Origin of the sequence: Cobetia sp. LC6, from assembly GCF_030264805.1 — a bacterium.
GTDB lineage: Bacteria > Pseudomonadota > Gammaproteobacteria > Pseudomonadales > Halomonadaceae > Cobetia.
The window spans coordinates 230687-276356 of the sequence record NZ_JASSPL010000005.1 but is presented as its reverse complement, the minus strand read 5'-3'; the positions used below and the strand labels follow the sequence as shown (position 1 = coordinate 276356).

The window sequence follows — 45670 nt, the reverse complement described above, 5'->3', positions numbered from 1 at the left end:
GGAAAGCTTACGCTTGGGCCGGCAAAAGCGCCGATGCTTGAGTCGGGACGCTTGCGCGCGTTCAGCTTGGTAGTCGTTGCCCGGCTCACTATTTCGACGAATTTCGCGGCTGATAGTGGAGGGAGAACGACTCAGGCATCGAGCAATGGCTCGGAGGCTCAAGCCTTGAGAGAGGCAAACCTGGATAGTGGCACGATCAGTAATGCTGAGTTCTGAGTATGACATGAGCGCAATACCTTACAGGGAAACTCAGGTGTTGCACTCAGAATCTGCGGCCAAGCCTATTCGTTTTTAGAACAACATACTCTTTCGCCTCAGAGCTGTTATTGAATATCATATAGAATCCCTGAAATATCAAAATGAGTAAGATTTAAACTGTATAAAAATAAAGCAAAAGCTTACGTAAGTTAAAGTTAATTACCCAACTTCATGCAAACGCTCAAAATTCGCCACCAGGTCCGTAAACCTCTCCCCCTGGATATGCACGTGATCCTTCAGCGCCTGCTCGGCAGCAGCAGCATCGCCGGCTTCGATGGCGGCGACGATGGCTTCGTGTTCAGCGTAGGAGCTGTGCATGCGGTGGCGGACGTGAAGTTGCAGGCGGCGGTAAGGCTTGAGGATGGCGTGCAGGCGCGTGGCTTCTTCGGTGAGGAAGGCATTGTGGCTGGCGCGGTAGAGACAGTGATGAAAGAGGCCGTTCTCGTAGTAGTAGCCATTGGCGTCGTCGGCTTCCAGGCGTTCACGGCAGGCGGCGTGGGCGTCCTTGAGTTCAGAAAGTTCCTGCGGGGTGATGCGTCGCGCGGCGAGTCGGCCACACATGGCTTCCAGTTCCGCCATGACTTCAAAGCGTTCCACCAGCTCCGACACCCCTAGCTGCGTCACGAAGGTGCCGCGCTTGGGCACTACCTTCACCATGCCGGAGGCGGCGAGCTGCTGCAGCGCCTCGCGAATCGGGGTGCGGGAACACTGATACTCGCGGCCCAGCGCTTCGGGATCGAGCTTGGTGCCCGGCGGGAAGCGCCCTTCGACGATGGCGTCTTCCAGCAGGTCTCGCAGGCGTTGCGCATGAGACATCTTGATCATCATCGGCGTCCTTGTGCTGTGGCCTGGCGGCTGTTCTCGTTGAAGCGGTCTTGATGGGGCATCGCTTGTCAGTCGCTGTGGCCTTGTCAGTCACCATGAACGTGTCAGCAGCGGTGATTCTGAAAGCGACCTTCTTATTGTTGCGCCTTTGCTTTTAAAGAAGAAATCGATTCACCGCTGTCACGCCCACCACCACGCGCTTCAGGCTTTGCTCCCTGCCCTCATTGAACAGGGGATGCGGCCGCACAGGAAACTGACTTTAGTCGTGTCTGGCATGCCAAGACTTGACGCTAACACATCAGACGCCTATCTGTTGTATACAACAAGACGAAGCCAAATATTCAAGTCTCAGACGCCATACTGAGCAATGGACAGGAATCAGCCACCACAGCTTCGCGTCTCGCGCCTTGAGGAAGACCGCTATGAACATAAATCTGAGTTTTCTGCAGGACCTGCTGACCCACGTCGGCCAGCGTGCCCGCCAGCAGGTCGGCCTCTCGCCCGGCGCCGGCAATGAAGACACTGCCCTCGCCCGCCTGACCGAGAGCTGCCACAACCTCACCGAGAGCAGCGGTGAAGCCTCACGCATCATGATGGCCCAGAGTGCGCTGGAGGATTATCAGCAGCTGGACCACGAACAGCGCCTCGCCTTCTTCCGCGTGCTGGCCGAGCACTACGCCGCCGATGAAGGCCGCATTCACGCCGCCTACGCCGCCTATCGCGACTCCCCGGACAACGCCAATCTCAGTGCACTGTTCGACGCCAGCGAACCCAGGCGCCAATCGCTGCTGCGCCGTCTGAACCTGTGCCCCGGCGGCACCTATGAAATCGTGCGCATGCGCGCCGACCTGCTCAAGCTCATCAAGCAGCACCCGGAGCTCAAGCCGCTGGATGCCGACTTCGCGCATCTGTTTGCCTCCTGGTTCAATCGTGGCTTCCTGATGCTGGAGGCCATCGACTGGAACACCCCCGCCGCGGTACTGGAGAAGATCATCCGCTACGAGGCGGTGCATGCCATACAGGACTGGAGCGACCTGCGCGGCCGTCTCGATCCCGAGGACCGCCGCTGCTACGCCTTCTTCCACCCGGCCATCGGCGACGAGCCGCTGATCTTCGTTGAAGTGGCGCTGTGCAAGGGCGTGCCCAACAACATCCAGCATCTGCTCGCCAACAGCGGCCAGACCACCGAACGCGAGGCGGACACCGCCGTCTTCTACAGCATCAGCAATTGCCAGAAGGGCCTGAAAGGCATCTCGTTCGGCAATTTCCTGATCAAGCAGGTGGTGCAGGAGCTGCAACGCGAACTGCCCAACCTCAGCCGCTTCGTCACTCTCTCGCCGGTGCCAGGCTTCAGTCAGTGGCTGGCCCGTGCACGTGATGACGAAGGCCTGGAAGTCTCCGACCTGCTGGCCCATCACCTTGAGCACGATGACTGGATGAATGACGAGGAGGCCCAGCAGAAGATGGCGCCGGAACTGCGCGCCCTCGCCGCCCACTATCTGGTCAACGTCAAGCACCGCAGCGGCCAGCCGATGGACCCGGTCGCCCGCTTCCACCTCGGCAACGGTGCCAGCCTGCATCGCCTCAACTGGCCCGGCGATACCTCGCCCAATGGCCGCCAGCAAGCCCACGGCCTGATGGTGAATTACCTCTACGAGCCGCACCGCATCGAGCAGAACCACGAGGCCTTCAGCCGCAACGACAGCGTGGTGTGCAGCAGCGAGGTCAAGAAGGAGTCGAAAGCCAACAAGGAGCTGGCCAGGGCGCCGAAGCGCGAAGCCAGAAAGGAAAGCGATTCCTTGCCACCCAAAACAGACGAGCAGCCGCCCGCGCCGAAGTCGGCTGCTGATGCCAATGACAGCAAGCCAGCGCCTGAGTCTTTGGAAGAATGAGCCGCTCGAAAAATGATTCGCCCGTCAGGCACGCCGCCTGCCGGAGCACGCCTCACTACAACAACAACGCCATTGGAGCCAACGATGCCTCACGCCGACAACGACAACCTCTATCTGCAATTCGCGCGCAACTTCGATGAGCGCCCGGATGCCACCCTCCTCGACACCGTCGAAGGCCACGGCTACACCTTCGCCGAGGCACGCACCGCCGCCGGCCAGATGGCCACTGCCCTGCGCGAGCTGGGCGTGGCACCGGGCGACCGCGTCGCGGTGCAGATCGACAAGAGCTGCGAGACGGTCATCCTGTATCTGGCCTGCCTGCAGGTCGGTGCGGTCTATCTGCCGCTGAATACCGCCTATACCGGCGAGGAAATCCGCTACTTCCTGGGCGACGCCGGTCCGCACCTGTATGTCTGCCAGCCCAGGGTGCTGGAGACGGCGCGCGCACTGGGCAAGGAATGTGGTGTGCCGCGTGTTGAGAGTCTGGGCACCGAGCAGGACGGCAGTCTGATGGAGCAAGCGCGCCAGTGCAGCGCAAGCAGTGAAATCGAGCCGCGCGCCGCCGATGATCTCGCCGCCATCCTCTATACCTCCGGCACCACCGGGCGCAGCAAGGGCGCTATGCTGACCCACGCCAATCTGGCCTCCAACTGCCAGGCGCTGGCCGAGACCTGGCGCTTCACTGCCGATGACCATCTGATCCATGCCCTGCCCATCTTCCACACCCACGGCCTGTTCGTAGCCTGCAACATCGTGCTGACGGTGGGCGCCTCGATGACCTTCCTGCCGAAGTTCGATGCCGAGCAGATTCTGGACCTGATGCCGCGCGCCAGCGTGCTGATGGGCGTGCCAACCTTCTACACCCGCCTGCTGGAGTCCGAGCGCCTCAATCGCGAGACGACCGCCGGCATGCGTCTGTTCGTCTCCGGTTCCGCACCGCTGCTCAGCGAGACCCACAGCGAATTCAGCGCACGCACCGGCCACGCGATTCTCGAACGCTACGGCATGACCGAGACCAACATGAACACCTCCAACCCCTACGATGGCGAACGCCGTCCGGGCACGGTGGGCATGGCGCTGCCCGGCAGCGAAGTCCGCATCACCGACCGCGAGACAGGTGCCATCCTGCCGCGTGGCGAGACAGGCCTGATCGAGGTGCGCGGTGCCAATGTCTTCAAGGGCTACTGGAAGATGCCGGAAAAGACCGCCAGCGAATTCCGCGAGGATGGCTTCTTCATCACCGGCGATCTCGGCCATATCGATGCCGATGGCTATCTGTGCATCAGCGGTCGCGACAAGGACCTGATCATCTCCGGCGGCTACAACATCTACCCGAAGGAGGTGGAGCTGCTGATCGATGACATGCCCGGCGTCAACGAATCGGCGGTGTTCGGCGTACCGCATCCAGACTTCGGCGAAGGTGTCTGTGCAGTGGTGGTCATGCAGGCCGGCCACCAGGGCAGTCTCGATGAAGCAGCGGTGCTCGCCGCCCTCAGCGACACGCTGGCCCGCTACAAGCAGCCCAAGCGCGTATTCTTCATCGACAGCCTGCCACGCAACGTGATGGGCAAGGTGCAGAAGAAACAGCTGCGCGAGGAGTATGCGGAGCTGTTCGCCCCTGAGCCGGCCCGTTCACACGGCTGAGCCACCCCTGACAGGCCTGATACTCGATACATTCGTGCCATCGGCATGGCGTGACGCCATTACGTCATGCCGGTGGACTCACTCACCCTCAAGCCCAGCCAAGGACAGACAAAGGACGCGCAATAGTCAGACACAAGACACTCAACGCCAGGCCAGCCAACCTGGATAAAGAGACAAGTCGGATAGACGACAAGACGCCACACTGATTCACCACCACTTAACCACAACAACAAGAAGGTATTACGCCATGGTGATCTACGGAGTTGCCCTGCTCGCAGGGTGCATGATGGCCGGTCTCGTGATCGGGGACCTGCTCGGAGAAATGCTCAATATCGATTCCAATCTCGGCGGTGTCGGCATCGCCATGCTGCTGCTCATCTTCATCACCGGCGTGCTGAAGGACCGCGGCAAGATGGCCGACAGCACCGCCAGCGGCATCAATTTCTGGAACGCGATGTACATCCCCATCGTGGTCGCGATGGCCGCCAGCCAGAACGTGGTCGCGGCCTTCAGTGGTGGCATGGTCGCGCTGGTCGCGGGCGTGCTGGCCGTGGTGCTGGGGCTGGCCCTCGTGCCGCTGCTGACCGGCAAGCGCCCCGAGAATGCGCTGGAAGATGACCCGCTGGCCGGCGAGACCCGCTACACGCCGACCAGAACCTCAGTGACGACGGGTGCCCCGGTGCTGGACCGCAACCGCCACGCTTCCTCCACGCCTGCGCACAAACTCTGAGGGCTGAACCATGATCGATTCACTCGTCCAACTGTTCGACAAGTATCATCTGGTCGCTGCCTTCGCCGTGATCGGCCTGGCGATGTATGTCGCCTACTGGATCAGCAACAATCTGACCCACGGCAAGCTGCACGGCTCCGCCATCGCCATCATCCTCGGCCTGGTGCTCGCCTATGTGGGCGGTGCGACCACCGGCGGCAGCAAGGGGCTCTCGGATGTCACGCTGTTCTCGGGGCTTGGCCTGATGGGTGGCGGCATGCTGCGCGATCTCGCGATCATCGCCACCGCCTACGGGGTCAACCTGCGCGAAATCCGTCAGACCGGCTTTCGGGGTGTCGTGGCGCTGTTCGTCGGCGTGCTGATCTCCTTCGTCGCCGGTGGTGGTGTCGCCATCGCCTTCGGCTATACCGATCCTGTCGATATCACTACTATCGGCGCGGGCGCAGTCACCTATATCGTCGGCCCGGTCACCGGGGCAACGCTCGGGGCCAGCTCCGAAGTGGTCGCGCTGTCGATTGCCGCCGGGCTGGTGAAATCAATCCTGACCATGGTGGCCACGCCGATGACGGCGCGCCTGATCGGGCTCGACAACCCCCGCTCCGCGATGATCTTCGGCGGCCTGATCGGCACCACCAGCGGCGTCGCGGCCGGTCTCGCCGCCACCGACGCCCGTCTGGTGCCCTACGGCGCGATGACGGCCACCTTCTACACCGGCCTGGGCATTCTGCTCGCCCCGACGGTGCTGTTCCTCGCGGTGCGTGCGGTGATGTAAGCATCGCTCTGACACGAGAGGCTATGACACGAACCGCTCTGAACAAGCGGCGCTGAAACAAGACGACGGCGGCATCAGTCAGGACGCTACATGTCCCATGCTGATGCCGCCGTCGTCTTGTTACTGCCTGACTGCTTCCTTTCACATGCACGCTCTCACGCAGGCAAGCCTGATCAGCGTGCCTCCAACAACATTTCCATCACCGAGCGCGCGGCGGGCCACATCACGCTGCCATGATCTTCGCCTGCATAACGCCGCCATTGCACCTCGATCTGCGGGCAGCGCTCGCCCAGCTGGCGGGCATAGGCATGGGCGTTGTCGATCATCGCGCGCTGGACACGCAGTCTGTCCCGCTTCGGGTCATTGCGCTCTGGCTGCGGCGATTGCTCGCGTCCGCCAGCGGCAATCAATACCGGACCCGCCGCCTCGGTACAGGCAAGACGCAGCGGCCAGTTGGCCTGGTCATTTTCCTGCAGCCACCACAGCGAAGGACTGATCGCGAAGATGGCGCCGAAGGCCTCGGGCACCTTCTGCTGGGCATGGAGTGCGAACAGGCCACCAAGCGAGTGACCGACCAGCGCAGGTCGCTCGAGATCGAGCGGATAGCGTGAGGCCAGTTCAGACGGCAGAGCCTGGGTCAGATAGGCGAGAAAATCTTCACCACCGCCCGTCCCCTCAGGGGCCGTGCCGCTGGTGAGCGGTGGCGTGAAGTCCTTGTAGCGCAGCGTCGTGACGGTACCCCGCGCCACCTCTTCCTGCTCGTCAGTGCCCGCATAGCCGACCGCGACGATGGCGAGATCTGACGGCGCCTTGTCAAAGCCACGGCGACCCAGCACGTCCCGAGCCGCCGTGAAAAGGTCCAGGTAGCGATTGCCATCCAGCACCAGCAGTACCGGATAACCTCCTTGAGGCGGCGCGGCCTGCGGCAGCGCCACCTGGATCAGATAATCGTGCCCCGTGAGACGCGAATGCTGGGTGAAAGAGGTCGTGGTGCCTGGCAGAGCATCATCAGCGGTGTGAGCCATGGCAAAGCCCGGCAAGCAGACGGTACCGGTGGTCAGCATGATGAGGCCCCAGGCCTGTCGCCGGACGAATAGCCTCACGCGTGCTCGCAATCCGAGACGCATCATCAGAACTCGTACTTCATGGTCGCGACGGCACTGGCCTGGCGTCCCACGAAGTTGAAGACACTGGCCGAACCGGCGCGCACGTAATATTCACGATCGAAGAGGTTGTAGACGTTGAGCTGGCCACTGAGTCTGGGCGTGAACTGATAGCCCAGCATGGCATCGAACACGGCATAGCCCGGCGCATGGATGGTGCCCTGGGTGCTGTCGAAATCGCTCAGCGCCGTCATGCCGGCACCGACGGACACGCCATCCAGCAGGTTGCCCTCGAAGCGATACTGGGTCCACAGATTGACCATGTTGTTGGGCATCAGCATCAGCAACGCATCGGAGCTGCCGGCTTCCAGAACCTCGGAGTCCATGTAGGTGTAGCCGAAGATGACATCCCACTGCGGCGTGATGTTGCCGGCCAGTTCAAGCTCGGCGCCGGTGATGCGCATCTTGCCGGAATCCACCGAGTAACTGACGCTTCCGTCGGTCGAGGATGCCGCGCGGTGGCTGTCGGTCAGCTGGAAGCCGCTGATGCGTGCATTCAGCGCACCATCCAGATAGCTGCCCTTGATCCCGATCTCGTATTGCTCGCCTTCGCGCGGGTCGATCAGATTGCCATCTTCGTCTTCACTGGTCTGCGGCTCGAAGACCTTGGAATAGCTGGCGTAGATAGAGTGGTCGGCATCCAGGTCATACACGAGTCCGCCATAGGGCGTGAACGCGGTGTCCTGCATGTCGCTGCTGCCGCCGTTGAGCTTGTCTTCGGTCTCGGCCGAGAACTGGCTGACGCGCGCACCCACTATCACTGCCAGCGGTGCCACGGGACGCAGTGTCACCTTGCCGTAAAGGCTCTGCTCTTCCAGGGTGGTCTCGGTGCGCGACAGACTGTAACCGCTCACGCCATCACGGGCATTGCCGAGTATGTCGACATAGGCGAGGTTGTTCAGCTCGCTGATGCTGGCGCCAGAGCCGGTCAGGTTGCTGGTGCGCGCTGCGGTGGTGTCCGATTCCGATGTCTTGTAATCGACCCCGACCACGAATTCGTTCTGGTTGCCGAAGGCATCGAAGCCCTGGGTATAGCTGGCATCCACGCTCACCGAGGTCTCATCGGTGAAACCGGCATAACCCGCGACACTGCTCAAGTCGCCGGTATCGCTCAGTGCCGAGCCGCTGTAGGCGTATTCATAATCCGCATTGCGGTCACTGTAACGCGCCGCCAGCCGGCCATAGCCGCGTGAGCTGAAGCGATGGGTCAGCTCGGCGATCACATCGGTGGAATCACTCTCGAAGCTGTTCCAGTCCGCGCCGTAGAATGCCGAACGGCGGCCATAGGTGAAGTTGTTGTCTCCATCCACCGGCTGACCCTGATTGACGGTGATGTCCTTGGTGTTGTGGATCACCCCCAGTGACAGCTCGGTATTCTCATCCAGATCGATATCCAGCGCGCCATAGAAATCATTCAGGGTGTTGTCGTTGTCATCCACCCATTGCGCCTGCTCGGTGGAGCGGGTCACCAGGCGGCCGCGGATACGGCCCTGCTCATCGATGGGTCCGGAGATATCGACACTGACGCTTCGGTCTTCCAGCGTCCCGACACTGCCGCTGATGGAGCCCTGGAAGGTATCGGTCGGGCGCTTGCGCACCAGATTGATCACACCGCCCAGCTCACTGGTGCTGTTGAACAGGCCGGACGGCCCACGCATCACCTCGACCCGGTCGATGGCAGTCAGGGAAGGCACCGAGCCCGTCAGACTCGACATCGGTGCGGACAGCCCATCGATGCTGTAGGCATCGTATTCATAGCCACGCGCGAAGATCGAGGAACGACCGCTGTCATTGTTCAGCACCCGCACACCCGGCGTACGTGCCGCCAGCTGATCCAGCGTGATGAAGTTCTGGTCCTCGATGGCGTCATGGGTCACCACGCTCACCGACTGCGGAATGTCGCGCAGCGAGGCCGGTACCTTCGAGCCCACCGTGGCAGCATCAACACTGTAGCCGCCGCTCTGCTCACTGGACGCCATGTCATACAGACGCAGCCCCGTCACCCGCTGGGTATCCAGCACCATCGTCGCATCTTCCGCCTGTGCCGGCAGACTGACCAGCACCACACCTGCCCCGATCATCAGACGACGCGTGCCTGCCCCGCACAGACCGCGTCCTCGTGCATTCACCTTCTTCATCGTGTCCCCTTGCCTGTCGTGTCCTGGATCATCGCCACTAATGATAATTATTTGCATTTGATGTGCTGACGGGGCATTTTGGCACTCCAGAACGACAAAAACCTTTGCGGAACCCTCCCTGATGTTTGCAGGTGCGACAAGATGAGCCTTACCCCCCCTCCCGGCCTCGCCAGTTCTCACACCTCGGCAAGCGCACGCCACCGGATCATCGAGCTCGATCACGTGCATCGCATGGCGCGCGCGCTGACCAGCGACCACCAATGCCAACCTGCCGAGGGCCAGTCCGCTGACGGCGCCTTGATCGGCAACATGCATCTACAGGAAGCGCAGCCGGGACTGTTCATGCGCCTCAACCGCGTGCGCAAGCGAGCGGATCTGATGATTCGCTCCCGAATCGAGCCATCGCTGAAGATCGCGGTGGTGTGGCGTGGAGAGCCAGAGGTCAGTTTCGGGCCACGCTGCCATGCGCTGAAGCCGGGGCGTGCACTGTGCATCGCCCTGGACGAGCCCACTGAATTCCGACTGAACAGTCCCAAGGGAGCCCACGAACACAGCGCCATCCTGACACTGACGCCGGCCTGGCTGAAATGGCACCTGAACGTCTCACGTGCCAGTGAGGTGATGTCCCACATGCGCCATCTGGCGCATTTCCACTGGTGGCCGTCCCCTCGTCTGCTGGAACGACTGGACACCTTCAGCCGACAGCGTCCCACCTCCCCGGCACAGCGTCTGGGAATCGAATCGCTGGCGCTGGAGATGATCAGTGAATGCCTGGCGGCCGGACCCGCCCAGACGGGAGCCGGGGAAAGGCATCCTCCCCGGGAGACGGCAGACTGGAAGGAAACGCTGGAAGACTGGATCCACAACGGGGAAGTCGCCTATCAAAGTCAGGCGGAGATCGCCGCTCGTCTGGGCATGAGCGTGCGCCAGTTGCAGCGCCGCTATCGCGACGCCTACGGCCAGACCATGACGCAGGACCTGAGACGACGACAGTTGGTCCGTGCCGCTCACCTGCTTCAGGACCGCAATGTGACGGTGGAGGCCGCGGCCGAAATGGCGGGGTATCGCAGCGCCGCCAATTTCGCCACCGCCTTTCGTCGCCAGTTCGGCGTGCCACCCAGTCAGCGGACTGTCATTGACAACGGCGCGGTGTAGGGTGAGTCGACATGCAAGGGGGACGGTCGGGGCAAGGCGCTGGATGTCAGACGCAAGCGGCAAGGAAGCGGACAAGTCGTGTCATCACTTCCTCTGGCTGTTCGCGATGCGGAACATGTCCGCAGTCGTCGAGAAGATGCAGCTCAGCACCGCGCCCCGCGTTCTCGGTCAGGCGCGCCGGCTGGGAAGCACTTCCGTACTCATCCTGCGCGCCATGGATCACCAGCAGCGGACAACGCAACGCTGCCAGAGAGGCATCGAGACACCAGTCACGGAAAGCGGGGGCCAGCCAACTATCGATCCAGGCGCTGAGCACCCACTCGGTCCTGGAGCCGTGATATCGGGCAAGTCGTGCGCGCTGGTCGGGCTCGGCAAACAGGCGTTGCGCTTCACGGATACCGCTCAGGGTCAGCTCCTCGACCATCGCCTGCGCCGCCAGGGTGATGACAGCCTGACAACGCGCATGATGTGTCGCGGCGCCGGCGATGGCCATGCCCCCGCCGACACTGTGGCCAAGCAGGATGAAGCGCTCCAGCGCGAGCCCTTCGATCACGGCCTGCAAGTCGCCGCGAGCCTCCTGCTCGATGAAATCCAGCGGCATGGGGTGATGGCGTGCCTCCGAACGGCCGAAGCCTGCCCGGTCGTAGGCGATTACCTCGCGTCCGCTACTGGCCGCCAGCGTTGCAGGAAAGCCTCGCCACAGCGTCACGCAGCCCAGTGAATCATGCAGCAGAATGATGGGCGCACGCACTGGGTGATTGTCCGGGACAGCAGGCTGCCACCGGGCCACGAACAACGCACCATACGGGCCTTGCAACCAGTTCTGCTGGCATATGATGTCTTGTGATGTCACATCCATGTCTCCTGTGTTCACCATGATGGAATCTCCGAGCTGTCGCTCTCAAGACACTGCCACAGCCCGCGCCGGGAAACGCTTAGACATCCTGATGACCCATTGCTAATGTTGGGCGTCGTCGCGGTATGCGCCCCTGTTGGTGTTGGCGGCAGATCGCAGCCGCACGATAGCAAACAGCACGAACGAAAAGCGCACGAACGAAAAGCGCACGACAGAACAAGAACTTCGCCACGCTCTCGCACAAGGACACTGTCATGTCGGTTGACAACATGAAGCTGGAATCCCTCGCCCTGCATCACGGCTATACCTCGGAAGCCACCACCAAGGCCGCAGCGGTGCCGATCTACCAGACCACTTCCTACACCTTCGATGATACCCAGCACGGCGCGGATCTCTTCGACCTCAAGGTGCCGGGCAACATCTATACCCGCATCATGAACCCGACCAATGACGTGCTGGAGCAACGCATGGCCGCCGCCGAAGGCGGTATCGCGGCGCTGGCGGTGTCCTCCGGCATGGCGGCGATCACCTATGCCATCCAGGCGCTGGTACAGGTCGGCGACAACATCGTCAGCACCAGCCAGCTGTATGGCGGCACCTACAACCTCTTCGCCCATAGCCTGCCGCGTCAGGGGGTCGAGGTACGCATGGCAGCCTTCGATGATTTCGAAGGCCTCGAAGCACTGATCGACGACAGGACCCGCGCCGTCTTCTGCGAATCCATCGGCAACCCTGCCGGCAACATCGTCGATCTCGCGCGTCTGGCCGAGATCGCCCACAAACATGGCGTGCCGCTCATCGTCGACAATACCGTCGCCACGCCAGTGCTGTGTCGCGCCTTCGATCACGGCGCCGATATCGTGATCCATTCGCTGACCAAGTACATCGGCGGCCACGGGACCACCGTGGGTGGCATCATCATCGATTCCGGCAAGTTCGACTGGGTCGCCAACAAGGACCGCTTCCCGATCCTCAACGAGCCGGACCCCTCCTACCACGGTGTCGTCTACACCGAAGCCTTCGGCCCGGCTGCCTATATCGGGCGTTGCCGCGTGGTGCCGCTGCGCAATACCGGCGCGGCACTGTCACCGCAGAGTGCCTTCCTGCTGTTGCAGGGCCTGGAAACCCTCAGCCTGCGCATGGAGCGCCACTGCAGCAATGCGCTCGCACTGGCCGAATACCTTCAACAGCACCCGAGCGTCAGCTGGGTCAACTACGGTGCCCTGCCGGACAGCCCCTATCACGCCACCTGTCAGAAGATCACCGGCGGCAAGGCCTCCGGCATCATCAGTTTCGGCATCAAGACGGACGCGACAGGTGACGACAAGGCCGAAGCCGGGCGCATCGCCGGCGGCAGGTTCATCGATGCGCTGCAGATGATTCTGCGCCTGGTCAATATCGGCGATGCCAAGTCACTGGCCTGTCACCCGGCCTCCACCACTCACCGCCAGCTCAACGAGGAAGAACTGGCCAAGGCCGGCGTCTCGGCGGATCTGGTGCGCATCTCGGTGGGGATCGAGCATATCGACGACATCATCGCCGATGTCAGCCAGGCACTGGACAAGGCGGTGGCCTGACGCGGGAGCGGTTCCTAAACGACAGTCAGGCGACATTGAGACGCCAACCAGGCAGTCTCAGTCATATCTCAGCGCCCGCGAAGACTCGCTTCTTCGCGGGCGCCTTGTGTTGCGTATCCCGATGACTGCACTTCTCTCAGGTCTGCCAGACCTGCAAGTGACGACAAGAAAGATAACGGTATATATGCAGCTGAACCGTCAGATCGGCGGGACATCCAGACCCAGCATAAATCTGGTTAATACCAAGAATAAAAAATCGAAACTACCGAAATACACGAGCAGAACACACTCTTGGCTCAAGGCGCACACAGAGGCGCCTGTCACGATGATAACAACTCCAAGAGGTGTCCCGATGAAATCCGTCCAGTTGAAGCCAGCCCTGCTGACCACCGCCATCGCGGTGGCCTGTGCCTTGCCGCTGAGCGCCGCTCAGGCCCAGGATATCAAGCTCGGCCACGTGCTGGCGCCCACCCATAGCTGGAACATCGCGGCGGAAGGCTTCGCCAAGGATGTCGCCGAGGCCACTGATGGCCGCGTCAATTTCCAGGTCTTCCCCAGTGGACAGCTCGGCAACGAGAAGACGGTCGTGGAAGGCATGCAGATCGGCAGTGTGCCGGCTGGGGTAATCGGCTGTGGCTCCTTCCAGCCGCTGGATGCCCGCTTCGGCATCGTCGAACTGCCCTACTCTTGGCCGGACCGCGAACACGCCTACGCAGCCTACGATGGCAAGCTGGGCGATGCGCTCGAGGACATCGCCGACGAACACAACATGAAGATCCTGTCGTGGTGGGAGAACGGCTTCCGTCACGTCACCAACAACCGTGGCCCCATCACCACCCCGGAAGACCTCGCGGGTCTGAAGATTCGCGTCACGCCGGACAAGATGCGTCTGGATACCTTCACCGCGCTGGGCTCAAGCCCCGCACCGCTGTCCTTCGGTGAGCTCTACTCCGCGCTGCAGCAGGGCGTGTTCGATGCCCAGGAAAACCCGCTGGCCATCATCTATTCCTCTTCATTCAGCGAAGTGCAGGACTACGTCTCCCTCACCGGTCACGTCTGGGCACCGGCGTGTCTGACCATGTCCAACTTCACCTGGAACCAGCTCTCCGAGCAGGATCAGGCCGCAGTGCAGAAGAGCGCCGACGAATGGCGTGACAAGCAGCGCGCGATGACCCAGAAGGATGACGCCGAACTGGTGGCCAAGCTGGAGGAGGCCGGCATGCAGGTCAACGAGGTCGATACCGCGCCCTTCAATGCCAAGGTGCAGGGTGTCTGGGCCGAGTACACCGACGTCTTCGGGCCTGAGCTGATGGGCCTGGTCGAGCAATACCGCAAGGGCGAGTGACGATGTCTTCCGCCTCTCCCTCCGTCAAGCCGCAGGCCGTGTTGTGTGCCTTGCGTACCTTGATGATCACCCTCTCACGTTGGAGCTGCCGGGGCTGTCTGGCCCTGGCTGCCAGCGGAGTCGCCGCGCTGTCGGCACTGGTGATCTGGACCGTCTTCATGCGCTGGGTCATGGGTCAGCCGCCGCACTGGGCAGAAGAGTTGCCGCAGCTGGTACTGGTATGGACCACCCTGCTGGCCGCGGTGTCCTGCACCCGCAACCGCACGCATCTGAGTGCGGGCCTGCTACCGCTGCTGGTGCGCTCGGTGCGTATCCAGCGCATCACCTGCCGCATCACTGACGTCATGATCCTGATCATGCTGATGATGCTGGCCAAGGCAGGCATGGACCTGACCGCCATCACCATGCGTCAGACCACCACTGCGCTGCAGATTCCGGCCGGTGTCGTCTATCTGTCCGTGCCGCTGTGCTGCACCGCAATGGCCCTGATCCAGCTTGAGCATCTGTTGAGCCCTTCGGCCATCGCAGCCGAGATTCACGAGACGGATACCACTGCGTCTGACAACGCTTCATCTCGCCAAGGAGATGCCCCATGACACTCGGCGCCCTGGCTTTGCTCGGCGTCTTCGCGCTCGGCATCCTCATCGACATCCCCATCGCCTTCGCGCTGTTGATGTCGGCCCTCTTCTACCTGCTGGCCTTTGGTGCCGCGCCCATGATGGTCTCGGCGCAGCAGTTCGTGGCCGGAATGGAAAGCTTCACCCTGCTGGCGATCCCGCTGTTCGTGCTCGCCGCCCAGTTGATGAACCGCGCCGGTCTGACCGAACGCCTGGTACGCCTGTGCATGGCGATGGTCGGTGACATCCGCGGCGGCCTGGCGGTGGTCGCGGTGCTCGCCTGCATGATGTTCGGCGCGCTGTCGGGGTCTGGCGTGGCGGACGTGATCGCCATCGGCAGCATGCTGCTGCCCACCATGGCCCGCAACGGCTATGACAAGGGCTTCAGCAGTGCGCTGGTCGGCACCGCCAGCTCCATCGGCACCGTGATTCCGCCCAGCATCGTGATGATCGTCTACGGCACCACCTCCAATACCTCGGTGGGCCAGCTGTTCATGGGCGGCATCATCCCCGGCCTGATGCTGACCGTCGCGCTGGTCGGCGTCGCCCTCTACCTGTCACGCAAGCATGGCTGGTCGGGCGGTGTCGCGGCCCGTGTGCCCGGCGAGCGTCGCCGTGCCCTGCTCAGCGCCATGCCGGCCCTGATGGTGCCGGTGATGATCATCGGCGGTATCCGCTTCGGGGTCTTCACGCCCACCGAAGCCGCCGCCTCCGCGATTCTCTACGCCATCATCATCGGCACCTGTGTCTATCGCAGCCTCACCTGGCGCGGCTTTCTGGACAGTGTCCGCGCGACCGCCGAGACCACCGGCGCCATCCTGCTGATCATCGGGGCGGCCGGCATGTTCGCCTGGGGCCTGACCTACGAGCAGGTGCCGCAGGCCATCGCCCAGCTGATCGGCGAATTCACCGACAGCCGCATCAGTGTCCTGCTACTGCTGACCGCCGTGCTGCTGGTGCTGGGCTCCTTCATGGAAAGCGTGGCGATCATCATTATCGTGACGCCCATCGTGATGCCGTTGTTGGCGCAATACGGCATCAGCCCGGTGCACTTCGGGGTGCTGCTGACCGTCAATCTGGCCATCGGCGCCAACACGCCGCCATTGGGGATCGATCTGATGGCCGCCTGTCGCATCGCCGGGATCAACGTCAGCGATTCGCTGCGTCCGCTGGGCCTGATGCTGGGCGCGATGCTGACCGTGCTGATGCTGATCACCTTCATCCCGGAACTCGTGCTGTTCCTGCCCAACCTGATGGAGGGCTGAGTGATGACCACCGCCATAGACCACAAGCTTCCCCAGCGCTGGCTGTTCGTGCCGGGTGACGACGACGCCCGTCTGCAGGCCGCCCTCACCAGCGGCGCCGATGCCATCGTCGTCGATCTCGAGGAGTTCACCCCGGCCACCGGACGCCAGCTTGCCATCAGCCGCTTCGCCGACTTCGCCAGACGCGCCCGTGCCCTGAAGGTGTGGCCGTGCGTACGTCTCAACCGGCTCACGCACGGCGGACATGACGAGCTAGCCGAACTGATCAGCACCACCCAAGGCGATTCCAGCGGGGCTCCCGCCGCCATCTTCCTGCCCGCCGTCGAGCAACGCACCCAGCTGGCAGCGCTGGATGAGGCCCTGGCCGAGCAGGAAGCGGTGCACGGCTTGCCACGGGGCAGCCTGAAGAGCGTCGCGACACTGGAAAGCCAGGCCGGACTGCTGGCCGCCGAGGAACTGCTCGCCGCCGGCGATGATACCCCACGCCTGTTGGGCGCACTGATCGGTACCGGAGATCTGGCTGCGGATCTGGGCCTGATGCCCGACCAGCCTGTCGCCACCATCACCGAGACGCTCAAGCCGTGGCGCGCGCGGCTGGCGAAGGTCTGCCAGCGCCATGAACGACTGGCCATCGATGGCCCATGGCGCTGGCAGCACGGGCTGGGCACCGACCAGCACTGGGCCAATCAGCAGGGGCTGCAGGCGCGTTGCGTCATCCACCCCGAACAGCTCGAAGCGCTCTATGACTTGATGCCCGCTCGCGGCGCTGGCCCGAGGCCCGCTGATGGGGCGGTGACCTGATGCCCGCCGACAGCACCGCGTCGCAGTTCTGAAAGGCGGCCCTGCCGAGCGCGCACCGAATTCATTGCCGCTTCAACACTAGCGGCGTCTCAACACCGATTTCTCAATATCGAATTCTCTACACCGATTTCTCAACAACAACGAGAGCACCCCCATGACTCAGGCCACGAACACTTCCTCCGCTTCCACCCTGCCGCTGCGCAATGGCGGGCAGATCCTCGTCGACCAGATCCGTCTGCACGGCACCAGGCGTGTCTTCCTGGTGCCGGGCGAAAGCTACCTGCCGTGCATCGATGCGCTCAATGAGCACAAGGGCGCCATCGAGCCCATCGTCTGTCGCCAGGAAAGTGGTGCAGGCTACATGGCCGAAGCCTACGGCAAGCTGACCAACGAGCCGGGCGTATGTTTCGTTACCCGTGGCCCGGGCGCGACCAACGCCTCCATCGCCGTGCACACCGCCTATCAGGACTCCACGCCGATGATCCTGTTCATCGGTCAGGTCGGTGGTGACTTCATCGAGCGCGAAGCCTTCCAGGAAATCGATTACCGCCGCATGTTCGGCGAGATGACCAAGTGGGTCGCGCAGATCGACGACACCTCACGCATTCCGGAATACATCGCCCGTGCCTATCAGGTGGCGCGCAGCGGCCGTCCGGGGCCGGTGGTGCTGGCATTGCCCGAAGACACCCTGTGGGGCGAAGCCCAGGTCGCGGACGTCAAGCCGCACCCGCGTCTTGCCACCTACCCGGGACAGCCGCAGCTGGATGAGCTCAAGCGCCTGCTCGCCAGCGCCGAGCGCCCCTTCCTGCTGGTCGGTGGCAGCGGCTGGACCCGCGATGCCCAGGTCGCGCTGGAAGGCTTCGCCCAGCGTTTCGATATTCCCACCGGTGTCGCCTGGCGCCGTCTGGAGTGCGTCGATGCCGAACTGCCGCAATTCGCCGGTCACGTCGGCATGGGCATGCATGACGCACTGCGCCAGCAGCTGGTCGAGAGCGATCTGGTGATCGCCGTCGGCACCCGTATCGGCGAGGCCACCAGCGAAGGCTACAGCTGGATCCAGTCGCCGGTGCCGACCCAGAAACTGGTGCACATCTATGCAGACCCGGAAGAGCTGGGCCGCGTCTATCAGCCAACGCTGGCCATCAATACTGACGTCAACGGCTTCGCGCTGGCGCTCGCCACCCTGTCACCGGATAGCGCCCCGCGCTGGTCCAACATTACCCGCGAGGCGCGCGCCGCCTATCTGGCCACGCTGGAAGAGCAGCCGTCGCCGGGTCCGCTGAGCCTGGACAAGGTCAGCCTGACCGTCGACCGCATTCTCGATGGCAAGGGCTGCATCAGCGTCGGCGCCGGCAACTACGCGCTCTACGCCCACCGCTATGTGCGCTTCCGTGGCCTGGGCAGCTCGCTGGCCCCGACCGTCGGTTCCATGGGTTACGGCCTGCCAGCCGCCATTTCCAGCAAGCTGGAATTCCCGGAACGCCCCGCCGTCTGCTACGCCGGTGATGGCTGCTTCCAGATGAACCTGCAGGAGTTGGGCGTGGCGCTGCAATATCGTCTGGGCATCGTGGTGCTGGTGTTCAACAACGGCATGTGGGGCACCATCCGTGCCCACCAGGAAAACGACTTCCCGGGCCGCGAGATCGCGCTGACCTTCACCAACCCGGACTTCGCCGCCCTGGTCACCGCCTACGGCGGCCTGGGTCAGGTGGTGGAGAAGGACGAGGACTTCGAGGAAAGCTTCACGCGCGCACTGGAATTTGCCGACCGAGAGCGTCTGCCGGCACTGATCGAGCTGCGCTATGACCCGGACGGCATCGCCCCGGGCAAGCTGCTCAGCGGCATCCGTGAAGATGCTCTGACACGCAACGACAAGGGAGGTATCTGACATGAGCACATCCTCAACTCAAGCGACTCAAGACGTGCTGGACTCCCTCGCCCTGCGCGTCGATGGCAAGCGCCTGTGGGACGCGCTGATGACATTGGCCGAGATCGGCGCGACGCCCAAGGGCGGCAACTGCCGCCTGGCACTCACCGAAGAAGACCGCGCCGGCCGCGAGCTGGTCACCGGCTGGCTCGAGGCCGCAGGCCTCACGCTGCGCGTCGACGAGATCGGCAACATCTTCGCCCGTCGCCCGGGCCGCAATGACAGCCTGCCGCCGGTCGCCACCGGCAGCCACATCGACACCCAGCCCACCGGCGGCAAGTTCGACGGCTGCTTCGGCGTGCTGGCTGGCCTGGAAGTCATGCGCGTGCTGGATGAGCACGGCATCGAGACCGAAGCCCCGCTGGAAGTGGTGATCTGGACCAACGAGGAAGGCAGCCGCTTCGTGCCGGTGATGATGGGGTCCGGGGTGCATGCGGGCCTGATTCCGCTCGAGAAGGCACTGGCCGCCACCGACCGCGACGGCGACAGCGTTGCCGCCTCACTGGCGCGCACCGGCTATGCCGGCGACGTGCCGGTGGGCAGCCACGATTTCGGCGCCTATTTCGAGGCGCATATCGAGCAGGGCCCGGTGCTGGAGCAGGAAGAGATTACCATCGGTGCCGTCACCGGCTCGCTGGGTCTGCACTGGTTCGACGTGGTGGTCAGTGGTCAGGAAGCCCACGCCGGCCCGACACCGATGCCCTACCGCCGCGATGCGCTCAAGACCGCCTGCGCGCTGGTCAGCGACATCCTGACGCTGGCCGATGCCTATCAGCCCAACGGTCGCGTCACCTGTGGCGAATTCAATGTACATCCCAACTCGCGCAACGTGATTCCGGGCCAGGTGCGCTTCAGCGTCGACCTGCGCCACCTGGAACCGGCGGTGCTCGCCGAGATGCACGACCAGCTCAAGGCTCTGTGCCTCAAGCATCACGCCGCCAACCAGAGCGACAGGCAGCGCGTCGATGTCGAACTGATCGAGGTCCAGCACATTCCGCCGACGCCCTTCGCGCCGGAACTGGTCGAGATGGTGCGCAGCGCCAGCCAGGAGCTGGAACTCAGCTTCCGCGACATGGAAACCGGCGCCGGTCACGACGCCGTGCAGATTGCCGGTATCAATCCGGTGGCGATGATCTTCGTACCCTGCGAAGACGGCATCAGCCACAACGAGAGCGAGAACGCCGAGCCTGCCGATCTCGAAGCCGGTGCCAATGTGCTGCTGCTGGCGATGCTCAAGCGCGCCGGTGTCGTCAGCACCAACACTACCACCGTGGAGAACGCCCAATGAGCGCAACCACTGCAACCTCCGTTCCGCTGACGCATGCCGACTGGCAGCAGCGCGCCGCCGCGCTGACCTTCGAGACGCGTGCCTTCATCGACGGTGCTTATGTGGAAAGCACCGGCTGCGACACCTTCCCGGCATATAACCCGGCCACCGGTGAAGTGCTGGCGCATGTCACCGCCTGCACCGAGCAGGACATCGACCGCGCCGTGATGGCCGCGCGTCGCGCCTTCGACTCCGGTGTGTGGTCGCGTCAGTCCCCCCAGGCCCGCAAGGCCGTGCTGCAGCGCTTTTCCCAGCTGATCAGCGACAATGCCGAAGAACTGGCCCTGCTGCAGACGCTGGAAATGGGCAAGCCGATCGGCGACAGCCTGGGCTTCGATCTGGCGGAAACCGCGCGCTCGGTGGCCTGGTACGCCGAGGCCATCGACAAGCATTACGACGAGATCGCGCCTACCGGCGAGAACGTGCACGCCACCATTACCCGTGAAGCGCTGGGCGTGGTCGCGGCGGTGGTGCCGTGGAACTTCCCGCTGATGATCGCCTCCTGGAAGTTCGCGCCGGCGCTGGCGCTGGGCAACAGCGTGGTGCTCAAGCCGGCCGAAGCCTCAAGCCTGAGTGCGCTGCGTCTGGCGGCGCTGGCCGATGAAGCCGGCATTCCGGCGGGCGTGTTCAACGTCACGCCAGGCCTGGGCGCGGTAGCGGGTCAGGCGCTTGGCCTGCACATGGAAGTCGATGCGCTGGCCTTCACCGGCTCCACCGCGACCGGCAAGCGCTTCATGCGCTACGCCAGCGACTCCAACCTCAAGCGTGTGTGGCTGGAGTGTGGCGGCAAGTCGCCGCATATCGTGTTCGCCGATTGCCCGGACCTGGACCAGGCCGCTCGCGCCGCCGCCGATGCCATCTTCATCAATCAGGGCGAAGTCTGCATCGCCGGTTCACGCCTGTACGTCGATGAGGCCATCTTCGATGACTTCATGCCGCGCCTGATCGCCTGCGCCCGTGCCATGCCGGCCGGTGACCCGCTCGACCCGGCCACGCGCATGGGCGCACTGGTCAGTGCGGACCACCACGAGAAGGTGCTCGGCTTCGTCGAGACGGCGCTATCGGAAGGCATGACGCTGCACCAGGGCGGCCGTGCCATCGCGCCCAGCGATGCCACCTCAGGCGGCTGGTATCTTGAGCCGACCATCGTGGAAGGCGGCCAGAACAGCACCGTGATGCGCGAGGAAATCTTCGGCCCGGTGCTCGGCGTGACCCGCTTCAGCGGCGAAGAAGAAGCCATCGAACTGGCCAATGATTCCATCTACGGGCTGGGCGCTGGTCTGTGGACACGCGATCTGGCGCGTGCCCATCGTGTCTCGCGGCGTTTGAAGGCAGGGCTGGTGTGGGTCAACTGCTACGCCGATGGCGATATCAGCGTGCCCTTCGGTGGCGTCAAGCAGTCCGGTTTCGGGCGTGACAAGTCGCTGCACGCGCTGGACAAGTACTCCGACCTGAAGACCACCTGGATCAATCTGGCCTATTGAGACGTCGGTCGACCAACGCGGGTAGCCCCGAAGCGCCGCTGCCACCCGGACTCTCTGGTGACAGCGGCGCTGGGCTTTCAGGACACTCTTCAGGACGGGCTCCAGCACATCGTCTTGAACAAGCCTCAAAGGTGACTCAAGTGGCGGGCGTATCACCACCCGGCGCACCGTCACTGGCCAGCACGGCATTCGTGTCCGGCAGTTGCATTTCGAGACCACGATGCAAGCGTTCTTCCAGCGGCACCTTGGCCAGCGCATTGTGCAGAAAGTCGACAAAGGTGGATTCGGCGGCACTGAAACGCGCTTCACGATGCCACATCAGGTGCAGATCGATATCGGCCACGCCCCCATAGGGTGGCAAGGGCCAGAGCTGGCCTTCGTCGATCTCGCGCCGCACGGTGTGTTCCGGCATGCAGCCGATTCCCCAGCCGGCCAGCACCATACGGCGGATTTCCTGCAGGCTGCTGGATTGACCGATCACCGGGCCCTGCAAGCCCTCGCGGGCGCGGAACATCGCCAGCGGTGACAGCACGCCATCGAGCTGCTCACTGCCAAAGGAGACATAACGCTCATTGCGCAGCGCCTCCAGCGGCAGATTCTGCTGACCGAACAACGGATGCATGCGACCACAGAAATAGCGGTAGCTCTGGCGCGCCAGCACCTGAGACATCAGCTGCTCGGGCGTCTGCTGGGCCAGACAGATACCCAAGGCCCCCTGGCGCTGCAGCAGACCCTGCTGCACCTCGTGACTGGACATTTCCTGGATCGAGAAAGTGACCTGGGGGAAACAGCGATGAAAGCGCGCGAACACGCTATCAAGGAATCGGCATTCGATGCCGGTGATGAACAGGAGCGAGACATGCCCGGAAATCTCCGTATGACTGTTGCCCACCTCAGAGGCGAGACGCGCCACGTTGGCGTAGATCTCCACCGCCTCGCGATAGACCACCTGCCCCGCCCCCGTCACGCGAAAGCTGTGACTGTCCCGTTCGATCAGACGCTGCCCCAGGCGCTCTTCCAGGCGCTTGAGTGACAGACTCACCGCTGGCTGTGACAGGTAGAGACGCGCCGCGGCCCGACTGACACTTTCCTCCTGGACGATGACGATGAATGTTCTCAGCAGGTTCCAGTCCAGCGTGTCATGTATGGGTCGCATGGTGATTGTTCCTGTCCCGAAAGTGGCGCGACCGGCAAGAGCGCAATGAAACGCACTCTCGCCGACACCCAGATAGCAATAAAGTCAGCACCGCGTCACCGACGTCTGCCCTCGAGTGATATATTCCCTCTCACTCAAGACAGCAATGACGATCAATACAAAATCAATAAAGCGGAAAACACGACGATGTTCGATACCCGAGAAACCTTCATTCTCTCGATCATGATCATAGCATGTGGCGTATTTCTGATGGGGCTTTCGCTCTATTTCTTCCGCCACATCAAGACCTATGATGATTACAATGTCGCAGGCCGTTCCACCTCGACCTTCCCGCTGATCTGTACACTGATCGGTACCGCCGTCGGCGGTTCTACCCTGCTGGGCTTCGTCTCCAAGGGTTACACCTTCGGCATGGGCCAGCTGTGGCTGCCGGTGGGCATGACCTTCGCGGGCATCGCGCTGTACTTCTTCATCGGCAGGATCCACGCCGAAGGCGAGCGCCTCAACATGGTGACACTGGCCGACTTCCTGGTCAGTCGCTTTGGCGAAGGCGTCAGGGTGCCGACCCTGCTCAGTATCCTGTGTGCCTACGCGGCCATCACCGGCATGCAGTTCGTGGCCGTGGCCACGGTGCTCAAGCTGGTGTTCGGCCTGGCACTGCCGGTGGGCATCCTGCTGACCTGGGCACTGCTGACCGCCAAGACATGGCTGGGCGGCCTGATGGCGGTCATCTGGTCAGATGCCATCCTGGGCACCCTGCAGACCCTGGGCATCTTCTTCCTGCTGGTCACCGTCTACTACGCCAGCGGCAGCTGGGAGTCCATCAGCGCGGCATCCATGCCCGAAGGCAACCCTGACTTCCTGAGCCTGACCGGCATTTCCGGTCATGAACTGGCAGTCTACATGCTGACCATCGGCGCCTATCAGTTCGTGCGCCAGGACCTGTGGCAGCGCTTCTGGGCCGCACGCAGCCTCAAGGCGGCACGCACCGGCTACGCCGTCGCCATCGTCTTCACGCTGCTGGTCGGCGCTGCCGTGGTCCTGATCGGCGCCTTTGCGAAACTGGGTCTGGATATCGCGGTGGCCAATCCGGACCTATCCTTCTACGCCATCATCAAGGCGACACTCCCGCTGCCGCTGATGGTCAGCATGGTCGTGGTGCTGCTGGCGACCATCATCTCGTGCGCCGATTCGTTCTTCATCGCCGGCGCGTCGTCGATTGCCAACGACATCATCAAGCCGCGCATGAAGGGCCGCGATGATGCCTTCATGCTTCGCATGAGCCGCCACTCGGTGGTCGCCATGTCATTGATTTCACTGGGCCTGGCACTCTATGCACCGCGTCTGCTCGATATCTGGATTCCCGGCAGCGCAATGCTGGTCTGCGGTGTGCTGGTGCCGACGGTGGTCGCACTGTGCCGTCGCACGCCAGACCCGCGTGGCGGGGTGATCATGATGTGGGGCGGGCTGGCCACCGCCGTGCTCTGGCAGGTGCTGGGCCATCCCTTCGGCCTGCACCCGGTGATGATCGGCCTGCCGGTCTCGCTGGCGCTGATGCCGCTGGCGCTGCGCAAGCCGAGCCTGACTCTCTCGACCGAGTCCGCGGCGCGCTGACTGGCCAAGCTGACTCACTAACCTGCCTGGCCAGGATAACGGTTGCACTCAGTGCGTGTCAGACAGTGATGTAATACCCGAAAGCCCCGTTGCCGAGACTCACAAGAGGTCATCGGCAACGGGGGCTTTCCTGTGTTCAAGATCAAGCGCTCTGCGGGTTTCCTGCTCGTCACTCTGACAGCCCTTCTGATAGCCATTCTGCTGACCATTCGGCTCGCCGAGCAGATGGCTTCAGGAAGATTTTCGCGATCTACTGCCCACCATCCATGCGGCGACTTGCCTGCCTTTTCTGCCATCAATCGGCCTATTCCCCATCACAACCCCCGCAAGTTGTCATGGCACAATACACACATATTTTCTTACATAAATCTGGCAAATACTGCGTATTGAAATTTGAAAGCCCAAAAGGCTGATGATTCGTTGACCGCGAAGGGAGGGCCTCATAGATTGAAGGCGTACCATCACAACAAGAAGCAGGGACAGGTACCGCATGCATCTCCCGGACGCAGCATCATGGTCACGAGAAGTCCCGCATGCACTGCCCCGCTCACAATAACGATAACGTGGATACTGTCATGAAAACCCTCAAGCCCGCTCTTCTGCTCCCGCTGCTCGCACTCCTCCCGGCCACCCAGTCCATGGCCACCGAATTGCGCATGCTGTCCAGTTACGACCAGACCACTGCCTACTCCCGCGAGATTGCCCAACGCTTCATCAAGGAAGTCGAAGCCAACAAGGCCGCCGACCTCACCATCAAGCTGACCGGCCCGGATGTGGTGCCGCCCTTCGAGCAGCTGCAGCCTGTCGCGGCCGGTGTCTTCCAGCTGCTGTATACCCATGCTGCTTACCACACCAACACCACCGGCGTCGGCGCCGCGATGGATGGCGTGGCGGTGAATCCGGAACAGACACGTGAATCCGGCCTGTGGGACATGGTCGATGAGCACTACAACGGCCTGGGCCTCAAGCTGATCGCGATTCCGCCGCTTGGCAGCCACGGCTTCCAGTACGTGCTGAAGGAGCCGATCACCGGGACGCCGGGCCTGGATGGCCGCCGTCTGCGCGGCAGCCCCACCTACACCAACGTCACCAAGGGCCTGGGCGGTACGCCGGTGCTGATGTCCAGTGGCGATGTCTATTCCGCCATGGACCGTGGCGTGATCGACGGCGCGGCCTGGGGCCTGAATGGCGTCAAGGACATGGGCTGGCAGGAAGTCGCCGGCTACTACTCCAAGCCGACCTTCGGTCAGACCTACAACTTCATGCTGATGAATCTCAACGCCTTCAACTCCCTGTCGCCGGAACAGCAGCAAGTGCTGCTCGACGAAGGCCGCGAGCTGGAGACCGAGATCATCCCGATCCTGGATGAACTGGCCATCGAAGAGTGGAAGGCGCTGGACGAAGCCGGCATGCAGGCCACCGAATTCGCGCCGGAAGACGCCAAGCGTCTGGATGCCCTCGTTACGGACGGCATCTGGCAGCTGGGCATCGACAAGACCCCGGACACGGTGACCGCCATGCGTGAACTGGCGATCGAGAAGAACCTGACCACCGTCAGCGAGTAAGGAATCCACCATGCTAACCCTGCTTGCACGTGTGCATGACGGCGTGACGCGAGCAGGCTTCCTTCTGGGCGGTGTCACCTTGTGTGGCATCGTCCTGTGCTTCTGGCTGGAAGTCATCGCGCGCTACTTCTTCAACTCGCCCACCCTGTGGTCCGGCGCGATGGTGGCTTATCTGCTATGCCTCTCGATTTCGCTGGCGACGCCGGAACTGGCACGCACCCATGGCCATATCGCCATCACCGTATTGCCGGAGCGCCTCGGCCCTACCGCGCGCGCTTTCTATGATCGTCTCCTCGCCCTGGTGACCGGCGCCGTCTGCGCCGTGGCCGGTTGGATCTGCGTGCAGGAAAGCCTGCGTCAGTTCCAGTATCACACCACCACCGCCATGGGCCTCGATATTCCCAAGGTCTGGGTCTCCAGCTTCATCGCCTACGCGATGATCAGCGCCGCCCTGTACTTCCTGCGCCACGCCTTTAGCCGCGCGACGCCTTCGGCGACCGCCGACACCAGAAAAGGACCCTGAGTCATGGAATGGTATACCTCTCTGGGCCTGGCCATCGCCTTGCTGATGGGCCTGTTCGCCCTCGGCATTCCCGTCTTCGCCGCCTTCTTGACCATCAACGTGCTCGGCACGCTGTGGTTGATGGGCACTGCCGGTTTCGGCATGTTCGCCAACAGTGTCTACGACAGCATGACCTCGGAGACACTGACCACCATCGCGCTGTTCGTGCTGATGGGGGAGCTGCTGTTCCGCTCCGGCTCCATCGATGTGATCTTCGACTCGCTGGATGCCCTGATGGGCCGCATGAAGGGGCGCCTCTATTTCTTCGTCGTCGCCCTCTCGACGCTGTTCGGTGCCCTGTCCGGCTCGGCGCTGGCCGTGACCGCCATGCTCAGCCGCTCGGCGCTGCCGACCATGCAGGAGCGCGGCTATGACGACAGGCTGTCCATCGGCCTGATCCTGGGTGGCGCGAGTCTCGCACCAATCATCCCGCCGAGCCTCTTGGTGATCATCATCGGCTCGATGGTCGATGTCTCCATCGCACGCCTTTTGATCGCGGGCATCCTGCCCGGCATTCTGCTGGCCGCGCTGTTCATCCTCTATGTGAAGGTGCGCATCACGATGGACCCGCGCCGTGCACCGCCCCTCGATGAAAGCGGGGGTGGCACGGCAAAGGAAAAGCGCCGCGCCGTGATCAACATGCTGCCGTTCACCATCATCATCTTTGCCGTGCTCGGCCTGATTCTGCTCGGCATCGCCACGCCGTCCGAATCCGCCGCCACCGGCGTGCTGGGCTCGCTGGTGGTCGCGGCCTACTACCGCAAGTTCTCGTTCAAGATGGCGGGCGAAGCGGTGATGTCCTCGCTCAAGGTCAGCACCATGATCATCCTGATCCTGGCGTGTTCGAAGCTGTTCTCCCAGCTGTTGAGCTTCACCGGCGCCACCAGCGGTCTGGTGAGCAGCGTGACCGGGCTGGATCTCGACCCGGTGTGGATGCTGCTGATCCTGATGCTGATTCCGCTGATCGCCTGCATGTTCATCGACCAGATCGCCTTCATGATGGTGGTGATTCCCATCTACGCGCCGCTGGTCAAGCTGTATGGCTTCGATCCGGTGTGGTTCTGGACGCTGTTTTTGATCAACATCTCGGTGGGCAGTCTCACCCCGCCCTTCGGCTACAACCTGTTCGCGGTGAAAGGCGCCGCCCCGGCAACGCCGATGCAGACCATCTACGCCGCCGCCTGGCCGATCGTCATCTGCTTCCTGTTCGCGATGCTGATGCTCTACTGGGCCCCGTGGCTGACGACCTTCCTGCCCAGCCTGATCTGACCGACCACGACGAGAGACTTTCATGTACCAACTCAATGACATGCCAGCGCAGGTCGCTCCTGAACGGCTGGAACAGCTCAAGCAGTGCGAGACGGCCACCATCGGCCACTTCCACACCCGGGGCTTCGTCGATCCGGCGATTGCCAGCATGCTGCCCGAGGTGCGCATCGCCGGTACCGCCATCACTGTCTCGCTGCCGCCGGAAGATGGCACCCTGCTCAACCATCTGATGCGCCTGGTGCGCCCGGGCGATGTGCTGATCGTGCATCGACAGGGCGATCGCCACCGCGCCTGCTGGGGCGGCGTGATGACCACGGTCGCCTCGCGCCTCGGCGTGGCCGGTGTGGTGATCGACGGCATGGCCACCGATGCGCTGACCATTCGCGACAAGCAGTTCCCGGTCTGGAGTCGCGGCGTCGCTTCGCTGACCACCCGCTTCGCCGGAATCGGCGGCGCACTCAACGTGCCGGTCAGCATCGGCGGCGTGGTCGTCAATCCGGGCGATGCCATCCTTGCCGATGAAAGTGGCGTCATCGTCATGGCGCCCGAGGAAGTCTCGGCCATCGCCAGCCACGCCATCGAGGTGCAAGAAGCCGAAGACGTGCTGCTGGCGAAGATTGCCGACGGCGCCTGCCTGCCAGACCTCACTGGTTCCAGCAAACTGATCGAGGAAGTGAACGCACGGGGTTGATCCCCTCGCTTGATGCCCTTGCGAGACGCTGTTTCTTTAGAGAGATGCTGAAAGCAAAAAAGGCCACCAGATCGCTCTGGTGGCCTTTTGGGTTCTGACACGGTCTGTAAGACACGGTCTGTAAGACACGGTCAGTCCGACACGGTTGTAGGACACGGGCTGAGGGCTGCCCATCACTGATGGGTGATCACCGCCTCGCAGCTGACCGGAAAATTCAGTGAATTGGCGATGAAGCACAGCGCATGCGCCCGGTGGTGCAGCTCATGGGCGAGCGCGATATCGTCACCGGCGGCCAGCGTGATCTCGGGGCGCAGCACGATGGAGGTGAAACGTCCCGCCTCGCCCTCGTTCTCTGCCTGACTATTGCCAACAGCGGGCGTGCCTTCCTGCATCGTGCCCTCGGCGTGGTCGTGATAGCTCATGACACGAATGCCGGCCTCGGCACACAGGTGCAGATACCAGAGCTTGTGGCAGGCCGAGACGGAGGCCACCAGCATGTCTTCGGGGTTCCAGCGGGAAGCGTCGCCCCGAAAAGCGGGGTCGGCGGAGCCTTCCAGGCTCGGCTTGCCACTGACACGGGCCACGAAATCACGCTCATAGGCGGTGTAATGGCGGGTGCCATCACCGCGATTGCCGGTCCACTCAAGTTCAACCGAATACTGGTGTCGTCTGGACATCGTTGTCTGCTGCTCTCTGAAGGGAAACCGCGTGCGCGGCATGACGCGCAGTCTGATACTTCTGCCTGATTAGGCATCTGAACATCATCAGCACGCGAGAAGTCATCGTAGGCCGATGATAGGATTGAATCGATCGCACTCTGACAGGATGTCACGCATGGCGTTTGCCGTAACACGCTCCCTTGGGGCAATTCCCGGGCTGGCCGCCGCCGCCCTGACGCTCGGACTGGGCCTGAGCTTGTGCCTCATCACCCCCGGCGCCTCGGCACGCGCCGAAGCCGCACAGTTTCGCCCCACGCCCAAGGTCATCAATACGCTGAGCAGTACCTACGGCTTCGTCATCGCCCAGGACATCACCCTGTCACGCATCGCCGAGGAGTATCCCGGCCTCGCGCCGGATGCAGAGCTTGCCTCCGCCTATTTCGACAATGCCTTCCCGAACATCACCCATCGCCTGGCGGACAACCTCGCCACTTTGATGGGGCGGGAGCACGCACGCGAAGTGCTGGATGGCATCCGCCGTCAGATAAAGACGCAACTGGATTCGCAACTGACCACCGACAAGCTGACCAGCGACTTCGCGGCCCGCTTCATCGAGGCCATTCATCTGCGCGCCCAGGGGGAATACCTGCCCTCGCCGTTCAAGGAATTTCTGCTGGCGACCAAGTATCAGATCGAGCCGGTGTACGAGCTGTACGACGGCTATTTCCAGCAGTTCCACACCAAGGGCCATCCCAAGTCACTGGGCATCAGCCTTGCGCTGCACCTGCCCGCCTCGTGGTCTGCCGCCGAGGGACGCCTGCCGCATATCGTGCAGAAATGGCAGAGTCAGGCGGGTACCGGCACCGACATGATCATCCTCGAAATCTATGACCTGCATGGCGAGACTGTCAGCGACGCGCAGCTCAAGGTGATGGCCGCCACGGACCAACTGGCGCAATGGGCGCCCATCAACAGCCAGATGCTCGACTCCGGCCTGACCCGAGTGGATCACCGTCAGGTCTACTGGTTCGATATCGCCATGACACAGCGACACCAGGGCATGCCCATCACCTCGCAGACCCGCGAATACGGCCTCTTCCTCGACGACAAGCTGATCCGCCTGCACTGCACCAGCTACCACCCCACCGCCGACGGCACCACCTACGCCAAAGCCAAGACAGACCTCGCCGTCGACGAGGGCTTCAGCGAGATCAAGCCGTTATGTGAGGGAGTGATGGGGAGTCTGGTGGTGATGCAATGAATATAGTGTACCTTAGCTGTCGGGCCCGGATGATTGACTAATCGATTGGTCATCACATAGATCCGACACATGGTAATTATTTTAACAACATATGCTTCAACTTCCTCACCACCGTCGGCTGACTAATCCCTGCCCTCTTGGCTATCGCATAGGTGCTGGGCAGCTCGGCAGCCATCTCGCGTAGCCATTGTGCTTCGATGCGTGCCAGGCCTTCCTTGAGGGTTTCGTTGGGGCCGAGCTTGGGGGTTGGCATGGCTACTGCCCCCTCAGCGGCAGGCGCTGAGGGGGAATTGGGACTATGAGAGTTATCGGCAGTGGTAAAACTTTCAGTAACGCCTATTCCATTGGATTTTTCATTACTGAAGCCAAATGAACTGCCTAGTCCATTAGCGTTATTCGTGGAACAGGTGTTGAGCAGTGTTTTCACTGAATCGCTGTCAATGACATCACTGGGGGCGCTGAGCCAGGCGCGTTCCAGCCAGTTTTCCAGTTCGCGGATATTGCCGAGCCAGTCCTGGCGCATGAGGATGGGCCATAACGAGGCGTCGAGGAGTTTGCGGCGACCATGACGTTGATTGAGGCGAGAGAGGTGTTGCTCGATCAGGGCGGGAATGTCTTCGCGGCGTTCGCGTAGCGGTGGCAGGCTGACGGGGAGCACATTGATGCGGTAGTAGAGGTCGAGGCGGAACTGTCCCTGCTCGACGCGGGCGGCGAGGTCTTGATTGGTGGCGACGACCAGCCGAAAGTCGGCGCGGCGGGTGGTGGTGTCGCCCAGGCGGGTGATCATTCCGTCCTGAATCACCTTGAGCAGCTTGGTCTGGGTGGCCAGCGGCAGCTCACCGATTTCATCGAGGAACAGGGTGCCGCCTTCGGCCTGCTCCATCAGGCCCGCCTTGCCACGGTTACCCGCGCCGGTGAAGGCACCGGCCTGATAACCGAACATCTCGGACTCGAACAGGCTTTCGGGAATGGCGCCGCAGTTCACCTCGATGAAGGGGCCGTCGGCGCGTTGGCTCCAGCGATGCAGTTGATGGGCGAAGGCCGTCTTGCCGACCCCGGATTCGCCCAGCATCAATACCGTGGCGTTGGTGGGCGCGACCCGCTTGAGCAGCAGCGCTATCTCCCGCATCACGGGGCTTCTGACCTGCAGCTCGCCCAATTCCAGCGCGGCGTCTTCGCATTCCGCCTGCTCGCGCGCGGCCTGCTCGCACAGAGCACGCCCCTGCTGCGCGTCATGGGTGGTCTGCTCAGCAACTGAGCGCGCACTTCCCCCGCCCAGCTCACTGCCCCGCGAGTTGCGGCGCAGGTGATCCGTGAAACGCTGCTGGAGCACAGCATATTCCTGCTGCAACAGCTGGATATCGGTGAGGTCCATCGAGCGGCTGACCACGCACTCAAGCTTGCCCGCGACGAATACCGGATGCGCCTGCGCCACCACTCGCCGCCCGGTGGCGGTGAGCTGCATCATCTGCAGCGCGCGCCCCGTACGCAGCACCTCCAGACTGATCGATGGCTTGAGCACGCCACTGGCTTCCAGGTCATGCACGTTGGCGGCACACAGCTCCTCGCGGGTCATGCCATAGACCGCCGCGGCGCCGGGGCTGACATCCAGCACCTGGCCATCGGCATTGACCACGAAGTAGTGATCGTGAGCGGTGTCGATGATGGTCTTGAGAATCTGACGGTCGAGCTCTGACATGGCGGGTACCTCATGGTCGAGCCTGTGAATCGGGCGGGGCTTTCTGTGCTTCTTTTCGCAGGTCTTTCTCGCAGCTCTTTCTAACAGCTCTTTCCAGCAGGTCTTTCTCGCACTGCGCTGAAGACAGTCTCGATGATGCCTGAATGTGATCCACAAATGAATCAGTGATCCATTTTTGAATCATCAATGCCGCACTGGTGATCCACAAATGAATCACCCAGCAACCTCCGCCAAATAAAACTCAATAAAATCAATTGACTAAAAATTGGCATGGTTACTGCAATGCTGGAGTATGCGCCAAGGAGGATCGCCGGCTTTCATCACACCGTCCGGTCGGGCGATCAGGCGATCGAACACAATACCCCGCTCGCCGTCAGCGTATCGCGAGCAACTCAAGACCTGGAGAGACAGATGAGCGAGTTCAATCAGCCGCTGGGCGGCAACGACATGCCACGTTTCGGCGGCCCGGCCACCATGATGCGCCTGCCGGCTCAGGAAACCGCGGAAGGCCTAGATGCCGCCTTCATCGGCATTCCGCTGGACATCGGTACCTCCAACCGTCCGGGCGCGCGTCTCGGCCCGCGTCAGATCCGTGATGAATCGCGCATGCTGCGCCCCTACAACATGGCCACCCGCGCCGCGCCCTTCGACAGCCTGCAGGTGGCGGACATCGGCGATGTGCCGATCAACACCTTCCACCTGCCCAAGAGCATGGACATCATCGAGCAGTTCTACGATGAAGTGCTCAGTCACGACTGCGTGCCGCTGACACTGGGCGGCGATCACACCGTCACCCTGCCGGTGCTGCGCGCCATCGCCAAGAAGCATGGCCCGGTCGGCCTGATCCACATCGATGCCCACGCCGACGTCAACGACCACATGTTCGGCGAGCCCATCGCCCACGGCACGCCGATTCGTCGCGCCCAGGAAGAAGGCCTGCTCGACAGCCAGCGCGTGGTGCAGATCGGCCTGCGTGGCACCGGCTACTCCGCCGATGACTTCGACTGGTGCCGTCAGCAGGGCTTCCGTGTCGAGACCGCCGAGATGTGCTGGTTCAAGTCACTCGCGCCGTTGATGGCCGAAGTGCGCGACATGATGGGCGATCGCCCGGTGTACATCACCTTCGACATCGACGGACTGGACCCCTCCGTCGCCCCCGGTACCGGCACCGTGGAAGCCGGCGGCCTGACCATGCCCCAGGGCATGGAAATCGTACGCGGCGCGCGTGGCCTCAACATCGTCGGCGGTGACCTGATGGAAGTCTCCCCGCCCTACGACACCAGCGGCAACACCGCGCTGATGGGCGCGACCCTGCTCTACGAAATGCTCTGTGTACTGCCGGGCGTGCAACAGCGCGACTGATCCACGAACGACCCACGAATGACCTGCTGTCCTGCTGCACCCGCGCCGGGGGCTTGTCCCGCCCTCGGCGCACACAGAATCACCCGACACGATACGGCATGATGCATCACACGATGCACGGCTAGAGCCTGACCATTACAACAAGATCTAGGTGACCCGAATGACAACCAGCATCGACCCGACGGCGGATCACACGCCGTCCCGCTCCAGCCCAAGCGCCGATTCACCTTCAGACAAGGTGCACAAGGGTGAGAAGGCTCAGAAAGAGCTCATCGCCACCCGTCCCGTTCCGCTCACGACTCACGGAGTCATGAAATTTCTGCTGCCGTCATTGCTCGGCGTCAGCTTCTTCCTGGTGCCCTTCAGCACGGGTGATACCATCAACATCGGCATGGGCCTGATGGCCGATTGGCTCAAGGCGACGCTGGGCGGCGCACTACCCGCCATCGCCGTCGCGGTGCTGTGCCTTTCCGTACTGCTGACCGGCTTCGTCAAGCTCGCCAAACCGGTCTGGGCACGTCAGGGCGCGGCACACGAGCTGTTCGATGTCTCGCCGGTATGGTTTGGCATGCGTGCCCTCGGCGCCATCTTCGCGCTGATGACCTACTTCCAGTGGGGCCCCACTCAAGTGACGGCGACCTTCACCGGCGGCGTGATGCTCAATGATCTCGCGCCGGTACTGCTGACCTTCTTCTTCTTCGCGGCCATTCTGCTGCCGCTGCTGGTCGACTTCGGCTTCATGGAATTCATCGGCAGCCTGGTACGCCGTCCGTTCCGTGCCATCTTCAATCTGCCCGGGCGCAGCGCCATCGATGCCACCGCCTCATGGATGGGCTCCGGCACCGTCGGTGTGCTGATCACCACCCAGCAGTACGAGCAGGGCTTCTACAGCAAGCGTGAAGCGGCGGTGATCGCCACCAACTTCTCGGTGGTCTCGATCGCCTTCGCATTGCTGGTCACCAGCTTCATGAACATCAACCACCTGTTCGTGCCCTTCTACCTGACCGTGGTCATCGCGGGCCTGATCGCCGCCGTCATCGTGCCGCGTCTGCCGCCGCTGTCACGCAAGCGCGATGACTACCACGAGCCGGTCGGCTGCCAGATCAGTGAAGAGAACCAGAGCGGCTGTGGCGTGCTGCGCTACTCACTCGGTATGGCCGTCGCGCGCGCCGAGCATGCGCCGGGCCCGCTCAAGCTGGTGAAATCGGCCTGCTTCAACGTGGCGGACATCTTCCTCGGTCTGCTGCCGGTGGTGATCGCCATCGGTACCGTGGCACTGATGCTGGCCGAGTTCACGCCCGTGTTCACCTGGCTGTCCTACCCGATGATTCCGCTGCTGGAGCTGCTGCAGATTCCCCACGCGGCAGAGGCAGCCCCCGCCACGCTGGTCGGATTTGCCGACATGTTCCTGCCGGCGGTACTGGCCAAGGACATCGACAGCGAACTGACCCGCTTCGTGATCGCCTGCCTGTCACTGACCCAGTTGATCTACATGTCCGAGATCGGTGCCCTGCTGCTCAAGTCGAAGATTCCGCTCAAGCTGTGGGAGCTGGTGGCCATCTTCGTGCTGCGCACACTGATCACCCTGCCGATCATCGCTGGTATCGCCCATCTGTTCGTGTTCTGAGCCATCGATTGAACTGCTAGTTGAGCGACGACTCGCACTCGACTGACACCGCTTCGCGACCGACTCCTTTTCCTCATGACTTCAGGGGGCGCCACGGCGCTCCCGTCTGCCGGATAGACTGCCATGACCTGTGCTGAACTCCTGATCCGATTGCTGCGTGACACCTACGGCGTCGACACCGTCTTCGGTATTCCCGGCGTACATACCGTCGAGCTCTACCGTGGCCTGGAATCGGATGCCGATCCCGCCGCGAGCAGCATTCGCCACGTCACCCCGCGCCATGAACAAGGCGCTGGCTTCATGGCCGATGGCTATGCCCGCAGTACCGGCAAGCCCGGGGTGTGCTTCATCATCACCGGCCCGGGAATGACCAACATCACCACCGCGATGGGGCAGGCGCTGGCCGACTCCATTCCGATGCTGGTGATCTCCAGCGTCAATCGCACCGACACCCTCGGCCGTGGCCAGGGGCGTCTGCATGAGCTGCCCAGCCAGCAGCAGCTGGTGTCGGGCGTGGCGCGCTTCAGCCACACGCTGCTCGACACGTCCGCACTGCCGGAAGTGCTGGCCCGCGCCTTCGCGCTGTTCGAGGGCGCCCGCCCGGGACCGGTGCATATCGAGATTCCCATCGATCTGTTCAATGCCGAGGTGGCACTGCCTGCCGGTCGCACCACCCATGACGTCACGCGCCCGCGCATCGGCCGTCTGGCGCCGGACCCGGCCCTGCTCGAGGAAGCCGTGAGCCTGCTGCAGGGCGCCGAGCGCCCGCTGGTGCTGCTGGGCGGTGGCTGTGTCGCCGCACCCGCAGCGGCCCGCCAGTTGGTGGAGGCACTCGATGCCCCCACCGTCACCACCATCAATGCCAAGGGCCTGCTGGGCAGCGCTCACCCACTGGATCTCGGCGCCAATGCCGCGCTGCCTGCGGTACGCGAACTGGCGTGCGACGCCGATGTGGTGCTGGCGATCGGCACCGAACTTGGCGAGACCGACTACGACGTGGTGTTCGATGATGGCTTCGTCATCGGTGGCCAGCTGATCCGCATCGATATCGACCCCGAACAACTGGCGCGCAACCAGCAGGCGACACTCGCCATCGTCGCCGACGCCGGCTTGGCGCTGGAGACCCTCGCCGACCGGCTGACCGGCCTCGAGAGCAACCCGAAAGGCAAGACACGCGGCGCGCAGATTACCGCCGCCACGCTTGACGCCCTCGCGATACCGACTGACCCGGCCTTCGCGCCCTACGTGCCGCTGTTCAATACCCTGCAGCAAGCGCTGCCGGAGGCGATCTGGGTCGGCGATTCCTGTGCGACGGTCTACGCTGCCAATCACCTGCTCAGTCAGCCGGCGCCGCGCCGCTACTTCAATGCCTCCACCGGCTTCGGCACGCTCGGCTACGGCCTGCCTGCCGCGATGGGCGCCACCTTGGGCCGCCCGGACCTGCCGGTGATCGCGCTGGTCGGCGATGGCGGCATCATGTTCACGCTGTCCGAACTCGCCTGCGCGGTGGAAGAACAGCTGCCGGTAGTGATCGTGCTGTGGCACAACCAGGGCTATGAAGAGATTCGCCGCTTCATGGATAACGCCGGCGTCACGCGCCTGGGCGTCGACATCAAGGCCCCCGACTTCCAGCTGCTCGCCCAGGGCTTTGGCTGCGCCGCCGTCGCGATCGATTCCCCCCGTGAGCTGGCGACAGCGATCAGCGAGCGCGACACAAGCGCCCCGCTGCTGGTGGAAATTGATGCGGCGGGATGGCAGCGCTCAATCGCAGAGTGAGTCCGGCTCGCCACATCGCTCCACTACCTTGCACAATGCCCGCCTGTGACCCTGAGGTGGCAGGCGGCAGGAAACTCACATGTCAGGAATGTCCATGCACAAGCTCGATCATCAGTTCATCAACAATGCGTGGGTCAAGTCCCACGGCGAGGGTCGCCTGGCGGTCACCAACCCCTTCGAGGAAACCGTCATCGCCGAGGTGACGGCCGGCGATGCACGCGATGTGGAGGCTGCGGTCGCGGCTGCCGCCGATGCCTTCGAGGGCTGGCAGGCACTGAGCGGCGCCGAGCGTGCGGTCTATCTGGAGGCCTTCGCCGAGGGGCTGACGTCACGTCGGGAAGCGCTGGTGGAGATGTCGTGTCGCAACAACGGCAAGATTCGCGCCGAGGCCGAGATCGATCTTGATGACGCCATCGGCTGCTACCGCTACTACGCCGCCCAGGCACGCGCGCTGGATGCGCGTCAGGGCGTGGAGGTCGCGCATGATGTCGAGGGCTATGCCGCGCACACCTATCACGAGCCGGCAGGCGTGGTGGGACTGATCACGCCGTGGAACTTCCCGCTGGTCACCAGCGCCTGGAAGGTCGCGCCGGCACTGGCCGCGGGTTGCACCCTGGTGATCAAGCCATCTGAAGTGACACCACTGCCGGAACAGGTGATGGCCGAGATCGCGCTGGAAGCCGGACTGCCGGCGGGCGTGTTCAACCTGCTGCACGGCGATGGCGAGGGCATCGGCGCGCCGCTGACCCGTCATCCGCGCATCGACAAGATTTCCTTCACCGGCAGCAATGTGGTCGGTGAGAAGGTCATGCAGGCCGCGGCCTGCGGCACGCGCGGCGTCTCCCTTGAGCTGGGCGGCAAGTCGCCGATCATCGTGCTCGACGATGCCGACATCGAGGAAGCCGCCGACTGGGTGATGGCGGGTATCTACTTCAACGCCGGCCAGATCTGCTCCGCCACCTCGCGCCTGCTGGTGCATGAGTCCATCGCCGATGAGCTGCACGCCGCACTGGCCAGCCGCATCGATGCGCTGGTGCTGGGTGACCCGCTGGACGCCGCGACCCAGATGGGCCCGATGACCAGCGCCCGCCAGCGCGATACCGTGCTGAGCTATCTGAACGTGGCGCGCGAGGAAGGCCTGACGGCGCTGCGCGATGGCACCCACCGCAGCCTGCCGAACAAGGGCTACTTCGTGGCGCCGACGCTTTTCATCGATGTGCCGGTGACTAGCCGTCTGTGGCGCGAGGAGATCTTCGGGCCGGTGCTGTGCTCGCGCCGCGTCGCCGATGAGGCCGAGGCGATTCGCCTCGCCAATGACTGTGATTTCGGCCTGGTGGCCACGGTGGTCAGCGGTGATGCCAGACGCGCCCAGCAGCTCGGCCGTCGTCTGCGCGCCGGGGTGGTGTGGTACAACAGCGAGCAGTTGCCGCTGGTGCAGGCCAGCTGGGGTGGCTTCAAGCGCAGCGGCATCGGCCGTGAGCTGGGGCCCTGGGGCATGGCGGGCTATCTGGAGGTCAAGCACATCATCGGACCAGTGCTTGAATGAACGTATTGGCTGAGCGCCTTGTGATCAGATGACAAGACGCCCCGCCTCGGCAATCACCGAGGCGGGGCGTTTTTCTTCAAGTCTCTTGCTTCAAGGCTCTTGCTCACAGCTCCTCTTCTTCACGGCTCTCCGTTGAAACCAGGGTCTTCTCCTGTCAGCCAACCGCCGTCGTCTGGCTGATACCGTCGCGCGCGCAGGACTGGTCACAATGGCTGCCGTGAATGCTCAGCGCCTGCCAGGCATCGAAGGTGCTGAGATAGATGTCGCCACCCAGATTGGCCGGCAGCTCCGAGCACTTGAGGCGGTCCATCACCGGGCCCTTCACTTCACTCAGATGCAGTTGCACGCCAGCGGCGCTCAAGCGCTCATTGATGACTTCCAGGCTTTCCAGCGCCGAGGCATCGATCAGGTTGACCGCCTGACAGGCCAGCACCAGGTGCTTGAGCGAGGGGCGTTCGGCCATCAGCGCCAGCACCGTGTCTTCCAGATAGCGCGCATTGGCGAAATACAGGCTCTCGTCGATCCGCAGAATCGCAAGTTCAGGATCGGTCTCCACCTCATGGCGCTCGACATTGCGAAAGTGCTCGCTGCCCGGCACGCGCCCGACCAGCGCACTGTGCGGCTGGCTGGTGCGCTTGAGATAGAGCCCCAGCGACACGACGATACCGACGATGATGCCGCTCTCCACCCCATGCGCGAGGGTGATGATCAGCGTGACCATCAGCGCCGCACCGTCACCCTTCGAGTAGCGGAAGGTGCGTTTGATCGCCGCGAGATCGATCAGGCTGGTAGTGGCGACGATGATGATCGCCGCCAGCGTCGCGCGCGGCAGCCACGCCAGCCAGTCGGTCAGCCACAGGCTGGCGAGCAGAATGCCGATGGCGGTGAAGGCCCCCGCCAAGGGCGTGGCCGCCCCGGCATCGAAGTTGACCACCGAGCGCGACAGCCCGCCCGAGATCGGCATGCCGCCGCTGATGCCTGCCCCCATGTTGGAAACGCCCAGCGCGATCAGTTCCTTGTCGGGGTCGATGCGCTGACGGCGACGCGCGGCGAGGGTCTGGGCCAGCGCCAGCGATTCGACGAAGCCGACCACGCTGATCAAGAGTGCCGAGAGCAGAAGGCCCGACCAGTCATTGCTGACGAAGGACGGCAGGCTCAGGGTGGGCAAGCCGCCGGGCACGCTGCCGACCAGCGCCATGCCCTGTGCTCCAAATTGCAGCCCCCACGTCAGCAGGCTGGTGAGGATGACAGCGAGAATCGGTGTGGTCTTGCACAGCATGCCCGCCGCGCTCGCGCGCATCCCGAGGGCCATCAGGCCGTGCTTGAGATGTCGGCGTGCCAGAATCAACCCCGCCAGGCAGCCCACCCCGATGACGAGTGTCGGCCAGTGCAGCCCCTGCCCGCCTGCCGACAGCGATTCGCCCATGGCGATCAGATTGCCGCCGCTGAGGCTCAGGCCGGTGAGGGGCCCGAGCTGACTGGCGATGATCAGAATGCCCGAGGCGGTCATGAAGCCCGAGATCACCGGGTGGCTGATGAAATTCACCAGCACTCCCAGGCGCAACAGCCCCATGGCGATCAGCATCGCACCGGAGAGAAAGGCCAGCAGCAGCGCGGCGGCCAGCATCTTGGGCGTGGAGAGCGCCGCGCCATCGGCGCCGCTCATGCCCGCGATCGCCGAGGCCGTCATCAGCGAGATGATCGCCACCGGCCCCACCGCCAGAGTGCTGCTGGTGCCGAACAGCGCATACAGCACCAGCGGCAACATGCTGGCGTAGAGGCCGACCTGCGCCGGCAGCCCCGCCAGCAGCGCATAGGCCAGCGCCTGAGGCACCAGCATGACGCTGACGATCACCGACGCCAGCAGATCGCGCCCGAGACTGTGGCGGTCATAATGGGCAAGCCAACCCGCCAGCGGCAGCCAGCGGGCAAGCGGCGTCCCCTTTGCCTCTCGAACCGGCTCAGACATCGCGTGACGCCGGACGCGCCAGCCATTCATGGCCCTTGAGCATCAGGTTCCAGTAGATGAACGGCAGCCCCCGCGCCTTGAGCTGCCAGGCCAGGCGAGTCGGACGCGTGCCGTCATTGACCCACTTGGGGAAGGTCGGCTGCAGTTCGCCGCCGTAGCCGAATTCCGCCAGCACGATGCGGCCGTTCTCCACCGTCAGCGGGCAGGAGCCATAACCCCGATAGCCCGCCGTGAGCGCGCCACCGGTCAGTGTGGCGAGCAGATTCTCCACCACCACAGGGGACTGCTTGCGCACCGCTGCGGCAGTCTTGGCATTCGAGGTGCCGCTGACATCGCCCAGCCCGAAGATGTCTGGATGGCTCATGTGCTGCAGGGTCTCGGGGTCGAGATCCAGCCAGCCAGCGCCGTTCGCCAGCCCGGATTGTGCGATCAACGCCGGTGCCTTCTGCGGCGGCACCACATGCAGCATGTCGAAGGACTGCTCGACGATCTGCGGCTCGCCGCCCTCCTCGGCTGCCGGCACCTCGAAGCGTGCCGTCTGCGTCTCGCCATCCACCCCGACCAGGCGCTGATGGAACCTGACATCGATACCATAGCCCGCGACCGCCTCTTCCAGCGCTGGCACGTAGGCCGGTACGCCGAACATCACGCCGCCGGCGTTGTGGAAGCTGACCTCGAGCTGCGACAGCACGTTCTCGCGCTGCCAGTGATCGCAGGCCAGATACATCGCCTTCTGCGGCGCACCGGCGCACTTGATGGGCATCGGCGGCTGGGTGAAGAGCGCCTTGCCGCCCTTGAGAGACTGCACCAGCTGCCAGGTATAGGGCGCGAGATCATAGCGATAGTTGGAGGTGACGCCATTCATCCCCAGCGTCTCTTCCAGCCCCTCGATGGCGCTCCAATCCAGTTCCAGCCCGATGGCGATCACCAGGCGCTCGTAGCGCAGGCGATGGCCATTGCCAAGCGTGACTTCGTGCGCCTCGGCATCGATGCCGGTGGCGGTATCGCGATACCAGTGCACGCCCTTGGGCATCACCGAGTGCATCGGCTTGCGCGTGAATTCCGGCGTGAAGATGCCGCCACCAACCATCGTCCAGCCCGGCTGATAGCTGTGCTGCTCGGCGGGTTCGACGATGGCGATGTCCATGCCCGGCTGGCGCTTGAGCAGACTGGCCGCCACCGCGATACCGCCGGCCCCGCCACCGATGATCACCACCTTGTGGGCGTTGGGTGCCAGGCGGTGATTGGCGGCGCGAGTCGCCTGCGTGGCCGAAACAGCGCCCTGATTGTCACAAGGCGTCGTTGCAGAATCCGAAACTGGCGGGGTTTGTGGCGTGCTCTGGCTCATCGATAAGGCTCCCATCGCGGTAATTCGTCCATTTGAGTCACAAAATTACGTAAGCAAGCTACATAGGCAAAGCACTTCAGCAAAGCCGGCATGGCGGCCATCACAGCTGATCAAAAGGCAGATTGAGCGGAATCTTGAGATAGGCGCGCCCGTTGTCTTCCGCCGGCGGCATCTGGCCGGCGCGCATGTTCACCTGCACCGCCGGCAGCATCAGGCGCGGCATGCCAAGCCCGGCGTCACGCTTTGAACGCATATCGACGAAGGCCTGCTCATCGATGCCGTCATGCACATGGATATTGTGCTCACGCTGCTCACCCACCGACGTCTGGCAGCAGAAGCCTTCGCGTCCTTCGGCCGAATAATCATGACAAAGGAAGATGCGCGTGCTGTCAGGTAGCGAGAGCACCTTGTGGATCGAGCGATACAGCGTGCGCGCATCGCCGCCGGGGAAATCGCAGCGCGCGGTGCCGTAATCGGGCATGAACAGGGTATCGCCGACGAAGACGGCGTCGCCGATCACGTAGCTGACGCAGGCCGGCGTATGACCCGGCGTATGCAGCACGCGGCATTCAAGCCCGCCGATGGCCAGGCTGTCGCCCTCTTCCAGCAGGCGATCGAACTGGCGACCATCACGCGCGAAACCCGCCTCGGCGGCGAAGATATCGGCAAAGATGTCCTGCACTTCGCGTATGCGCGCCCCGATCGCCAGCTGACAATCCAGCTTGTCTTTCAGGTAGGCGGCCGCCGACAGGTGGTCGGCGTGAACGTGGGTCTCGAGAATCCACGCCACCTCGAGGGACTCGGCGTCGATATGCGCAAGCAAGGCATCCGCTGAGCGGGTGCTGGTGTGGCCTGCGGGATAATCGAAGTCGAGCACGGGATCAATGATCGCGCACTGACGGGACTGCGGGTCACGCACCAGGTGCGTGAAGGTATTGCTGTCTTCGTCGAAGAAGCTCTCGACCTGGGGGCGCTGTGTTGAGGTTGCCATCTTTCGACCTCCTGCTTCGCTCAAGGATTGATGCCTCAAGCCTACGCCTGCAGCGTCAACAACGCAAAAAAGAATAACGTTAAAACCATAAAGAATAACAATAAGGCGATTTCAATAACCTGCTGTTCTAGCGGGATAATTTCTGAGTCGAGGCCGAGCAAGTGCGGCTACCGGGGCGACTCTCCCCCTAAGGTATAGCGGATGGCACGCCGCAGGGCAGATAGGCTGATATTGCCAGGTGACACGATTCACCCTTACACTCTTTAACGATTAACCTCCGCGAATCGCTGTCTTTCCTTCACGCCTCATTGGATGAGCTACGCCATGCCACGCATTCTTCAATGGTCGATCACGGTTGCCCTTGCCGGCTTCCTGTTCGGTTTCGATACCGCCGTCATCTCGGGGGCGGATACCTCACTGCAGAGCCAATGGGGTCTCAGCGATCTCAACCACGGCCTCATCATCATGTCGATGGCCCTGTGGGGCACGGTGATCGGCGCCATCTTCGGCAACTGGCCGACCGATCGCTTCGGGCGCCGCGCCACGCTGATCGGCATCGGTATCCTCTATCTCGTCTCGGCGCTGGGGTCGGCGCTGGCCACTGACCCTTATGTATTCTCGTTCTTCCGTCTACTGGGCGGGCTGGGCGTGGGGGCCTCGTCCGTCGCGGCGCCCATCTACATCTCGGAAATCGCACCGCGCGAGCGGCGCGGTGCGCTGGTCGGGCTCTATCAGTTCAATATCGTCTTCGGGATTCTGATCGCCTTCGTCTCCAATTACTTCATCGGCTTCATCGACGGTGAGAACTGGCGCTGGATGCTGGGCGTGGAAGCCGTGCCAGCCGCGCTCTATCTGCTGATGATCTGCAAGGTGCCGCGCAGCCCGCGCTGGCTGATTCTCAAGCGCAACGATGAAGCGGCAGCGGCGGAGGTGATCAAACAGATCAACCCCAAGGCCGATATCGCGGAAGAAATTGCCATTATCCGTGGTACGGAAAGCAAAGAGAGCGTCAAGCAACATACTCGCCTGTTCGCCTGGCGCTATCGCTTGCCGGTGCTGTTCGCCTTCCTGATCGCGGCCTTCAATCAGCTGTCCGGCATCAACTTCATCATCTACTATGCGCCGCGCATTCTGGCCGAGGCGCAGCTTGAATCCAGTGCTGCCCTGCTCTCTACGGCAGGCATCGGGGTCATCAATCTCGCCTTCACGATGCTGGGCATGTCCTTGATCGACAAGCTGGGTCGACGCACATTGATCCTGATCGGCTCTGCCGGTTATCTACTGTCGCTGTGCCTGATTTCCTGGGCCTTCTACCTCAAGGACTTCAGTGCCTTGGGCGGTTATGGGGTCCCGATCCTGATGGCTGTCTTCATTGCGGCGCATGCCATGAGCCAGGGTACGGTGATCTGGGTGTTCATCTCCGAGATCTTCCCCAACAAGGTACGCGCCATGGGACAGTCCTTCGGCAGCTCCGTGCACTGGGTCTTCGCGGCATTGATCGCGCTGCTGATGCCGACAATTCTCAGCCACTTCAGTGGCGGACCGGTGTTCGCCTTCTTCGCCCTGATGATGCTGCTGCAGTTGGTCTTCGTGCTGTTCTTCATGCCCGAGACCAAGGGTGTCTCCCTTGAGGAACTCCAGGGCCGTCTGATCCGCCCTTCGCGCAAGGAGAAGGAGCTGGAACAGGCCGCGGCACTCGCTTCACAGGGCAACTGAGGCTCTTGACGATTAGGCTTTGAAGCCTGACTCGAATAATGCTCTCCAGACGCCGACGCCCCGCCCTGTGCGGGGTGTCGGCGTCTGTGGCTCTGGCAGTCATGCCCGTCAGGAGCCCCCGCTGAGCGTCGCCTCACGGCATGTGGGAGCGACACCACTGCCAGCACTCCATATGGCTTGCTGCCCTCCTCCTCCTGCGCTGACGCGCGCCAGATCACTACGTGCAAATAGCGTGGTATCGTCGCCGGCTCAATCGCCAGCCTCATCGGCGATTTTCAGCGCCAGATATCGGGATTATTACGGATATATTCTTTGGTCTCGTCATTCTTGCCAAGCCAACTGAAACAGTGAAAAGATCGTTTCCGAAACGTTTCGGGTAACGATTTCTGCTCACCGTTACCGCCAAGGGAAAAGTGCCATGCCGCCGAACATCACACTCAAACATCTCGCCAGCCAGCTGGGCCTGTCGGTCACGACGGTCTCACGGGCATTGGGCGGATTCGAGGATGTCAGCGCCACGACCCGTGAGCGGGTGCAGGCCTATGCCAGCGAAGTGGGCTACAAGCCCAATCAGAGCGCACGCCGCCTGAAGACAGGCCGCACCTCCTCGGTGGGCTACATCATGAACGGCGCCCAGGGCGACTTTCGTGATCAGTTCAACACCCGCCTGCTGGTAGCGCTGGGCCAGGCGCTGCACGACGCCGCACCGGAACATGACCTCATCGTCACCACGGTGCCCGAGGACCGCGACGAGCTGGACACCTACAAGCGCTTCATCGATGGCGGCAAGGTCGATTCCTTCGTGGTGGCCCGTACCCGCATTCAGGACCCGCGCGTCGACTTCCTGCTCGACAGCGGCATCCCCTTCGTCACTCACGGTCGTACCGGCCGCGCCAGCGAGCATGACTGGGTAGACATCAATGCCGCCGATGGCTTCATGCGCGCCACTCGCCATCTGATTGGTCTGGGCCATCGCAACATCCTGTTCCTCAACTTCTTCAGCGACCTCTATACCGCCGTCGAACGTGAGACCGGCTATCTGCAGGCAATGCACGACGCCGGCCTAGTGCCCAGCTCACGCCA

At 62.9% G+C, this 45670-nt stretch carries 35 protein-coding genes and 1 pseudogene (1 of these 36 only partly in view); 25 read left to right on the top strand and 11 right to left on the bottom strand.

The genetic code is table 11. From position 1 onward, the window contains the following. On the bottom strand, window positions 1-225 hold a 225-nt coding region (locus tag QQF40_RS08795; protein WP_285461099.1), incomplete at its 3' end, for a helix-turn-helix domain-containing protein. Between the two features lie 192 nt (window positions 226-417). Then, complete coding sequence (locus tag QQF40_RS08790) at window positions 418-1083, bottom strand: GntR family transcriptional regulator (protein WP_175090151.1); 666 nt, start codon at window positions 1081-1083, stop codon at window positions 418-420. Window positions 1084-1511: 428 nt separating this feature from the next. Between QQF40_RS08790 and QQF40_RS08785 the strand changes: the two genes are divergently transcribed. The 4 genes from QQF40_RS08785 to madM all read left to right on the top strand — a co-directional run bounded on the left by QQF40_RS08785 (window position 1512) and on the right by madM (window position 6121). Continuing rightward, a complete protein-coding gene (locus QQF40_RS08785) occupies window positions 1512-2975 on the top strand; it encodes a malonyl-CoA decarboxylase (protein WP_285461110.1) in 1464 nt (487 codons plus the stop codon). A gap of 84 nt (window positions 2976-3059) precedes the next feature. Beyond that, complete coding sequence (locus QQF40_RS08780) at window positions 3060-4619, top strand: malonate--CoA ligase (protein ID WP_175090150.1); 1560 nt, start codon at window positions 3060-3062, stop codon at window positions 4617-4619. 247 nt (window positions 4620-4866) lie between these two features. After that, window positions 4867-5349: a malonate transporter subunit MadL gene (madL, locus tag QQF40_RS08775; protein WP_175090149.1), complete on the top strand. Its 483-nt coding sequence runs from the start codon at window positions 4867-4869 to the stop codon at window positions 5347-5349. A 10-nt stretch (window positions 5350-5359) separates the two neighbouring features. Next, window positions 5360-6121 carry a malonate transporter subunit MadM gene (gene madM / locus QQF40_RS08770; protein ID WP_175090148.1) on the top strand — a complete coding sequence of 254 codons (762 nt, stop codon included), beginning with the start codon at window positions 5360-5362 and terminating at the stop codon, window positions 6119-6121. 173 nt (window positions 6122-6294) lie between these two features. On the opposite strand, the gene QQF40_RS08765 is transcribed toward madM, so the two are convergent. Beyond that, window positions 6295-7185 carry an alpha/beta hydrolase gene (locus tag QQF40_RS08765; RefSeq protein WP_285461098.1) on the bottom strand — a complete coding sequence of 297 codons (891 nt, stop codon included), beginning with the start codon at window positions 7183-7185 and terminating at the stop codon, window positions 6295-6297. Between the two features lie 65 nt (window positions 7186-7250). Continuing rightward, window positions 7251-9422 carry a TonB-dependent siderophore receptor gene (locus QQF40_RS08760; RefSeq protein ID WP_285461097.1) on the bottom strand — a complete coding sequence of 724 codons (2172 nt, stop codon included), beginning with the start codon at window positions 9420-9422 and terminating at the stop codon, window positions 7251-7253. Between the two features lie 141 nt (window positions 9423-9563). Here QQF40_RS08760 and QQF40_RS08755 point away from each other — a divergent pair, with 141 nt between their 5' ends. Then, entirely contained in the window at window positions 9564-10577 is a 1014-nt protein-coding gene (locus QQF40_RS08755) for a helix-turn-helix transcriptional regulator (protein WP_285461096.1), read from the top strand. A gap of 46 nt (window positions 10578-10623) precedes the next feature. On the opposite strand, the gene QQF40_RS08750 is transcribed toward QQF40_RS08755, so the two are convergent. Beyond that, entirely contained in the window at window positions 10624-11328 is a 705-nt protein-coding gene (locus tag QQF40_RS08750) for an alpha/beta fold hydrolase (protein WP_217485894.1), read from the bottom strand. A gap of 374 nt (window positions 11329-11702) precedes the next feature. Here QQF40_RS08750 and QQF40_RS08745 point away from each other — a divergent pair, with 374 nt between their 5' ends. The 8 genes from QQF40_RS08745 to QQF40_RS08710 all read left to right on the top strand — a co-directional run bounded on the left by QQF40_RS08745 (window position 11703) and on the right by QQF40_RS08710 (window position 21776). After that, window positions 11703-13010, top strand: a complete 1308-nt coding sequence (locus QQF40_RS08745; RefSeq protein WP_285461109.1) for an O-acetylhomoserine aminocarboxypropyltransferase/cysteine synthase family protein — start codon at window positions 11703-11705, stop codon at window positions 13008-13010. 352 nt (window positions 13011-13362) lie between these two features. Further along, on the top strand, window positions 13363-14355 hold the full coding sequence (locus QQF40_RS08740) for a TRAP transporter substrate-binding protein (RefSeq protein ID WP_175090143.1): 993 nt from the start codon (window positions 13363-13365) through the stop codon (window positions 14353-14355). A 2-nt stretch (window positions 14356-14357) separates the two neighbouring features. Beyond that, complete coding sequence (locus QQF40_RS08735; RefSeq protein WP_285461095.1) at window positions 14358-14951, top strand: TRAP transporter small permease; 594 nt, start codon at window positions 14358-14360, stop codon at window positions 14949-14951. Further along, complete coding sequence (locus tag QQF40_RS08730; RefSeq protein ID WP_136937720.1) at window positions 14948-16237, top strand: TRAP transporter large permease; 1290 nt, start codon at window positions 14948-14950, stop codon at window positions 16235-16237. Before QQF40_RS08735 ends, QQF40_RS08730 begins: the two co-directional genes overlap by 4 nt. 3 nt (window positions 16238-16240) lie before the next feature. After that, window positions 16241-17038, top strand: a complete 798-nt coding sequence (locus QQF40_RS08725) for an aldolase/citrate lyase family protein (protein WP_285461094.1) — start codon at window positions 16241-16243, stop codon at window positions 17036-17038. A gap of 154 nt (window positions 17039-17192) precedes the next feature. After that, complete coding sequence (locus QQF40_RS08720) at window positions 17193-18926, top strand: thiamine pyrophosphate-binding protein (protein ID WP_285461093.1); 1734 nt, start codon at window positions 17193-17195, stop codon at window positions 18924-18926. Window position 18927: 1 nt separating this feature from the next. After that, window positions 18928-20253: a Zn-dependent hydrolase gene (locus QQF40_RS08715; RefSeq protein ID WP_285461092.1), complete on the top strand. Its 1326-nt coding sequence runs from the start codon at window positions 18928-18930 to the stop codon at window positions 20251-20253. Continuing rightward, window positions 20250-21776, top strand: coding sequence for an aldehyde dehydrogenase (locus tag QQF40_RS08710; protein ID WP_285461091.1), 1527 nt, complete (start codon window positions 20250-20252; stop codon window positions 21774-21776). The genes QQF40_RS08715 and QQF40_RS08710 overlap by 4 nt, the downstream gene beginning before the upstream one ends. 136 nt (window positions 21777-21912) lie before the next feature. On the opposite strand, the gene QQF40_RS08705 is transcribed toward QQF40_RS08710, so the two are convergent. Further along, on the bottom strand, window positions 21913-22932 hold the full coding sequence (locus QQF40_RS08705; protein WP_153635881.1) for a LysR family transcriptional regulator: 1020 nt from the start codon (window positions 22930-22932) through the stop codon (window positions 21913-21915). Between the two features lie 186 nt (window positions 22933-23118). Here QQF40_RS08705 and QQF40_RS08700 point away from each other — a divergent pair, with 186 nt between their 5' ends. The 5 genes from QQF40_RS08700 (at window position 23119) to QQF40_RS08680 (ending at window position 28633) form a co-directional block, all read left to right on the top strand. Next, window positions 23119-24546, top strand: coding sequence for a sodium:solute symporter family protein (locus tag QQF40_RS08700; protein WP_285461090.1), 1428 nt, complete (start codon window positions 23119-23121; stop codon window positions 24544-24546). Window positions 24547-25121: 575 nt separating this feature from the next. Beyond that, on the top strand, window positions 25122-26111 hold the full coding sequence (gene dctP / locus QQF40_RS08695; protein ID WP_285461089.1) for a TRAP transporter substrate-binding protein DctP: 990 nt from the start codon (window positions 25122-25124) through the stop codon (window positions 26109-26111). A 10-nt stretch (window positions 26112-26121) separates the two neighbouring features. Next, window positions 26122-26634, top strand: a complete 513-nt coding sequence (locus QQF40_RS08690) for a TRAP transporter small permease (RefSeq protein ID WP_285461088.1) — start codon at window positions 26122-26124, stop codon at window positions 26632-26634. A gap of 3 nt (window positions 26635-26637) precedes the next feature. Further along, window positions 26638-27942: a TRAP transporter large permease gene (locus QQF40_RS08685; protein WP_175090135.1), complete on the top strand. Its 1305-nt coding sequence runs from the start codon at window positions 26638-26640 to the stop codon at window positions 27940-27942. A 22-nt stretch (window positions 27943-27964) separates the two neighbouring features. Beyond that, window positions 27965-28633, top strand: a complete 669-nt coding sequence (locus QQF40_RS08680; protein WP_175090134.1) for an RraA family protein — start codon at window positions 27965-27967, stop codon at window positions 28631-28633. A gap of 173 nt (window positions 28634-28806) precedes the next feature. On the opposite strand, the gene QQF40_RS08675 is transcribed toward QQF40_RS08680, so the two are convergent. Beyond that, window positions 28807-29310 carry an OsmC family protein gene (locus QQF40_RS08675; protein WP_153635887.1) on the bottom strand — a complete coding sequence of 168 codons (504 nt, stop codon included), beginning with the start codon at window positions 29308-29310 and terminating at the stop codon, window positions 28807-28809. A 157-nt stretch (window positions 29311-29467) separates the two neighbouring features. On the opposite strand from QQF40_RS08675, the gene QQF40_RS08670 reads away from it, so the two are divergent. Then, complete coding sequence (locus QQF40_RS08670) at window positions 29468-30553, top strand: hypothetical protein (RefSeq protein ID WP_175090133.1); 1086 nt, start codon at window positions 29468-29470, stop codon at window positions 30551-30553. A gap of 76 nt (window positions 30554-30629) precedes the next feature. Here QQF40_RS08670 and QQF40_RS08665 read toward each other — a convergent pair whose 3' ends face one another. Then, on the bottom strand, window positions 30630-32252 hold the full coding sequence (locus tag QQF40_RS08665) for a sigma-54 interaction domain-containing protein (protein ID WP_285461086.1): 1623 nt from the start codon (window positions 32250-32252) through the stop codon (window positions 30630-30632). A gap of 411 nt (window positions 32253-32663) precedes the next feature. Here QQF40_RS08665 and speB point away from each other — a divergent pair, with 411 nt between their 5' ends. The 4 genes from speB (at window position 32664) to QQF40_RS08645 (ending at window position 38563) form a co-directional block, all read left to right on the top strand. Continuing rightward, entirely contained in the window at window positions 32664-33614 is a 951-nt protein-coding gene (gene speB, locus QQF40_RS08660) for an agmatinase (RefSeq protein ID WP_153635890.1), read from the top strand. 310 nt (window positions 33615-33924) lie between these two features. Then, window positions 33925-35241: a YjiH family protein gene (locus tag QQF40_RS08655; RefSeq protein ID WP_285461085.1), complete on the top strand. Its 1317-nt coding sequence runs from the start codon at window positions 33925-33927 to the stop codon at window positions 35239-35241. A 123-nt stretch (window positions 35242-35364) separates the two neighbouring features. Beyond that, window positions 35365-37017, top strand: a complete 1653-nt coding sequence (locus tag QQF40_RS08650; RefSeq protein WP_285461084.1) for a 5-guanidino-2-oxopentanoate decarboxylase — start codon at window positions 35365-35367, stop codon at window positions 37015-37017. A gap of 88 nt (window positions 37018-37105) precedes the next feature. Beyond that, window positions 37106-38563, top strand: coding sequence for an aldehyde dehydrogenase family protein (locus QQF40_RS08645; RefSeq protein WP_502871427.1), 1458 nt, complete (start codon window positions 37106-37108; stop codon window positions 38561-38563). A 154-nt stretch (window positions 38564-38717) separates the two neighbouring features. Here the strand turns inward: QQF40_RS08645 and QQF40_RS08640 are convergent, their stop codons facing one another. From QQF40_RS08640 to QQF40_RS08630, 3 genes are all read right to left on the bottom strand, one after another. Beyond that, entirely contained in the window at window positions 38718-40532 is a 1815-nt protein-coding gene (locus QQF40_RS08640; protein ID WP_285461082.1) for a SulP family inorganic anion transporter, read from the bottom strand. After that, the gene (locus QQF40_RS08635) at window positions 40525-41880 is read right to left on the bottom strand and encodes an NAD(P)/FAD-dependent oxidoreductase (protein WP_285461081.1); all 1356 of its coding nucleotides are present in this window, start codon (window positions 41878-41880) and stop codon (window positions 40525-40527) included. The genes QQF40_RS08640 and QQF40_RS08635 overlap by 8 nt, the downstream gene beginning before the upstream one ends. Before the next feature lie 100 nt (window positions 41881-41980). After that, window positions 41981-42871 carry an MBL fold metallo-hydrolase gene (locus QQF40_RS08630; protein ID WP_285461080.1) on the bottom strand — a complete coding sequence of 297 codons (891 nt, stop codon included), beginning with the start codon at window positions 42869-42871 and terminating at the stop codon, window positions 41981-41983. Between the two features lie 306 nt (window positions 42872-43177). On the opposite strand from QQF40_RS08630, the pseudogene QQF40_RS08625 reads away from it, so the two are divergent. Together QQF40_RS08625 and QQF40_RS08620 are read left to right on the top strand one after the other, a co-directional pair. Further along, window positions 43178-44587: pseudogene (locus QQF40_RS08625) on the top strand (sugar porter family MFS transporter); the annotation flags it as partial. A 418-nt stretch (window positions 44588-45005) separates the two neighbouring features. After that, window positions 45006-45670, top strand: partial view of a substrate-binding domain-containing protein gene (locus tag QQF40_RS08620; RefSeq protein WP_285461079.1) — the 5' portion only. It continues 337 nt past the right edge of the window; the window shows 665 of its 1002 coding nt (coding positions 1-665); the start codon lies at window positions 45006-45008; its stop codon lies off the right edge, out of view.

Coding starts and splice junctions, on each gene's coding strand:
- QQF40_RS08790 (WP_175090151.1), bottom strand. CDS start 1,083: ATGATCAAGATGTCTCATGCGCAACGCCTGCGAGACCTGCTGGAAGAC.
- QQF40_RS08780 (WP_175090150.1), top strand. CDS start 3,060: ATGCCTCACGCCGACAACGACAACCTCTATCTGCAATTCGCGCGCAAC.
- madL (WP_175090149.1), top strand. CDS start 4,867: ATGGTGATCTACGGAGTTGCCCTGCTCGCAGGGTGCATGATGGCCGGT.
- madM (WP_175090148.1), top strand. CDS start 5,360: ATGATCGATTCACTCGTCCAACTGTTCGACAAGTATCATCTGGTCGCT.
- QQF40_RS08765 (WP_285461098.1), bottom strand. CDS start 7,185: ATGCTGACCACCGGTACCGTCTGCTTGCCGGGCTTTGCCATGGCTCAC.
- QQF40_RS08760 (WP_285461097.1), bottom strand. CDS start 9,422: ATGAAGAAGGTGAATGCACGAGGACGCGGTCTGTGCGGGGCAGGCACG.
- QQF40_RS08755 (WP_285461096.1), top strand. CDS start 9,564: ATGAGCCTTACCCCCCCTCCCGGCCTCGCCAGTTCTCACACCTCGGCA.
- QQF40_RS08745 (WP_285461109.1), top strand. CDS start 11,703: ATGAAGCTGGAATCCCTCGCCCTGCATCACGGCTATACCTCGGAAGCC.
- QQF40_RS08740 (WP_175090143.1), top strand. CDS start 13,363: ATGAAATCCGTCCAGTTGAAGCCAGCCCTGCTGACCACCGCCATCGCG.
- QQF40_RS08735 (WP_285461095.1), top strand. CDS start 14,358: ATGTCTTCCGCCTCTCCCTCCGTCAAGCCGCAGGCCGTGTTGTGTGCC.
- QQF40_RS08730 (WP_136937720.1), top strand. CDS start 14,948: ATGACACTCGGCGCCCTGGCTTTGCTCGGCGTCTTCGCGCTCGGCATC.
- QQF40_RS08725 (WP_285461094.1), top strand. CDS start 16,241: ATGACCACCGCCATAGACCACAAGCTTCCCCAGCGCTGGCTGTTCGTG.
- QQF40_RS08720 (WP_285461093.1), top strand. CDS start 17,193: ATGACTCAGGCCACGAACACTTCCTCCGCTTCCACCCTGCCGCTGCGC.
- QQF40_RS08715 (WP_285461092.1), top strand. CDS start 18,928: ATGAGCACATCCTCAACTCAAGCGACTCAAGACGTGCTGGACTCCCTC.
- QQF40_RS08710 (WP_285461091.1), top strand. CDS start 20,250: ATGAGCGCAACCACTGCAACCTCCGTTCCGCTGACGCATGCCGACTGG.
- QQF40_RS08705 (WP_153635881.1), bottom strand. CDS start 22,932: ATGCGACCCATACATGACACGCTGGACTGGAACCTGCTGAGAACATTC.
- QQF40_RS08700 (WP_285461090.1), top strand. CDS start 23,119: ATGTTCGATACCCGAGAAACCTTCATTCTCTCGATCATGATCATAGCA.
- dctP (WP_285461089.1), top strand. CDS start 25,122: ATGAAAACCCTCAAGCCCGCTCTTCTGCTCCCGCTGCTCGCACTCCTC.
- QQF40_RS08690 (WP_285461088.1), top strand. CDS start 26,122: ATGCTAACCCTGCTTGCACGTGTGCATGACGGCGTGACGCGAGCAGGC.
- QQF40_RS08685 (WP_175090135.1), top strand. CDS start 26,638: ATGGAATGGTATACCTCTCTGGGCCTGGCCATCGCCTTGCTGATGGGC.
- QQF40_RS08680 (WP_175090134.1), top strand. CDS start 27,965: ATGTACCAACTCAATGACATGCCAGCGCAGGTCGCTCCTGAACGGCTG.
- QQF40_RS08675 (WP_153635887.1), bottom strand. CDS start 29,310: ATGTCCAGACGACACCAGTATTCGGTTGAACTTGAGTGGACCGGCAAT.
- QQF40_RS08670 (WP_175090133.1), top strand. CDS start 29,468: ATGGCGTTTGCCGTAACACGCTCCCTTGGGGCAATTCCCGGGCTGGCC.
- QQF40_RS08665 (WP_285461086.1), bottom strand. CDS start 32,252: ATGTCAGAGCTCGACCGTCAGATTCTCAAGACCATCATCGACACCGCT.
- speB (WP_153635890.1), top strand. CDS start 32,664: ATGAGCGAGTTCAATCAGCCGCTGGGCGGCAACGACATGCCACGTTTC.
- QQF40_RS08655 (WP_285461085.1), top strand. CDS start 33,925: ATGAAATTTCTGCTGCCGTCATTGCTCGGCGTCAGCTTCTTCCTGGTG.
- QQF40_RS08650 (WP_285461084.1), top strand. CDS start 35,365: ATGACCTGTGCTGAACTCCTGATCCGATTGCTGCGTGACACCTACGGC.
- QQF40_RS08645 (WP_502871427.1), top strand. CDS start 37,106: ATGTCCATGCACAAGCTCGATCATCAGTTCATCAACAATGCGTGGGTC.
- QQF40_RS08640 (WP_285461082.1), bottom strand. CDS start 40,532: ATGTCTGAGCCGGTTCGAGAGGCAAAGGGGACGCCGCTTGCCCGCTGG.
- QQF40_RS08635 (WP_285461081.1), bottom strand. CDS start 41,880: ATGAGCCAGAGCACGCCACAAACCCCGCCAGTTTCGGATTCTGCAACG.
- QQF40_RS08630 (WP_285461080.1), bottom strand. CDS start 42,871: ATGGCAACCTCAACACAGCGCCCCCAGGTCGAGAGCTTCTTCGACGAA.